The sequence below is a fragment of the Mycobacterium neumannii genome (genome assembly GCF_002245615.1).
Classification (GTDB): Bacteria; Actinomycetota; Actinomycetes; order Mycobacteriales; family Mycobacteriaceae; genus Mycobacterium; species Mycobacterium neumannii_A.
This window is the reverse complement of sequence record NZ_NKCO01000001.1, coordinates 449,588-506,230: the sequence shown is the minus strand read 5'-3', so window position 1 is coordinate 506,230 and position 56,643 is coordinate 449,588. Positions and strand designations below refer to the sequence as shown.

Below are 56,643 nucleotides of genomic sequence, written 5' to 3'. Positions count from 1 at the left end.
GGTCAACGTCGGCGGGGGAGTCGTCGGCGAGGAGGTTGCGCCGTGGCTGGACCTCGTCCGCAAGCTCGGCCTGCTGGTCGGAGTGTTGTGCGACGAGCTTCCGGTGTCGCTGGCGGTGCAGGTCAAGGGTGAGCTTGCCGCCGAAGACGTTGAGGTGCTTCGCCTTTCGGCGTTGCGCGGGCTGTTCTCGGCGATCATCGAAGACCCCGTCACATTCGTCAACGCCCCCGCGCTCGCCGCCGAGCGGGGGGTGCAGGCCGAGATCAGCACCGCGAGCGAGAGTCCCAACCACCGCAGCGTGGTGGACGTGCGGGCCGTCTACGCCGACGGGACGACCGCCAATGTCGCAGGCACGCTGACCGGTACCCAACTGGTCGAGAAGATCGTCCAGATCAACGGGCGCAACTTCGATCTGCGGGCCGAGGGCGTCTACCTGATCATCAACTACGTCGACCAGCCGGGCACGCTCGGCAAGATCGGCACCATCCTCGGATCGGCGGGCATCAACATCCACGCCGCCCAGTTGAGCGAGGACGCCGAAGGTCCCGGCGCGACCATCCTGCTGCGCATCGACCGTGACGTTCCTTCCGACGTCCGGTCCACCATCGCCGATGAAGTCGGCGCGATGATGCTGGAAGTGGTTGATCTGTCGTGACTTCGGCCATGAAGCTGGCGATCATCGCCGGTGACGGGATCGGCCCGGAGGTCGTCGGGGAGGCCGTCAAGGTACTCGACGCGGTGCTTCCCGGCGTGCACAAGACGCCTTACGACCTCGGCGCGCGCCGCTACCACGCCACCGGTGAGGTGCTGCCCGACTCCGTGCTCGACGAACTGCGCGGGCACGACGCGATCCTGCTCGGCGCGATCGGGGACCCGTCGGTACCCAGCGGCGTGCTCGAACGCGGTCTGCTGCTACGGATCCGGTTCGCGCTCGACCACCACATCAACCTTCGCCCCGGCCGGCTGTACCCCGGGGTGAGCAGCCCCCTGGCGGGCAACCCCGACATCGACTTCGTCGTCGTAAGGGAAGGCACGGAGGGTCCCTACACCGGAACCGGCGGTGCGATCCGCGTGGGCACACCGCACGAGATCGCCACCGAGGTCAGCGTCAACACCGCTTTCGGTGTGCGTCGCGTCGTGACGGACGCGTTCGTCCGCGCCCAGCAGCGTCGCAAGCACCTGACCCTGGTGCACAAGAACAATGTCCTGACCTTCGCGGGCGCGTTGTGGTGGCGCACCGTTCAGGAGGTCGCCGCCGACTTCGGTGACATCGAGATCGCCTACCAGCACGTGGACGCGGCGACCATCCACCTCGTCACCGATCCCGGCCGTTTCGATGTGATCGTCACCGACAACTTGTTCGGCGATATCGTCACCGATCTCGCCGCCGCGGTGTGTGGCGGAATCGGCCTCGCGGCCAGCGGCAACATCGATGCCACCCGCACCAACCCGTCGATGTTCGAACCTGTGCACGGCAGCGCCCCCGACATCGCGGGCCAGGGAATCGCGGACCCGACCGCTGCGATCATGTCGGTCGCACTGCTGCTGGCCCATATCGGCGAGACGGATGCGGCCGCGCGCGTCGACAAGGCCGTCGAGCAGCATCTGGCCACGCGCGGCGACGAGAAGCTTTCGACCACCGCGGTCGGCGACCGGATCGCGGGCTATCTGTAGCTCGGCACCGACTTCGCCGGTCGCGGCCGCCTGACCCTCGGGCGCTCAGATCCCCACTCGCTCAGATAGCCCCGGGAACTGCCTCCCGTACTGCCCAGCTCCAAGCGAATAATTCGCTGCCAGCGAGTTATTCGCTCCTAGGTGGGCAACGACAGGAGTGGTTCCGGCAGAGGTTGACGACGCGCTGGTGTGAACAGCCGTGTGCGGAGCTCACGTTGAGCGAATCACAGTCCCGGCGCAGGGTTCGGCGAACCTGAGGGGTCAGGGGGCACGAGTGGGATCGCCGCCAGCGGGAGCAACGCGCTCACCGCGAATGCAGCCGGATAGCCGGCAACCCCGATCAACCCACCGAACAGCGGTGCGGCGGCCGCCGACGCCAGATGTTGGCTGGTGTTCTGGGTGCCCAGGGCGCGGCCGCTCCAGAACGGCCCCGCGATCTCAGCGATGGCGGTGAACGCCAAACCGTTGTCGGACACCGTGATCACCGAGGCGACCACCATCGCCGCCACCGCGACCGGAGAGCTCAGCCAGTCCGACAGCGCGAGGGCCCCCATGGACAGCGCCGCGGCGGCGGCGATCGCACGGATCGGACGAAGCCGTTGACCCAACCGGTCCGACCAGTACCCCGCCGCGATGCGTCCGGCGGCGCCGAGCAATTGGGCCGCCATGACGATGAGGCCCGCCGAGCCTGCCGACCAGCCGTGCTCCGACATCAACCACACCAGCGTGAAAGTCCACACCACCGCCTGCGGCACGACGAGCAACACCGAGACGGCGTGAATTCGCCACAGCACCGACGATCCCCGATAGGGGTTCGTGAGATGTTCGATCGGCGCCTCGGAACGCGGCGGTCGTGGCGGGTCGATCACCGCGACCAGGCACACCAACGCCGACACCGCGCACACCGCCGCGGGAAACAGTAACGCGCCAGTCACACCGTGGCTTTCAGCCAGCCGCGGGATCACCAGCGCGCCCAACCCGACGCCCAACGGGGTGGCCGTCTGCCGGATCCCCATGGCCAGACCGCGTCGTTCGACCGGGAACCAGCCGACCACCAACCGCCCGCTGGCCGAATTGCTGCTCGCGGCCGCCATGCCGCCGAGAAAGAGGAAAGCGCCGACGGCGATTAGGGATTCGGAGAAGGCGGCCGCGAACGCGGCCGCCGATATCAGCACAGACCCGACCGTCAGCACAAGGCGCTCGCCGTAGCGGTCGACGACATAACCCCACGCGATCAGCGTGATCACCAGCCCGAAGCCCGGCATCGCGGAAAGCAGGCCGGCCGCCGCGAGGTCGAGGCCCCGCTCGCTGTGCAGTGTCGGGATGAGAAACGCCACGCCGTTGATGAACACGTTGGCGCTCGTCGTCGCTGCCAGCGCGATACACAGCAACGACCAACGCCGGGCGGTGCTGAGCGACTCGGCGGACATCGGTCCATCGTGGCATAGCGATCTCACTATGCTGAATCTGTATCTCAGATACCGAGACGAAGCTGTCATGGGAGCGGTCGGCCGCCGCTTCTTGGCCGACTACTAGGCTGAACGCCATGCGCCTTGGCCGAATCGCCAGCCCTGATGGTGTCGCCTTCGTCAGCGTCGAGGGTCCACTCGACGATCCCGCCCAGGCGATCGCGAGGGAGATCGCCGAGCACCCGTTCGGTAATCCACAGTTCACGGGCAGACAGTGGCCGCTGGCCGACGTGCGTCTGCTCGCCCCGATCCTTGCGACCAAGGTGGTGTGCGTGGGCAAGAACTACGCCGCCCACATCGCCGAGATGGCCGCAACCGCCGGGGACGGCTCGGAACCCCCCACGTTCGACGACCCGATCATCTTCATGAAACCCAACACGGCGATCGTCGGACCGAACGTGCCGATTCAGTTACCCGCCGACGCCGATCCCGTGCACTTCGAGGGTGAGTTGGCGGCGGTCATCGGCAGACCGTGCAAGGACGTGTCGGCCGCGCGCGCCGCGGAGAACATCCTGGGATACACGATCGCCAACGATGTCTCGGCCCGCGATCAGCAGCGCAAGGACGGCCAATGGACCCGCGCGAAGGGGCATGACACGTTCTGCCCCGTCGGGCCGTGGATCGTCACCGACGTCGATCCTGCGGACCTGGAGATCCGCACCGAGGTCAACGGCGTCGTCAAGCAGAACAGCAGGACGTCGATGATGATCCACGACGTCGGCGCGATCGTGGAATGGATCTCCCGGGTGATGACCTTGCTGCCGGGCGATCTGATCCTGACCGGGACACCGGAGGGTGTCGGCCCGATCCAACACTCCGACACCGTGAGCATCACCGTCGAAGGTATCGGAACGTTGACGAATCCGGTTGTGCGCAAAGGGAAGTGATGACAAGTGATGTCCGGGTGCGGTTCTGTCCGTCACCCACGGGTACGCCGCACGTCGGCCTGATCCGCACCGCGCTGTTCAACTGGGCGTACGCGCGCCATACCGGCGGCACCTTCGTGTTCCGCATCGAGGACACCGACTCGGCACGCGATTCCGAGGAGAGCTTCCGCGCGATACTCGACGCGCTGCGCTGGCTCGGACTCGACTGGGACGAAGGCCCCGAAGTCGGTGGGCCCTACGGGCCGTACCGCCAATCGCAGCGGCTCGATCTCTACCGCGATGTGATCGACCGGCTCCTACAGGCCGGTGACGCCTACGAGTCATTCTCCACGCCTGAAGAAGTCGAAGCGCGTCATCTGGCCGCGGGGCGCAATCCGAAATTGGGCTACGACAACTACGACCGCGACCTGAGCGAGGAACAGAAGGCGGAGTTCCGCGCCCAGGGCCGGCGCGCCGTAGTGCGGTTGAAGATGCCCGACGAGGACATCGGCTGGCGCGATCTCGTGCGCGGTGAAACGACGTTCCCGGCCGGATCGGTACCCGATTTCGCGTTGACCCGCGGCAACGGGGAGCCGTTGTACACGTTGGTGAATCCGGTCGACGACGCGCTGATGAAGATCAGCCACGTGCTGCGCGGTGAGGACCTGCTGTCGTCGACCCCGCGCCAGATCGCGCTCTACCAGGCGCTGATGCGGATCGGCGTGGCCGACCGGATTCCCGAGTTCGCGCATCTGCCAAGCGTTCTGGGAGACGGGAACAAGAAGCTGTCCAAGCGCGATCCCCAGTCGAACCTGTTTCTGCATCGCGAGCGCGGTTTCATCCCGGAAGGCCTGCTGAACTATCTGGCCCTGCTGGGGTGGGGAATCGCCGAGGACCGGGACGTTTTCAGCCTCGACGAGATGGTGGCCGCCTTCGACGTCGCCGACGTCAACTCGAATCCGGCGCGGTTCGACCAGAAGAAGGCCGACGCGCTGAACGCAGAACACATCCGGATGCTGAGCGAAGAGGAGTTCAGCGCCCGTCTGAGCGCGTACTTCGCCGAGCACGGTCACGACACCGGCCTCGACGACGACCGGTTCGCCGAAGCCGCCGCGCTCGTGCAGACCCGCATCGTGGTGCTCGGCGACGCGTGGGACCTGTTGCGGTTCCTCAACGACGCGGAGTTCACGCTCGACGAGAAGTCGGCGGCCAAGGAGTTGAAGCCCGAGGCGGTCGCGGTGCTCGGCGCCGCACTGGGCGCACTGGAGAACGTCGGCGACTGGACCACTCCGGCGATCGAGGCGGCCCTCAAGGAGGCGCTGCTCGACGGCCTCGGACTGAAGCCGCGCAAGGCGTTCGGCCCGATCCGCGTCGCCGCCACGGGCGCTTCGGTCAGCCCGCCGCTATTCGAATCGCTTGACCTGCTGGGGCGCGAACGCAGCTTGGACCGGCTACGGGCCGGCCGCGAACGAGCCGCCGCGGAAGCCGAGGCGTGAAAAGCGCGTTGAAAATCTTTGGTAGTCTGCACGTCGGTCCGATACCGCGCGCGATGGGTTCCGCCCGCCGCGCAAGGGGGCCGAAATAAGCCCGTGACCTGCGGTTACGGACTGCCGATGGGGTATGGTGTAATTGGCAACACAGCTGATTCTGGTTCAGCCATTCTAGGTTCGAGTCCTGGTACCCCAGCCAACCACCGTGATTAGGCCGACAAATCTCGCTGAGATATGCTGGCGATCCGGAAACCAGTTCTAGCCCCCGTCGTCTAGCGGCCTAGGACGCCGCCCTCTCACGGCGGTAGCGTGGGTTCGAATCCCATCGGGGGTACAGATTTCGCGGTCTGCGAAACTGCGTCACATCTCACAGGCGCCGGGTCAGGGCGTCGGCAGCGGCCAACAGATCGGCGGCCCACCGCGCACCCGGCCGCCGGCCCATCCGGTCGATCGGTCCGGACACCGATACCGCGGCGATGACCACGCCGCGTCCGTCACGCACCGGAGCCGAGACACTGGCCACACCCGGTTCGCGTTCGGCGGCGCTCTGCGCCCAGCCGCGCTTGCGCACCTCGGCCAGAGTGCGATCGGTGAACTTGGCGTTCGGGAGGACGGCCTGCTGGGTGGCCGCGTCGGCATACGCCAACAGGACCTTGGCGCCCGAGCCCGCCGTCATCGGGAGCGTGCTGCCGACCGGCACGGTATCCCGCAGCCCGGCAGGCGGTTCCAGCGCCGCGACGCAGATCCGCGAGGTGCCTTCGCGGCGGTAGAGCTGCACGCTCTCGCCGGTGATCTCGCGCAACCGGGGCAGCACGACCGCTCCTGCGGCCACGAGCGGATCGTTGACCTGTCCGGCCAACTCGGTCAGACCGGGACCGAGCCGCCAGCGGCCGTCACCGTTGCGTGCCAGCAAGCGGTGGGTTTCCAGGCCCGCGGCAAGACGATGCGCTGTGGCACGCGGTAAACCCGTGCGCTCGCACAGTTCAGCCAGCCCGCAGGGCGAATCGGCGACCGCGTGCAGCACACCCACGGCTTTGTCCAATACGCCGATGCCGCTATCCTGTCTCACAAGGAGATACTAACGTCCCAGATTGTGAGATAGTCAAGATGTCCACCGATGTTTCCAGTGCCGCCCGCGGCCGCGGTGACACACCGCGCACGTTGGCCGAAAAGGTGTGGGCCGACCACGTCGTCGTCGAAGGTGGCGGCGAGGGCGCTGCGCGCGAACCCGATCTGATCTACATCGACCTCCATCTCGTCCACGAGGTGACAAGCCCGCAAGCATTCGACGGGCTGCGGTTGGCGGGGCGCCCGGTACGCAGACCGGATCTGACCATCGCCACCGAGGACCACAACGTGCCGACGGTCGACATCGACAAGCCGATCGCCGACCCTGTCTCGCGCACACAAGTGGAGACCCTTCGGCGCAACTGCGAAGAGTTCGGTATCCGGCTTCATCCGATGGGTGATGCCGAGCAGGGCATCGTGCACATCATCGGACCGCAGCTCGGATTGACGCAGCCCGGGATGACGGTGGTGTGTGGCGATAGCCATACCTCCACGCACGGCGCGTTCGGCGCGCTGGCGATGGGGATCGGTACCTCGGAAGTCGAGCACGTACTCGCGACGCAGACTCTTCCCTTGCGCCCGTTCAGGACCATGGCGGTCAACGTCGACGGTGAACTTCCCGACGGAGTGAGCGCCAAGGACATCATTCTCGCGGTGATCGCCAAGATCGGCACCGGCGGAGGACAGGGTCACGTCATCGAATACCGCGGCAGCGCCATCGAATCGCTGTCGATGGAGGGCCGGATGACAATCTGCAACATGAGCATCGAGGCCGGTGCGCGCGCCGGCATGGTGGCACCGGACGACACGACGTTCGAATTTCTGCGCGGGCGTCCGCACGCCCCACAGGGCCGACAGTGGGACGAAGCAGTCGCCGCATGGCGCAACCTTCGCACCGACGAGGGTGCCGAATTCGACACCGAGGTCTACATCGACGCCTCGACCCTGAGCCCGTTCGTCACGTGGGGCACCAACCCGGGCCAGGGGGTGCCGCTGTCCGGTTCGGTGCCCGACCCGGAATTGATGTTCGACGAGGGGCAGCGCCAAGCGGCCGAAAAGGCGTTGGCCTACATGGACCTTCGACCCGGCACCGCGATGCGTGACATCACGGTCGACACCGTCTTCGTCGGTTCGTGCACCAACGGTCGTATCGAGGATCTGCGGGTGACCGCCGACGTGCTGCGCGGACGCAAGGTCGCTGACGGGGTGCGCATGTTGATCGTGCCCGGGTCCATGCGCGTGCGGATGCAGGCCGAATCCGAAGGGCTCGGAGACATCTTCACCGCTGCGGGAGCGGAGTGGCGTCAGGCGGGCTGCTCGATGTGTCTGGGCATGAATCCCGACCAGCTGTCACCAGGTCAACGTTGTGCGTCGACCTCCAACCGGAATTTCGAGGGCAGGCAAGGCAAGGGCGGCCGCACACATCTGGTGTCTCCCGCGGTCGCGGCGGCCACCGCGGTGCGTGGCACGTTGTCCTCGCCCGCAGACCTGACCGACTGATAGGAGCAGATCCCGTGCAGGCTTTCCATTCCCACACCGGCATCGGCGTCCCCCTGCGTCGGTCGAATGTCGACACCGATCAGATCATCCCGGCGGTCTACCTGAAGCGAGTTACACGAACGGGTTTCGAGGACGGCTTGTTCGCCGCCTGGCGCAACGACCCGTCGTTCGTATTGAACCTGCCCCCGTTCGACAAAGGTTCGGTATTGGTCGCCGGCCCCGATTTCGGCACCGGTTCGTCACGCGAACATGCCGTGTGGGCGCTGATGGATTACGGCTTCCGGGTCGTCATCTCGTCCCGCTTCGCCGACATCTTTCGGGGCAATGCGGGCAAGGCCGGGCTTCTGGCGGCCGAAATTCCGCAAGATGATGTGGAAATTTTATGGAAGCTCATCGAGCAGCAGCCAGGCCTGGAAATCACTGTGAATCTTCAAGATCGAACCATCGCCGCAGGAACGGTCATGGTGCCGTTCAGAATTGACGACTATACGGCTTGGCGATTGCTCTCCGGACTCGACGATATAGGTCTTACGCTGCGCAAATGCGATGATATCGCGGCTTATGAATCGCGCAGGCCGGACTGGAAACCGCGGACTCTGCCGGCCGGATAACGGCGCTCGGTAAGCCGAAATCACCGTCACTGGACCCGGTTCTCCGGGGCCCCTTTGGAGGTCAAGGGGGGCAAGAAAGTTCGCTGGCTTCGCCTGAAACTGCGCGTGGCTCTTGGAAATCAATGGGGAATGGGTTTACCGTGTCCTCTAGTCGGTCCAAAGAGGACCACTGGTTTCCGGAGGTTATGCATGAACAAAGCAGAGCTCATCGACGTACTCACGGAGAAAATGGGCTCGGATCGTCGGTCGGCCACCGACGCGGTGGAGAATGTCGTCGACACCATCGTGCGTGCGGTGCACAAGGGTGACAGCGTCACCATTACCGGCTTCGGCGTTTTCGAACAGCGGCGCCGCGCCGCCCGCGTTGCGCGTAATCCGCGCACCGGCGAGACCGTGAAAGTCAAGCCCACGTCCGTGCCGGCCTTCCGGCCCGGCGCTCAGTTCAAAGCCGTTGTCTCTGGCGCACAGCGCCTCCCCGCGGAAGGACCAGCAGTGAAGAGAGGCGCAACGGCGGGAAGTGCCCGCAAGGCGGCCAAGAAGTCGGCCGCCAAGAAGAGTGCCGCCAAGAAGTCACCGGCCAAGAAGGCCGCGACGAAGCGGACGGCAGCCAAGAAGACCGCCGCTAAGAAGTCACCGGCCAAGAAGGCCGCGACGAAGCGGACGGCAGCCAAGAAGACCGCCGCCAAGAAGTCACCGGCCAAGAAGTCGGCGGCGAAGAAGGCACCGGCCAAGAAGTCGGCGGCCAAGAAGTCACCGGCCAAGAAGACCGCAGCCAAGAAGTCGGCCGCCAAGAAGGCACCGGCCAAGCGCGGGCGCAAGTAGTTTCGACCGGACACGCCGTGGGTCTGCGCGACCCACGGCGTGTTCGCGTTTCATGCCCACCAAAACATCTACGGCTCAATCTTTCCGAGCGGGAGTCCGCCGGAATTTGCATTCAACGTGTGGGCGTCATTTCACGGCCAGCGGGCTGCCCATGTGGTCCGCCGCAATCAACCGACCGTTGTGAAGCGACATCACCCAGGTGCTGCCCTTGCGATTGCGCGACTTGTCGGGCCGCACGCCGTCGCGCTCGCACCACCATTCGATAAGGTCCGGAATGACCTTGCCCTGTGTGCAGATCACCGGCGTGCCAGCGGTGTCGGCGATCTCGAGGAAGCGCTGCCGGGCGGCCTTGCGGTTCTCCGCGTAAGCCTCCTCGGTCAGCAGCTCGTCACGCTGGATCGACGTCCCGAGTTCTTGTGCCAGTGGTTCCAACGTCGATACACAGCGCACTCGGTCCGCCGCGAACAGCCGGTCGGCACCGAAGGCGAGCAGCATCCCGACCAGTGACTCCGCCTGCGCCCGACCGTTCTTGTCCAAGGGTCGTTGGCGGTCGTCACCCTTGAACCGGGACTTGCTGCCCGCGGTGGCGTGGCGGACGATCAGCACGGTCTTGGTGTCGGCCGGATACTTCGCGAAGTGGCGCAGCACCTTTCGGTCGTGTCGATAATCGAGCTGTTTGATCGCCGCCGGGACGGGTAGCCACTTGAGCTCGTCGACCTCGTCGTTCGGGCGGAACTCCCCGGCGACCATGCGCGCCGCCCAGTAGCGCACCTTCTTCTTACCGCCCTCGACGGGATAGCTGACCGAACTGAGTCGCCGGCCCAGATGTGCGGTGTACCCGGTCTCTTCGCACACCTCACGGACGGCGGTCACGGGCTCGGTCTCGCCGGGGTCCACCTTGCCCTTGGGCAGCGACCAGTCGTCGTACCGAGGGCGGTGAATCAGGGCGACTTCCGGCGCATCGGGATTTCCGTCGGGCCGCCACAACACCGCCCCGCCGGCCAGGATCGTCTCCGCATCGGAGCCGGTCTCGGATGTCCGCTTCGGCACCTCAACTCCTGCAGATCATTCTGGGCACCCGCGGCCCACGACGACAATGCTGAAAGTTCCTGACGTTGAGGAATTCCGTCATGGTTGCCGGTGGCGTTCCATCAACGAGACCTGGTGGTCGCGGACCGTGTGGCCCTCCTGCGGTGACGCCGTCCACTTACCGTCGACGCCCAACTCCCAGCACCGGGTCGAGGGGTCCATCGCCGATTCGAAGATGTCGTGCAGTTGCGCCTTCAGCCGCGGATCTTTGACTTCGGCCATCACTTCGACGCGCCGGTCCAGATTGCGGTGCATCATGTCGGCGCTGCCGATCCAGAACTCGTCGATCGCGCGGAAGTGAATGATCCGCGAGTGTTCGAGGAACCGGCCGAGGATCGATCGGACGGCGATGTTGTCCGAATATCCAGGGGCATGGGGGCGTAGCGCGCAGATACCCCGGACCACCACCTCGACCCGCACACCGGCCTGCGACGCGCGGTACAGCGCGTCGATGACCTGCTCGTCCACCAACGCGTTGGCTTTCAGCCTGATCCGCCCTTCGGCACCGTCGCGGGTGGCGACTATCTCCCGTTCGATGCGCTCGATGATGCCCCTTCGGACTCCCTGGGGGGCAACAAGAAGGTTGCGATAGGAGTCCTTGCGCGAGTAGCCCGTCAGCGAGTTGAACAGGTCGGTGAGATCCGCGCCGATGTCGGGCGCGGCGGTCAGCAGCCCGATGTCCTCATACAGCCGCGCGGTTTTGGGATTGTAGTTGCCGGTGCCGATGTGGCAGTAGCGCCGGATCAGCGAGCCCTCCCGGCGCACCACCAGACATGTCTTGCAGTGAGTCTTGAGCCCGATGAGCCCGTACACGACGTGCACACCCGCACGCTCGAGTGCGCGTGCCCACTTGATGTTGGCCTGCTCGTCGAACCGGGCCTTGATCTCGACGAGCGCGACGACCTGCTTACCCGCCGCCGCAGCGTCGATGAGCGCGTTGACGATTGGCGAGTCGCCGGAGGTGCGGTACAGGGTCTGCTTGATCGCCAACACGTTCGGGTCCGCCGCGGCCTGTTCGATGAACCGCTGCACGGTGGTGGAGAAGGAATCGTACGGGTGGTGCACCAGCACGTCGCCGTCGCGCAGCGTCGAGAAGATGCTCTTGGGTGTCTCCCGCTCGCCGAACGCCGGCGGGGTGGCCGGTACGAACGGCCGGTCTTTGAGGGCAGGGCGATCGAGATCGTAGATCTGCCACAGCGAGGACAGGTCGAGCAACCCAGGCACCTCGATGACGTCGCCCGGTGCGACGTCGAGTTCGCGCAGCAACAACTCGAGCATGCTCTCGGTCATGTCGTCGGAGACTTCCAACCGGACCGGCGAACCGAACCGACGCCGTGCCAGTTCCCGTTCCAGCGCTTGCAGCAGGTCTTCGTCGCGGTCCTCTTCGACCTCGAAATCGGCGTTGCGCGTAATGCGGAACGCGTGGTGCTCGACGATCTCCAGCCCGGGGAACAGGACATGAAGGAACGCCGCGATCAGTTCCTCCATCGGAAGGAAGCGAACGATGCTGGCATCGCTGTCGCGGGCGGCCAGTTCGACGAACCGTTCAACGTTGTCGGGCACTTTGACTCGGGCGAAGTGCTGCCCACCGTCGTCGGGATGTTTGACGGTGATCGCCAAGTTCAGGCTCAGGCCACTCACGAAAGGGAACGGGTGGGCCGGATCGACGGCGAGCGGCGTCAGCACCGGGAACACCTGCTCGTGGAAGTACGTCGACAACCGTGCGCGTTCGGCCTCGTCGAGTTCGGCCCACGTGACGATAACGATGCCTTCGTCGGCCAGCGCGGGGCGCACCGAATCGAGGAATACGTGCGCGTGCCGGTCGGCGAGGTGCTGGGTTCGCTCGTTGATTCGACGCAACTGTTCACGGGGTGAGAGCCCGTCGGCGGAGCGCACCGACAGCCCCATTTCGTCGCGGCGTTTCAGTCCGGCGACGCGGACCATGTAGAACTCATCGAGATTCGAGGCGAAGATCGCAAGGAACTTCGCCCGTTCCAGCAGCGGCAGCGACGTATCGGCGGCCAATGCCAGTACCCGGGAGTTGAAATCGAGCCAACTCAGCTCGCGGTTCAGGTAGCGGTCTTCGGGCAGCGCGTTCTCGACGGCGGGGGCGGTCGCCGCGGGAGGGGCTTCGGGCGCCGAGTTACCGGAGTCCGACGGCAACGTTCGGATGCTCGGCGGTGGGTCGCCGTCGCTGTCGCGAACCTCGATCCCGGCTTTCGTCATGCCTGCGATGATCCCCTATCCAACGGTCTTCGTGCCAGCGCGCAGTTGAACGGTTCACCTCGAATCGGTGATGGCCGCCGTCGTCGACGCGCCGACGCCGAGCCGGCGCGCCACCAGCAGGTCGTCGGGTGTGTCGATGTCGCAGCGCAGTCCCGGCCACGCACCGGTGAGCTCGAGCGCGCCGGAACGCCGGTGGCGTTGAGCGGAGTCGGCGCCGAATTGCGGGTTCAAGGCGACCCCGAACGCGAACAACGCCGACGTACCGGTGCCGTGCCGGTCGCCGACGAAGCTGCGTGGGTGTTTACGAGACGCGGCAACGGCCGCGGTCAGCTCATGGGCTTGCAATGCGGGCAGATCACCTTGCAACACAGCGACGTTCGGTGTCTCATGACGGACTTCGGCTTCGGCGGCTGCGATCGCGTTGTTCAGCGGGTCGGGGTGGCTGTCGGGGGTCGGGTCGGTGAGCACCCGCGCGCCGAGTCGACCCGCCGCCTCGGCGGCGACTTCGTCCGGTGTGACCACCGTGACCGAGCCGATGGCCGAAACCGCCGACGCGGCGGTGATCGTGTCGATCAGCATCGCCAGTACGACCTTCTCGCGGGTGGTTGCGGAAAAGACGGGGGCCAACCGGGTCTTGGCCGCGGCCAGGCGCTTTACCGCGATCACCAATGCGATCTCGGCATCCGGTGACCCACTCATGTGCGTCATCCTGCCAGCAGTCCGGCGGGGGTTAGGCTGAAGGCGTGGTCGAGGCGGCGGTGATGGGTGCCGGTGCGTGGGGGAGCGCACTGGCGAAGGTCCTTGCCGATGCCGGCAACGAGGTGACGCTGTGGGCACGTCACCAAGAAGTCGCCGACGAGATCAACGACACCCATCGCAACTCCGGATATCTCGGTGACACCGAAATGCCCAAGACCATCAGGGCGACCGGCGATGCGGCCGAGGCGCTCAACGGCGCATGCACGGTGCTGTTCGCGGTGCCCGCCCAGACCCTTCGGGCCAATCTCGAACAGTGGTCGGGGTTGATCGACGACGAAGTCACATTGGTGAGCCTGGCCAAGGGCATCGAACTCGACACGCTCATGCGCATGAGCCAGGTGATCATCCAGGTGACCGGTGCCGACCCGGCACGCGTTGCGGTGGTCTCCGGTCCCAACCTCGCCAGCGAGATCGCCGACGAACAACCGGCGGCCACCGTGGTCGCCTGTAGCGACTCCGGAAGGGCCGTCGCATTGCAACGGGCGCTTTCGACGGCGTACTTCCGGCCGTACACCAATGCCGACGTGATCGGCGCCGAAGTCGGTGGTGCGTGCAAGAACGTCATTGCGCTCGCGTCCGGCATGGCGGCCGGGGTCGGACTGGGGGAGAACACCGCCGCGGCGATCATCACTCGTGGGCTGGCCGAGATCATGCGGTTGGGAATCGCGTTGGGCGCCAAGCCCGCGACCCTCGCAGGCTTGGCCGGGGTCGGTGACCTCGTCGCGACGTGCACATCCGGGCAGTCGCGTAACCGCACGTTCGGGCTGCGCCTGGGCCAGGGCGGCACAATGGAATCGGCGATGCTCGCCACCGGTGGCCACGTCGCCGAAGGCGTCGCGTCGTGCCAATCGGTGCTGGCGCTGGCCGAGAGCTACGACGTCGAGATGCCGCTGACCGACGCCGTATTCCGGGTATGCCACAGGGGTCTGTCGGTCGACGAGGCCGTCGTCCTGTTGCTCGGACGCAGCACCAAACCGGAGTGACCGGTGGACGGTCAGTACGGGGACTCCACTCGCAGCGTCAAATCCATTGCCTCGGAAGCTGTTCCGGGGCAGGCCGTGGCACCGTCACCGGTCCCGGCGTCCACCTTCCACCTGTCATCCGATCCGTCGGACGTCCCGGATTCCTATGGGCGGAGCTCGAATCCGACCTGGCGCCACCTCGAGTTGGCGCTCGCGCAACTGGAGGCCGCCCCGTCCGCGCTGGCCTTCGGATCGGGGATGGCCGCGATCACGTCCGTCCTGAGGGTGCTCGCCAAGCCGGGACATAAGCTCGTCGTGCCCGCCGACGGCTACTATCAAGTCCGCCGGTACGCCTCTGAATACCTTGCCGAGCAAGGAGTTACGGTGGTGCAGGCCGCCACCGAAGAGATGTGTGCGGCATCGGCGGACGCGGACGTCGTACTGGCCGAGAGCCCGGCCAATCCGGGGCTGGATGTAGTGGATCTGCACCGGCTCGCGCTGCAGTGCCGTAGCCGGGGCGCCACGCTCGTCGTCTACAACACCACCGCCACCCCCTTCGGTCAGCAACCGCTTTCGCTGGGCGCCGACGTGGTCGTCGCGAGTGCGACCAAGGCATTGTCGGGCCACAGCGATCTGCTCGCCGGTTATGTCGCGAGCGCGCACACCGACCTGATGGCCGAGGTCGCGCGCGAACGACTCCACTCCGGTGCCATCCTCGGCGCCTTCGAGGCGTGGCTGCTGATGCGCAGCCTGGGCACCGCCGGCCTGCGCTTCGAACGGCAGTGCCACAACGCGGCGGCGCTCGCGGTGGCGCTGCATGCCCACCCCGCCGTGCGCGCCGTGCGCTATCCCGGTCTGCCCGACGATCCGTCGCACCGCATCGCGTGCGCGCAGATGAAACGGTTCGGCGGCCTGATCGCCGTGGAGTTGGCCGACGCTGCGGCTGTGCACAGCCTGGTCGAGCGCAGCGCGCTGCTGATCGCATCGACGAGTTTCGGCGGAATTCACACGTCGGTGGACCGCCGCGCCCGCTGGGGCGACGACGTCAGCGACGGGTTCGCGCGCATCTCGCTGGGGATCGAGGACACCGACGACCTGATCGCCGACATCGAGCAGGCACTGGGCTGACACCGCCACGGGCCATCGCCGGACGACCGGCCGCCGACGCGGGCGGTAGCCTCTCTAGGTTGTGACTGCCCGCCATGAGCCCGGAGCCGCCCGGCCGGCGACATCGGACAGGAGCACCGGACGCGTCCGGGTTGCCGTCGTCTACGGCGGACGCAGCTCCGAGCATGCGATCTCCTGCGTATCCGCAGGCAGCATCCTGCGCAACCTCGATCCGCAGCGGTTCGAAGTCGTCGCCGTCGGCATCACCCCGGAAGGGGCCTGGATGTTGACCGACGCGCAGCCGGACAGCCTTGCGATCACCGACGGCCGACTTCCGGAGGTGACCGCCGCGTCGGGTACGGAATTGGCCCTGGCTGCCGATCCGGGCCGCGGCGGCCAACTGCTGTCGCTGGGCCAGGGGGCGGGGGAGATGCTGGCGGCGGTCGACGTGGTCTTCCCGGTGCTGCACGGTCCGTACGGCGAAGACGGCACGATCCAGGGGCTGCTCGAGTTGGCGGGGGTGCCCTATGTCGGGGCGGGTGTCCTGGCCAGTGCGGTGGGCATGGACAAGGAGTTCACCAAGAAGCTGCTGGGTGCCGCGGGCCTGCCGATCGGCGATCACGAGGTGCTGCGGCCCCGCCAGGACACCTTGGCTTTCGAGGCTCGCGAGCGGCTCGGCCTGCCCGTCTTCGTCAAGCCGGCGCGCGGGGGGTCGTCGATCGGCGTCAGCCGGGTCACGGCGTGGGATCAGCTGCCGTCGGCGATCGAACAGGCCCGCCGTCACGATCCGAAGGTGATCGTCGAAGCCGCGGTGCCGGGGCGCGAACTGGAATGCGGCGTGCTCGAATTCCCCGACGGCCGAATCGAGGCCAGCGCGCTCGGCGAGATCCGGGTCGCAGGCGTACGCGGCCGCGAGGACGGCTTCTACGACTTCGCGACGAAATACCTCGAGGACGCCGCCGAACTGGACGTCCCCGCCAAAGTCGACGACGACGTTGCGGAGGCGGTGCGACGGCTCTCGATTCAGGCCTTCAACGCGATCGATTGTCAGGGGTTGGCCCGCGTCGACTTCTTCCTCACCGATGACGGGCCGGTGATCAACGAGCTCAACACCATGCCGGGGTTCACCACCATCTCGATGTACCCGCGGATGTGGGCCGCCAGCGGCGTCGACTACCCGACCCTGCTGGCCACGATGGTCGAAACCGCACTTAAACGCGGCACCGGTCTGCGCTGACGGTGCTACCTGCGGCCCAGCGCAGGATCAACGCACCGGCGCAGGAGCGACGGGCTTGGCCGGAAGTGACTCGGCGATGACCGTGGACAGCAGCTGGATCGGTGTCGGACCGGAGCCCTGCGGCAGCGTCAGGGCGACGTACACGCCGCGGTCGACGGCGTACCACGTGCTGCGCGCCTGTTCGGCGCCCGCGTCATCGACGCCGGCCTCAGCCACCCGGAACCACTGCACGTCGTCTACCACCTGCACCGGCGCACCGACGACGAATTCCGTGGGCCGTTCCACCCCGCAGCGCAGCACGATCGGTTCGCCCTGACCCTCGGCCGGCCACGCCGCCGCACCTGCAGGTGCGGGATCGGCCAGCGGTGCGCGGGTGTGATCGTCGAGCTCGTCCGGCAGTTGGGCGATCAGGTCGGCGCATTCGGCGCTCGTGGCGTGTGGGGCGGGCACCGGCACCAACGGCACCGCCTGTTGCTCGTCGGGATTCTGGCGCAGCGCGGCGATCACCAGAATCACCACAACCGCCGCCACCGCCACCACCAGCGCGGCGATCAGCAGCGCCCGCGGCGGCCCGTCACCGGTCTGCGAAGCCACGGTCCAACTCTAGAGAGGCGCCCCGTTGGCGATCGGACAGGTCAGCGTGCGGGTGATACCGGTCACCTGTTGAACATTGGGAACCACGGTGGCTTTCAGATCGGCCAAGGTGTCGGCGCCCACGCGCACGACCACGTCGTACGGTCCCGTCACGGACTCCGCGGACACCACCCCGGGAAGCGCGGCGAGTTGTTTGGCGACGACCTCGGCGCGGCCCACCTCGGTCTGAATCAGCATGAAAGCCTCGACCACCCGCTGTTCCTCCACATCGCTGCATAGACTCCACGCCGCAGGCGCTTAACGTACCGCAGGTGCGGCCGGTGTTCAGACCGCACGAAACGGATGAGGTGCGGCCGCGACGGGAGGTGACATGGCGTACGACGCCGAAACCCTGGCGCAAGTGGGCGAGTTCGCCGTGATCCGGCGCTTGGTGGCCGGGCGCCGCCAGCCGGACGCCGTCGCGCTGGGGCCCGGTGACGACGCCGCGGTGCTGTTTGCACCCGACGGTAAGGCCGTCGTGAGCACCGACATGCTGGTGGCCGAGCGTCACTTTCGGCTGGACTGGTCGACGCCGTATGACGTGGGGCGCAAGGCGATTGCGCAGAACGCCGCCGACATCGAGGCGATGGGCGCACGCGCGACCGGTTTTGTCGTCGCGTTCGGAGCACCATCGGATACGCCGGCAGACCAGGCTCTGCAACTCGCCGACGGCATGTGGCGCGAGGCCGAGTCGATGGGCGCGGGCATCGTCGGCGGCGACCTGGTCAGCGCGCCGCAATGGGTGATCTCGGTGACGGCACTCGGTGACCTCGACGGCCGTGAGCCGGTGCGCCGCAGCGGGGCACGGCCCGGCGACGTGGTGGCGATCGTTGGTGACATCGGTCGTTCAGCTGCCGGATTCGAATTGTGGCGCAACGGTGTCCAGCGATTCGACGAACTACGTCGGTGCCATGTGGCGCCGCGGCCGCCGTACGGACAGGGCCGCGTCGCCGCCGAAAGCGGCGCCACCGCGATGACCGACGTATCCGACGGGCTGCTGGCCGACCTGGGCCACATCGCCGAGGCGTCCGGCGTCAGCATCGACCTGTCCACCACGGCATTGACCGCGGACCGCGACGTGCTCGCAGGCGCGGCCGAAGCGGTCGGCACCGACGCGTGGGCGTGGATCCTCGGCGGTGGCGAGGACCATGCGCTGGTGGCGACGTTTCCGGGGACGCTGCCGTCCGGGTGGAGGGAGATCGGTCGCGTGCAGGAGGGTCCGGAGCGGGTGTCGGTCGACGGCGCGGCCTGGCAGGGGAATGCCGGGTGGCAGTCGTTCGACTAGTTAGGGTGTCGACTCGTGACCGTGTACGCCATCGCCCAGCTGAGGTTCACGGACCGTGCGGCCTATGACCGCTACCAAGCCCGTTTCCTTGAGGTCTTCAACCGGTACTCGGGGACGCTGCTCGCGGCCGACGAGTCGCCGCAGATTCTGGAGGGCGAGTCGGACCGCGAGAAGGTCGTGTTGATGTCGTTTCCCGATGAGCCTTCGTTTCGGGACTGGGCGAACTCGCCCGAGTATCAAGAGATCTCGAAGGACCGCCGGGCCGGCGCTGATTCGGTGGTGTTGCTGATCGAGGGCTTGGTATGACGGCGCGGCCGCTGCCCGAGCTCGTCGAGCAGGGCTGGGCCACGGCGCTGGAACCGGTCGCGGGTCAGGTCGCACAGATGGGCGAGTTTCTCCGCGCCGAACTGGCCGCCGGAAACGGATATCTGCCCGCAGGTCAGAACGTGTTGCGCGCGTTCACCTTTCCGATGGACAGGGTGCGGGTACTGATCGTCGGACAGGACCCTTACCCGACGCCCGGTCACGCCGTCGGCCTCAGTTTCTCGGTGGCGCCCGACGTGCGGCCGCTGCCGCGCAGCCTGGAGAACATCTTCAAGGAGTATGGAAGCGACCTCGGCCACCCCGCCCCGTCCACCGGTGACCTGACGCCGTGGGCCGAACGCGGGGTGATGCTGCTCAACAGGGTGCTCACCGTTCGACCGGGCACGCCTGCGTCGCACCGCGGCAAGGGTTGGGAAGCGGTGACCGAGTGCGCGATTCGTGCGCTGGTCGCGCGCGGGCAGCCGTTGGTCGCGGTGCTGTGGGGTCGCGACGCCTCGACGCTGAAACCGATGCTGGACGGCGCCGACTGCGTGGCGATCGAGTCTCCGCACCCGTCGCCGCTGTCGGCGTCGCGCGGCTTCTTCGGCTCGCGACCGTTCAGCCGCGCGAACGAACTGCTCGAGAAGATGGGCGCCGAGCCGATCGACTGGCGGCTTCCCTAGGGCTATCCGACGCCCGGAATCGGCGGCGGCGAGGGAATCGGCGGAGGTGACGGAATCGCCGGCGGCGACGGGACGTCGGGCACCGGAACCTCGACGGTGCCCCCGTCAGTGCCCTCGCCCTCGGTGGTGGTCGGCAGTTCCGGCGACGGTGCGGTGGTCTCCGGCGCGCTCGTCTCCACCGTCACTTCCACCGACGTGGTGGGCGATGTCGTCGACGTAGTGGTGGTCTCGTCGCCGGCGGAATCACCGCCGGCGCACGCGGTCAACAACGCCAGCGCACATCCGGACGCCAGCGCGGTCAGGGCGGATTTTGCAGCTGCACGAGAGGTCATGCAGCACGACTACCCGGTCGCCGGTGGCGGCAATCGCGGCGTGTCAGCCGCGCGAGACCTTTCCGGCCTTGATGCACGACGTGCACACGTTCATGCGCTGCTTGTTGCCGCCGGGGCGGGCGGCGCGCACGGTCTGGATGTTGGGATCCCAGCGACGGCTGGTCCGGCGATGGGAGTGCGAGACCGACTTACCGAAGCCGGGTCCCTTCCCGCAGATATCGCACACGGCAGCCATATGCAGAACTCCTCAGATCAGTACGTGGGGTCCGGGTCGCGGCACCGCGACCTGCGCGGCTCGACCCGACAACCTGACCAGGATACCGGCAGCCGCAGCGAACGCCAAAATGCCGTCCCGCGCTGCGTGCGAGCCTGGCCAAGCTTACCGACCGGCGAGAACGTCGTGCCGGGGCTGTCAGGTCCAATCGCTAGGCTGACCGGCACGGCGGGGTGCGTGGAGCGTCACATTTCTGCGGAGGTTAAGCATGTCGGCTCGACTGCTCGATGCCTCGATGCTGCAGAAGTGGTCGCATACCGCGGTCGGTGACCTCATCACCCATACCGACGAGATCAACCGGCTCAACGTGTTCCCGGTCGCCGACGCCGACACCGGCACGAACATGCTGTTCACCATGCGTTCGGCGTGGGCGCAAGCCGAGGCGCTGGCCGGCGCCGACGACGTCGCCGAGGTCGCGGCGGCGCTGGCACGCGGCGCCATCCACGGGGCGCGGGGCAACTCGGGCGTGATCCTGTCCCAGATTCTGCGCGCGCTGGCGGAGGTCACCGCGGAAGCGTCGGCCGATCTGCACGGTGGTCTCGACCGGGTGGACGGGCCGTTGTTCGCCGCGGCGCTGCACCACGCCGTGGTGTTGGTGATCCGGGCGATGGGGGAGGCCGTGCCGGGCACCATCGTCACCGTGCTCCAGGCCGCGGCCGAGGCCGCCGAGCAGGCCTCGACCGACGGCGCCGAGCTGCCCGAGGTCGTGTGCAGGGCCGCAGACGCGGCAGCGCAGTCGCTGGAGAAGACCACCGGCCAACTCGACGTGCTGGCCCGCGCGGGCGTGGTGGACGCCGGAGGGCGCGGTCTGCTGGTCCTGCTGGACGCGATGAGCACCACGCTGACCGGCAGTGCTCCGCGCAGGACGGAGTACATTCCGGCGCCGCCACCGCACACCGACAACGGTGCCAACCGCGCCGTCGCGGCTCCGCAGTTCGAGGTGATGTACCTGCTCAGCGGATGCGATCCGGCAGGGGTGGAGAAACTGCGCAACGACCTCGACGGGCTGGGCGACTCGGTCGCGATCGCCGCCCCGTCGGACGGCAGCGGCCATTACTCGGTGCATGTGCACGCCGACGACGCCGGCGCCGCCGTCGAGGCCGGGCTCGCGGTGGGCGCGACCAGCCGCATCCAGATCACCGCTCTCAGCGGCACCCGCGATGCCCGCCCGGTGAGGGCGTGGTCGCATGGACGGACGGTGCTCGCCGTCGTCGACGGGACGGGCGCCGAGGAGTTGTTCGCGGCCGAGGGCGCCCACGTGCTGCGGCTCGAGGGCGACGCGCCGGTCAGCGCCAAACAGCTGCTGCACGCACTGGTCAACGCCGACGCGGGCCAGGCGATGATCCTGCCGAACGGATACGTCGCGGCCGAGGAACTGGTCGCCGGGTGCACGGCCGCGATGGGCTGGGGCCTCGACGTGGTGCCGGTACCCACGGCGTCCATGGTTCAAGGGCTGGCGGCGCTGGCGGTCCACGACGACGCGCGCCAGGCCGTCGACGACGGATACACCATGGCCAGGGCCGCCGCGGGCGCCCGGCACGGATCGGTGCGGATCGCCACCGAGGAAGCGCACACCTGGGCGGGGATGTGCAAGCCGGGTGACGGTCTCGGCATCTCCGGCGAAGAAGTGCTGATCGTCGGCGACCACCTGGCCGCGGCGGGAGCGGGACTGATCGACCTGCTGCTGGCCGCCGGCGGTGAACTCGTCACGGTCCTCACCGGCGCCGGGGTCGACGAGGATGTCGCCGGCGCGCTCTCCGAGCACGTGCACGACCGGCACCCGGGCGTCGAACTGGTGACCTACCACACCGGCCACCGCGGCGACGCCTTGCTGATCGGGGTGGAGTAGCCGTGGCGACGCTGTCCGACCGTCTCGACTTCGTGCTCGGCAAGAAGGCCGCGGACCCGCTCGCCGAGCACTTCGGCATCCACACGGTCAACGATCTGGTGCGCCACTATCCCCGCAAGTACAGCGACGAGATGACGACGGCCGGCGACGGCGAGGAGCTCGAGGAGGGCGTCCACGTCACGTTCGTCGACGTCATCACCAAAGCCGAGCTGAGGCGGACGAACCGGCAACCCCAGCGCGAGTATCTCGTCGTCACCCTCGGACACCGGAAGCCGAAGGTGACCGCGACGTTCTTCAACGTCAAGTACCTCAAGAAGCAGCTGGTCGAGGGTGCGAAGGTGATGCTGTCGGGGGAGGTCGGCTACTTCAAGGGCGTCATGCAGCTGACCCATCCGGCATTCCTGGTGTTACACGAGACCGGCGGCGTGCGAGGATCCAAGTCTCTCAAGGCGATCGCCGAGGCCTCGGGGGCCACCGGTGAGGACCTGCTGGCCGCCTTCGAACGCGACTTCTTCCCGATCTACCCCGCCAACAAGAAGGTGCAGACCTGGGAGATCTACGCCTGCGTGCGTCAGGTGCTCGACGTGCTGGACCCGATCACCGAACCGCTGCCGAAAGCCTTTCTGCGGCAACACGGTCTGATCACCGAAGACCAGGCGCTCCGCGCGATCCACACCGCAGAGAGATCGGCCGAACGCGACGCCGCGGTCGCGCGACTGACGTATGACGAGGCCATCGGCCTCCAATGGGCATTGGTCAACCGACGCCACGGTGAGCTGAGTGAGTCGGGTCCGGTCGCGCAGCGTCGCGACGACGGGCTCGTCGCCGCCATGTGCGAACAGTTGCCGTTCGAATTGACCGACGGCCAGAAGGAAGTGCTCGACGTCGTCTCGGCCGAGCTGGAGAGCACCCGACCGATGAACCGCATGCTGCAGGGTGAGGTCGGTTCGGGCAAGACGATCGTCTCGGTGCTCGCGATGTTGCAGATGGTCGACGCCGGCTACCAGTGCGCGCTGCTCGCACCCACGGAAGTCCTTGCCGCACAACACGCTCGCTCGATCCGCGCCGTCCTCGGCCCGCTGGCCATGGCGGGCCAACTCGGTGGCATGGACGGTGCCACCCGCATCGCGCTGTTGACCGGATCGATGACGGCGCAACAGAAACGCGCGGTACGCGACGAGGTCGCCAGCGGTGAGGCGGGCATCGTCATCGGCACCCACGCCCTATTGCAGGACGCCGTCGAGTTCCACCGCCTCGGCATGGTGGTCGTCGACGAGCAGCACCGGTTCGGCGTGGAGCAACGGGATCGGTTGCGCGGCAAGGCCCCTGCGGGTATCACGCCGCATCTGCTGGTGATGACGGCCACGCCGATACCGCGCACCGTCGCGCTGACTCATTACGGTGACCTGGAGACCTCGACATTGCGCGAGCTGCCGCGGGGCAGACAACCGATCACGACAAACACCGTCTTTCTCAGCCAGCACCCACGCTGGCTGGACCGTGTGTGGCAGCGCATCACCGAAGAGGTGAGCCAGGGGAGGCAGGCGTACGTGGTGGCCTCGCGGATCGACGAGAACGACAAGTCGGCCAAGGACAAGGAGGGCGGTCCGCCGCCGATCACGGTGGTCGAGTTGTTCGCGCGGCTGAGCCGAGGCCCGCTCGCCGGACTGCGGCTCGGGCTCATGCACGGCAGGCTGCCCGCCGACGAGAAGGACGCCGTGATGGCCGCGTTCCGCGCGGGCGAGATCGACGTGCTGGTGTGCACGACGGTCATCGAAGTCGGCGTCGACGTGCCGAATGCGACGGTGATGGTGGTGATGGACGCCGACCGGTTCGGCATCAGCCAGCTGCACCAGTTGCGCGGGCGCATCGGGCGCGGACAGCATCCGAGCCTGTGCCTGCTCGTCACCAAACTCCCGCAGGGGTCCAAGGCCGGCGCCCGGCTGACCGCCGTCGCATCCACATTGGACGGGTTCAAGCTCGCCGACCTCGACCTCTACGAGCGGCAGGAGGGAGATGTGTTGGGGTTCAACCAATCCGGCCGCGCGATCACGCTCCGGTTCCTATCGCTGCAGGAGCACCTCGACATCATCGTGACGGCCCGCGAGTTCTGCGCACGGCTGTACGAAAATGATCCGGACCACCCGGGTATGGCGGCGCTGGCCGCCCCGTTCGTCAACACCGACCGCGTCGAATTCCTGGACAAGGCATGAAGCGCAGGCATCTGCTGTGGCTGACCGCGATCGTCGCGCTGGCGGTGATCGTCGCCGCGCAGGCGGTCAACTCGGCGGGGGACCGGGCGCAGTTCATCGCACGCGCCGACGTCCCGACCGTCGCGCCGGGCGCCGACGTTCTCGCGGGTGTTCCCGTCATACCGTTGCGGATCCGCGGATACGACTACCGCAGAGCGGCTTTCGGGGACAGCTGGACCGACGACAACTCTGCTCCGGGCGGACACAACGGGTGCGACACCCGCAACGACATCCTCAATCGCGACCTCGACGACAAGACGTTCGTGTCGATCAAGCGCTGCCCCGACGCCGTCGCCACGGGCACACTGCACGACCCGTACACCAACGCCGTCGTCGCCTTCACCCGCGGCGAGAAGACCGGCGCTGCGGTGCAAATCGACCACATCGTCCCGTTGGCGCTTGCCTGGGACCTCGGGGCGCGCAACTGGCCTGAAGACCTGCGCGTCCGGTTTGCCAACGATCCGGCGAATCTCATCGCGGTGGCCGGAAACGCCAACCAGGAAAAGGGTGACCAGGAGCCCGCGACGTGGATGCCGCCCAATGCGGCGTTTCACTGCCAGTACTCGATGCAGTTCATCGCGGTGCTGCGCGGATACCGGCTGCCGATCGACGCGCCGTCGGCCACCGCGCTGCGCGACGCCGCCGCCACCTGCCCGACGGGTTGAGTCCTCTAAAGGCCTACGTGCCGGTGTAGGTTTCCGGGTCCGGGCGGAACCGCTTGCCCTCGTCGAGCCCGTTGAGCGAGCCCATTTCGTCGTCGGTGAGCTCGAAGTCGAACACCTCGAGGTTCGAGGTGATCCGCTCCGCCTTCGACGACCGGGCGATGACCGCGTTGCCCAGCTGAATGCTCCACCGGATCAACACCTGCGCGGGCGTCTTGCCGTGCGCCTGCGCCACCGACGTGACCGCCTCGTTCTCGAGCAGCTGCCCGACGCCCAGCGGTCCGTACGCCTGGGTGGCGATGCCGTAACCGGCATTGACCTCACGCAGCTCCGCCTGGTTCAGCAACGGGTGCAGCTCGATCTGGTTGACCGCGGGGGTGAAGAACGACAGGTCGATGACGTCCGACAGGTGCTCGGCGTGGAAGTTGGCCACCCCGATCGACTTGGTGTCGCCCACCTCCTTGCGCTTCATCAACCCGCCCCAGCTGTCGACGTACTTGCCGTGCTCACCGGCGGGCCAGTGGATCAGGTACAGGTCGACGTAGTCGAGGCCGAGCCTGTCGAGGCTGGCCTTGAGCGCGTCCTGCGACGACTGGAAGCCCAGATCGGGAGTGGCGAGCTTGGTGGTGACGAAGATCTCGTCGCGCGGAACACCGGACGACTTGATGGCCCGTCCGACCGCTTCTTCGTTGCCGTAGGCCGCGGCGGTGTCGATCAGCCGGTACCCGGCGGACAACGCCGCCAGCACCGCCTGCTCGGTCTCGGACTCCGACAGCTCGCCGACCCCGAGACCGAATACCGGCATCGTGTGGTCGTCGTTGAGCGTGACGGTCGGAACCGCAGCCGCATTGCCCGGCGATTCGGTCATTTCACCTACCCCGTGAATTCGAATGTTCGCGGATCGGGGCCCAACCGAGTGCCGTCGCCGAGCGTCGAGACGGACGCCATGTCCTGTTCGCTCAACTCGAAATCGAACACGTCGAAGTTGCTCACGATTCTCTCGGGGGTCACCGACTTCGGGATGACTATATTGCCGAGCTGCATATGCCACCTAATCAACACCTGGGCCGGTGTCTTGCCGTGCGCATCGGCGACCGAGACCACGGTGTCGTTGGACAGCAGTGAACCCTGACCGAGCGGACTCCAGGCCTCGGTGGCGATGCCCATCTGGGCATGCACCTCGCGCAGCTCCTCCTGCTGCAGCAGCGGATGCAGTTCGATCTGGTTGACCGCGGGCACGATGCCGGTGGCGTCGACGAGTTCCCGCAGGTGTTCGGGCTCGAAGTTGCTCACCCCGATCGACCGGATGCGGCCCTGCTCACGCAGGTGGGCGAAGGCCTTGAAGGTGTCGACGAACGTGCCCTTGGCCGGCAAGGGCCAGTGGATGAGGTAGAGATCGAGGTAGTCGAGCCCCAGCCGGTGCATGCTCTTGTCGAAGGCACTCAGCGTGCTGTCGTAACCCTGCTCGGAGTTCCACAGCTTGGTGGTGACATACACCTGATCGCGCGGCAGGCCCGACTTCTCGAGCGCCTGGCCGACCTCGCGTTCGTTCTGGTACGCGGCGGCGGTGTCGATGTGGCGATAGCCCGCCTCGAGCGCGGTCGCGACCGCGCGTTCGGTGTCCTCCGGAGGGGTCTGCCAGACTCCGAGTCCAACCTGCGGTATCGAATTACCGTCGTTCAACGTGATCGAGGGAGATGCCATGACCCAGAGTCTGCCAGCTGATGACCAGTGGCGGCCGAACCGTAAGGAGACGCTGATCAACGCCGCGGCGGGCGTCACCCTTCGCGCGCTGCCGCGCATCCCGGAGGCCGTCAAGCGCCTCATGCTCGGACGTCGCACCGTCAGCGTCGACGGCAACACGCTGGACACGACGCTGCAGTTGATGCTCGCCGGACAAAAGCTCACGGGCATCGACGGTCTGGTCAACGCTGACGGCGTCGCCGCAGCCCGCGGACAACTCGAAACGCTGGCTGCGGGTTTCAAGCAGAACATCCCCGTCGCGTCGGTGACCGATCTCTCGATCCCGGGACCCGCAGGAGACATCCGCGCGCGCCATTACCGGCCCGTCGACGATGAGGGCGCCCTACTGGTCTTCTTCCACGGCGGTGGACAGGTCATCGGCAGCATCGACTCCCACGACGACCTGTGCCGCGAGATCTGCCACCGGGGACAGATGCACGTGCTGTCGGTCGACTACCGCCTGGCCCCCGAACATCCCGCGCCTGCGGGCACCGACGACGCCCACGCCGCGTTCCGATGGGCGTGCGAGCACGCTGCAGAACTGGGCGCCGACCCCGAGCGCGTCGCCGTCGGGGGTGACAGCGCCGGCGGCAACCAGGCCACGCTCGTCGCGCACCGCGCCCGCGGCGAGGGGCCGCAGCCGGCCCTGCAGTTCCTGCTGTACCCGGTCGTCAACTACCGCGACACGACCAGGTCGCAGGCGCTGTTCTCCGAGGGCTACTTCCTCACCCGCGACGACATCGACTGGTTCCGCGACAAATACCTGCGCGGTGGAGTCGATTCCGGTGACCCACGGGTCTCACCGCTTCTGGCCGACGATCTGTCCGGGCTGGCGCCGACGCTGATCGTCACCGCCGGTTTCGACCCGCTGCGCGACGAAGGCAGGCAGTACGCCGAGGCCCTGCGGGCCGCCGGCGTCCGCGTCGACCACCGGGAGTTCGGATCGCTGATCCACGGCTTTGCGAACTTCTTCCCGTTCGGCGGTGACAGCGCCACCGCGATGGCCGAGGTGATCTCGGCGCTGCGGGCGCATCTGGCCCGCGGCTGATCGGGCGGCGAAATCGCGCCGGTACTCTTACCTGCGTGGCCACGAAACGCAAGAAGACCCCGACCTACGACCTGAAGGCGGCTGACCGCAAGCGGAACCGGGCTGTGCAGATCGGCCTGACCGCCATCGTCGTGATCTTCGCCGTCGCGTTGGTGCTCTACATCGTGATGACCAAAGAGGACAAACCCGGTGAGGGCGAGACCAGGGCGGTCCGCGTGGCGTCGAGCAACGTGATCACCCAGGAGGGCACGTCCGAGCCCAAAGCGGTGGTGTCGCTCTACGAGGACTTCCTGTGCCCGGCGTGCGGCAACTTCGAGAAGCAGTTCGGCCCGACCATCAACCGGCTGATCGACAGCGGTGCTGCGGCCGTGGACTACAACATGGTGTCCATCCTCGACCGGGCGGGCCAGGGTTACTCCACCCGCGCGGCCAACGCCGGCTACTGCGTGGCCGACGCCGACACCGAAGCCTTCCGGCGTTTCCACGCCGCGCTGTTCGCACAACAGCCGCCCGAGGGGGTGGGCCCCTTCCCCGACAACGCCCGGCTGATCGAGATCGCTCGGCAGGCTGGGGTGACCGGCGAGGTGCCGGCCTGCATCAACGGTGGACGCTACAACGACATGGTCAAGGGTTTGGCCAAGGCGAGCGGGGTCAACTCGACACCGACCATCCGGATCAACGGTGAGGACTATTCGCCGTCGACGCCCGACGCGCTGATCGCCGAGATCGAGAAGATCGTCGGCGAGGTGCCCGCACTGGACGCCGGTGCGCCGCCGCCCAACGCCGATCCGACCCAGCCGGCGAGGCCGTGACGCTCGCCGCGCCCGGAGCCGTCCAGCCGTCCGAACCCATGGCCCATGAGCCGACGGGTCCGCCGGTGGGTCGCCCGAGCGCGGTGTGGATCCTCATCGCGGGTGTGCTGGGGCTGGCCGCCGCGGTCGCGCTGACCGTCGAGAAGGTCGAGCTCCTGATCGATCCGGAGTACATCCCGTCGTGCAGCTTCAATCCGGTGCTGTCCTGCGGTTCGGTGATGATCACACCGCAGGCGTCTGCGTTCGGCTTCCCGAACTCGTTGATCGGCATCATCTCGTTCACGATCGTGGTGGTGACCGGTGTGCTCGCGCTCGCGAGGGTCGCGTTGCCGCGCTGGTACTGGGCCGGTCTGGCCGCGGGAACGCTGCTGGGCGCTGCGTTCGTGCACTGGCTCATCTACCAGAGCCTCTACCGCATCGGCGCGCTGTGCCCGTACTGCATGGTGGTGTGGGCGGTCACGATCCCGCTGTTGGTGGTCGTTGCGGCCGTCGCTCTGCAGCCCCAACACGGGAACACCGTCACGCGGGTGCTGCACACCTGGCGGTGGTCTCTGGTCACGCTGTGGTTCACCGGCCTGCTCCTGCTGATCCTCGTGCGCTTCTGGAGCTACTGGTCCACGTTGGTCTGATCCGCCCGGAGGATAAAGTACGTGCGTGATCGCCCATGATCTCTAAAGTGCTGGTCGCCAATCGTGGCGAAATCGCGATCCGTGCTTTCCGGGCCGCCTACGAGATGGGGATCGACACCGTCGCGGTGTATCCCCATGAGGATCGCAACAGCATTCACCGGCTGAAGGCCGACGAGTCCTACCAGATCGGCGAGACCGGCCATCCCGTGCGCGCGTACCTGTCGGTCGAGGAGATCATCCGGGTCGCCAAGCATGCCGGAGCCGACGCGATTTATCCGGGATACGGCTTCCTGTCGGAAAATCCGGCGCTGGCGGCGGCCTGCGCGGAGGCCGGCATCACGTTCGTCGGGCCCAGCGCCGAGGTGCTCGAGCTGACGGGCAACAAGTCGCGGGCGATCGAGGCGGCCCGCTCGGCGGGCCTGCCGGTGCTCAACTCGTCGGCCCCGTCGGCGTCGGCCGAGGAGTTGATGGCCGCCGCGGAGCGCCTGGAGTTCCCGTTGTTCGTCAAAGCCGTGTCCGGCGGCGGCGGCCGGGGCATGCGGCGGGTCACCGAAATCGACGCGCTGGCCGACGCGATCGATGCCGCGTCGCGCGAGGCCGAGTCGGCGTTCGGCGACCCGACGCTGTATCTCGAACAGGCCGTGCTCAATCCCCGCCACATCGAGGTGCAGATCCTGGCCGACACCCACGGCAACGTGATGCACCTGTTCGAACGGGACTGCAGCGTGCAGCGCAGGCACCAGAAGGTCGTCGAGCTCGCACCCGCGCCGAATCTGTCCGACGAACTGCGGCAACGGATTTGCGACGACGCGGTCGCGTTCGCCCGGCAGATCGGCTACACGTTCGCCGGCACCGTCGAGTTCCTGCTCGACGAGCGCGGCCATTACGTGTTCATCGAGTGCAATCCGCGCATCCAGGTCGAGCACACGGTCACCGAGGAGATCACCGATGTCGACCTGGTGTCCAGCCAGTTGCGCATCGCCGACGGCGAGACCCTCGACAGCCTCGGCTTGAGCCAGGAGGCGCTGTCGGCCCCGCGCGGTTTCGCGCTGCAGTGCCGGATCACCACCGAGGACCCCGCCAACGGATTCCGTCCCGACACCGGCCGCGTCACCGGATACCGCACCCCTGGCGGCGCGGGCATCCGGTTGGACGGCGGCACCCATCTCGGTGCGGAGATCAGCGCGCATTTCGACTCGATGCTGGTGAAGCTGACGTGCCGGGGGCGCGACTTCGGCGCCGCGGTGGCGCGGGCGCGCCGCGCGCTGGCCGAGTTCCGCATCCGCGGAGTGTCGACGAATATCCCGTTCCTGCAAGCGGTCGTCAACGATCCGGATTTCCGGGCCGGCCGCATCAGCACGTCGTTCATCGACGAGCGTCCGTATCTGCTGACCGCCAGAACACCTGCCGACCGCGGCACCAAGATCCTCAACTACTTGGCCGACGTGACGGTCAACCAGCCACACGGCCCGCGAACCGCATCGGTGTACCCGCAGGACAAGCTGCCCGACATCGACCTGGAAGCGCCGCCGCCCGACGGCAGCAAGCAACGGCTGACCGAACTCGGCCCCGAGGGGTTCGCGCGCTGGCTGCGCGACTCCAAACCCTTGGCCGTCACCGATACGACGTTCCGTGATGCCCATCAGTCGCTGCTGGCCACCCGGGTGCGCACCACGGGGCTGTCGATGGTGGCGCCCTACGTCGCGCGCATGACGCCGCAGTTGCTCTCGCTCGAATGCTGGGGTGGGGCGACTTACGATGTGGCGCTTCGGTTCTTGAAGGAAGACCCGTGGGAGCGGCTGGCCGCGCTGCGCGAAGCGGTCCCCAACATCTGCCTGCAGATGCTGCTGCGCGGCCGTAACACCGTCGGTTACACCCCGTACCCGGAGACCGTCACCCACGCGTTCGTCGCCGAGGCCACGGCCACGGGCATCGACATCTACCGCATCTTCGACGCGCTCAACAACGTCGATTCCATGCGTCCGGCCATCGACGCGGTCCGCGAAACCGGCACGGCGGTGGCCGAAGTCGCGATGAGCTACACCGGCGACCTGTCCGACCCCGGGGAGAACCTCTACACGCTGGACTACTACCTGAAGCTCGCCGAGCAGATCGTCGACGCGGGTGCCCATGTGCTGGCGATCAAGGACATGGCCGGGCTCCTGCGGCCTCCCGCCGCGCACACGTTGATCAGCGCGCTGCGCACCCGGTTCGATCTGCCCGTGCACGTGCACACCCACGACACCCCGGGCGGCCAGTTGGCGACGTACCTGGCGGCGTGGCAAGCTGGAGCCAGCGCCGTCGACGGTGCGGCGGCACCCCTGGCAGGCACCACCAGTCAACCGGCGTTGAGCTCGATCGTGGCCGCGGCCGCACACACCGAGTACGACACCGGGCTGTCGTTGGAGGCGGTGTGCGACCTCGAACCGTACTGGGAAGCGCTGCGAAGGGTGTACGCGCCGTTCGAAAGTGGTTTACCGGCGCCGACGGGGCGCGTGTATCACCATGAGATCCCCGGCGGTCAGCTGTCGAACCTGCGTCAGCAGGCCATCGCGCTCGGGTTCGGCGACCGCTTCGAGGAGATCGAGGCCAACTACGCCGCAGCCGATCGGGTGCTCGGCCGGCTGGTGAAGGTGACGCCGTCGTCGAAGGTGGTGGGTGACCTCGCGCTCGCGCTGCTGGGTGCAGGCATCAGCGCAGACGAATTCGCCTCGGACCCATCGCGATTCGACATTCCCGATTCGGTGATCGGATTCTTTCGCGGCGAACTCGGCGACCCGCCAGGCGGATGGCCCGAACCGCTGCGCACCAAGGCGCTTGCCGGCCGGGCGCCGGCCAAGGCGCAGGAGGAACTGAGCGAGGAGGACGAAGCGGTGCTCGCCCAGGCGGGCCCGAAGCGCCAGGCCGCGCTGAACCGGCTGCTGTTTCCCGGGCCGACAAAGGAACTCGAGGCCCACCGCGAGCAGTACGGGGACACGTCGAGCCTGTCGGCGAACCAGTTCTTCTACGGGTTGCGCAGCGACGAGGAGCATCGCGTCCGGTTGGAGCGGGGCGTCGAACTGCTGATCGGGCTCGAGGCGATCTCCGATCCCGACGAACGCGGCATGCGCACCGTGATGTGCATCCTCAACGGCCAACTGCGGCCAGTCCTGGTGCGTGACCGCAACGTCGCCAGCGACATCCCCACCGCGGAGAAGGCCGACAAGTCCAATCCCGACCACATCGCCGCGCCCTTCGCCGGGGTGGTCAGCGTCGGCGTCGCCGTCGACGACGAGGTGCAGGCCGGTCAGACGATCGCCACGATCGAGGCCATGAAGATGGAGGCGGCCATCACCGCACCCAAGGCGGGCAAGGTGAACCGGGTCGCGGTCTCGGAGACGGCACAGGTCGAAGGCGGCGATCTGCTGGTGGTGGTCAGCTGACCCGCATCATCGCTGGCGCGCTGGGCGGTAGACGAATCACCGTGCCCCAGATCAGGTCTGGGGGAGGGACCCGTCCCACCACCGACCGGGTACGGGAAGCGTTGTTCAACGTGCTGGCCGCGCGCGTCGACTTCGGCGGGATCGCGGTGCTCGATCTGTACGCCGGCTCGGGCGCGCTCGGGCTCGAGGCGCTCTCGCGCGGCGCCGCGGAGGCGACGTTCGTCGAGGCCGACCGGCGAGCCGCAGGAGTCATCGCCGACAACATCGCCGCACTCGGCGTCACCGGGGCGAGCGTGCGGCGCGGCGCCGTCGCCGAGGTACTGGCCGCGGGCAGCCCGCGACGTTTCGACCTCGTCCTCGCCGACCCGCCGTACGACATCACCGCCGGGGAAGTGGAATCGATGCAGGCGCTGCTCACCGAACGGGGTTGGGCCGGACCGGGAACCGTCGTCGTGGTGGAACGCGCGGCGAGCGGACCGCCGATCACGTGGCCGCCGGGCTGGCAGGTATGGCCGTCGCGCACCTACGGCGACACCCGCCTGGAGCTTGCCGAGGCACCAGAGCGGCCCTGCTAGCGTCATCGCTCATGAGCGGCGCGGTATGCCCCGGATCCTTCGACCCGGTCCATCTCGGGCACGTCGACGTCTTCGAGCGCGCGGCCGCGCAGTTCGACGAGGTGATCGTCGCCGTTCTGGTCAACCCGAACAAGAAGGGCATGTTCACGCTCGACGAGCGCATCGCGATGATCGAGGAGTCCACCGAGCACCTGCCGAACCTGCGCGTCGAATCGGGTCAGGGCCTGGTGGTCGACTTCGCCCGGCAGCGCGGCGTGACGGCGATCGTCAAGGGCCTGCGCGGCGGTGCCGACTTCGAATACGAACTGCAGATGGCGCAGATGAACAAGCACATCGCCGGCGTCGACACGTTCTTCCTAGCCTCGATACCGCGGTACTCGTTCGTGTCGTCGTCGTTGGCCAAGGAGGTCGCGTCGATGGGTGGCGACGTCTCCGAACTGCTCCCCGCCGCGGTCAACACGCGCGTGCGGGCCAAGCTGAGCCAGGGTTAGCCCGCTCCTGCAGGGGTAAACAGGTGCAGGCGCACAGCCCATTCGCGCCCACACCACTACCGAAATGCAGGAGGTTTCTGCCATGGCTGAAACGTTTGTCCAGAACACCGACGACGTCGTGAAGTTTCTGACCGACCAACACAACCTGATCAAGGACCTGTTCGAAGAAGTGCTGGGCGCGTCGGAAACCGAGGCGCGCGAGAAGGCGTTCGCCGATCTGCGTCAGCTGCTGGCCGTACACGAGACCGCCGAGGAGATGGTGGTCCACCCGCGCGCCCGCAAGGAGGTCGCCGACGGTGAGGCCATCGTCGACGCGCGCCTCAAGGAAGAGCACGAGGCCAAGGAGTTCCTGTCGCGGCTCGAGAAGATGGACATCGGGTCGCAGGAGTTCATCGACGAACTGAAGAAGTTCCGCGAGGACGTCGTCGAGCACGCCGAACTCGAGGAGCGCGAGGAGTTCAGCCACCTGCAGAAGAACCTCGACGGTGATGATCTCAAGCGGATGGCGGGCGCCGTGCAGGCCGCCGAGGCGATCGCCCCGACCCATCCGCATGCGGGTGTCGAGTCGGCCAAGGCCAATTTCGCGCTCGGACCGTTCGCTTCGATGCTCGATCGCGCCCGCGACCTTATCGGCGCGGCGGTGAAGTAAGCACCCCCGGCCGTCGTGGTCGCCGAATCTGAACTTGTGTTCGAGAAAACGCCGATTTCGCGCGAAGAAGTTCAGACTCGAGGAAGACTCACGCCCGCCCCCGGGCGCCATCGAAGGATGCCGCCCGGGGGCGGGCTTTCGTCTCGGTCCCGGGCGGTTGACATAATGCGAGCAGCAATTCAGCCGGGAGTTGCGGCCTGGGGAGTGGAGAGACTCAGCAATCCATGAATTTCCGACGTCCGGGGCGACACACCGGGCGGGAAGCTGAGTCACAGGGGTAACACCAGGCACACTAGTAACTGTCAACTACGCCTGGAGGGTGTTGCCGTGTACCGAGTTTTTGAGGCGCTCGACGAACTGAGCGCGATTGTGGAAGAAGCCCGCGGCGTGCCGATGACGGCAGGCTGCGTCGTGCCGCGCGGCGATGTCCTCGAGCTGCTCGACGACATCAAGGACGCGATTCCCGGTGAGCTCGACGATGCCCAGGACGTCCTCGATGCCCGCGACGGGATGCTGCGCGAGGCCAAGGACCACTCCGACTCGATGGTGTCCACGGCCACCGCCGAGGCGGACTCCGTCCTGAACCACGCCCGCGCGGAAGCGGACCGGCTGCTGGCCGACGCGAAGGCCCAGGCCGATCGCATGGTGGCCGAGGCTCGACAGCACAGCGAGCGGATGGTCGGCGAGGCCCGCGAGGAGGCCACCCGCGTCGCCGCCACCGCCAAGCGCGAGTACGAGGCGAGCACCGGACGGGCCAAGACCGAAGCCGACCGGCTCATCGAGAGCGGCAACCTGGCCTACGAGAAGGCCGTGCAAGAGGGCATCAAGGAGCAGCAGCGGCTGGTGTCGCAGACCGAGATCGTCGCGACCGCGACCGCCGAGGCGACGCGGTTGATCGACTCGGCGCACGCCGAGGCCGACCGGTTGCGCGGCGAGTGCGACATCTACGTCGACAGCAAGCTCGCGGAGTTCGAGGACTTCCTCAACGGCACGCTGCGCTCCGTCGGTCGAGGTCGTCACCAACTTCGCACCGCCGCGGGCACGCACGACTACGCGGCCCGCTGAGCGCCGGGCGCCGCCAAGAATCCTCGCCGTAAACTCGGTACTTATGGCGACGCATGCCAAAGCGGCGGCGCATCGCGCGTCACGATCGCCGCTCGTGATCAACATCTCCCGGCTCGGTAGGCGACCCGGGTCGATGATGACTGTCTCCGAAACGGTGCCCAGCCCGTCGCGCATCGGGCTCGACCTGATCGCCATCGACAAAGGGGCACCGCTGGGACTCGACCTGCGTGTCGAGTCGGTGTCGGAGGGAGTCCTGGTCTCCGGGACGGTGTCCGCTCCCACGACGGGCGACTGCGCGCGATGCCTGACGCCGGTCACCGGCGACGTCGAGATCTACCTCACCGAACTGTTCGCCTATCCCGACAGCGCCACCGACGAGACGACCGAAGCCGACGAGGTCGGTCGCGTGGTGGACGACACCGTCGACCTGGAGCAGCCGATCATCGACGCCGTCGGGCTGGTGCTGCCGTTCGCGCCGCTGTGCGGTCCGGACTGCGCGGGCCTGTGCCCGGACTGCGGTGTGGCCTTGGCCACCGCCGAACCCGGTCACCACCACGAGCGGATCGACCCGCGCTGGGCGAAGCTGGCCGGCATGGTCGACACTGTCGGCGGAGCCGACGATCCCACTGAGGACACGCGTGAGTGAGCGCGCCGCGCTGCTGGCGGCGCTGGGTGTGGATCTGCCCGACGAACTGCTCACCATGGCGCTCACCCATCGCAGCTACTCCTACGAGAACGGCGGTCTGCCGACCAACGAGCGATTGGAGTTCCTCGGCGACGCCGTGCTCGGGCTGACCATCACCGAGGAGCTCTACCACCGGCACCCCGACCGGTCCGAGGGCGATCTGGCCAAGCTGCGCGCCAGCATCGTCAACACCCAGGCACTCGCCGACGTCGGTCGTCAGCTGTCCGATGGCGGGCTCGGCGCCTATTTGCTACTCGGCAAGGGCGAGCTGAGCTCCGGCGGCGCCGACAAGGCCAGCATCTTGGCCGACGGCGTCGAATCCTTGTTGGGTGCAATCTATTTGGAGCACGGCAACGCGGTCGTGCGTGAGGTGATCCTGCGGCTGTTCGGCGACCTGCTCGACACCGCGCCCACGTTGGGCGCCGGGCTGGACTGGAAGAGCAGTCTGCAGGAGCTGACCGCCTCGCGCGGCCTTGGTGCGCCCACCTATCTCGTCACCTCGACGGGTCCGGACCACGACAAGGAATTCACCGCGACGGTCATGGTGACCGACACCGAATACGGCAGGGGTGTCGGGCGCACCAAGAAGGAGGCCGAACTCAAGGCGGCCGCGGCGGCGTGGAACGCGCTGACGGCCGAGGTAGATGCCTGAGCTTCCCGAGGTCGAGGTTGTCCGTCGCGGACTGGACGCACACGTCGTCGGCAAGACCATCACCGCTGTGCGCGTACATCATCCGCGCGCGGTGCGGCGCCACGAGGCGGGACCCGCGGATCTGACCGCGCGCCTGCTCGACAGCACGATCACCGGGACCGGGCGGCGAGGTAAGTACCTGTGGCTGACGCTGGACGACGGCTCCGCGCTGGTCGTGCACCTCGGCATGAGCGGGCAGATGCTGCTGGGCGCGCCCCCGAGCGAGAATCACCTGCGCATCGCGGCGCTGCTGGATGACGGCACCGCGTTGAGCTTCGTCGACCAGCGCACGTTCGGCGGATGGCTGCTCACCGACATGGTCACCGTCGACGGGACCGACGTCCCGTTTCCGGTCGCGCACCTCGCGCGTGACCCGCTCGACCCGCAATTCAACCGCGACGGCGTGGTGAAAGTGTTGCGCGGCAAGCACTCCGAGATCAAACGTCAGCTGCTCGACCAGACCGTCGTCTCGGGCATCGGCAACATCTATGCCGACGAGGCGCTGTGGCGCGCCAAGGTCAACGGCGCCCGGTTGGCGTCGTCTCTGAGCAGGCCGAAGCTGGCCGAGCTGCTCGACGCGGCCGCCGAGGTGATGCGCGAGGCGCTCGCCCAAGGCGGGACGTCATTCGACTCGCTGTATGTCAACGTCAACGGCGAGTCGGGTTACTTCGACCGCTCGCTGGACGCATATGGGCGCGAAGGCGAGCCCTGCCGACGCTGTGGGGCCATCATGCGGCGCGAGAAGTTCATGAACCGCTCGTCGTTCTACTGTCCGAAATGTCAGCCGCGCCCGCGGGTACGGCGAACCGCGCCCAGACCGACGTAATGGTCGATTGAGCGCGCGGTTTTCCGCCAATACGTCGGTCTGGGCGAAGATGGGGCCATGACCGAACTTTGGGTTGAGCGGACGGGAGTGCGGCGCTATGTCGGACACAGCTCCCGCGGCGCGGAGGTGCTCGTCGGCAACGAGGACGTCGACGGCGTCTTCACGCCCGGTGAGCTGATGAAGATCGCGCTCGCCGCCTGCAGCGGGATGGCCAGCGACGTGCCCCTGCAGCGGCGCCTCGGCGAGCAGTACCGCACCACGATCCGCGTCTCCGGGGCGGCCGACCGCGAGCAGGAGCGCTATCCGCTGCTCGAAGAGCGAATGGAACTCGACCTGTCCGGGCTGTCCGAGCAGGAGCGGGCGCGGGTGCTCACGGTCGTCGAGCGCGCCATCGACCAGGTCTGCACCGTCGGCCGCACCCTCAAGGCTGGGGCCAAAGTGACGTTTGAGGTAGATGATGCAGGAGTTAGCTGAGGTACGCCTGACGGCTTGGGTGCACGGGCACGTTCAGGGTGTCGGCTTCCGGTGGTGGACGCGCGCCCGAGCACTGGAACTAGGGCTGACCGGATTCGCGGCCAACAAGCCCGACGGCCGGGTTCAGGTGGTCGCCCAGGGGCCACGCGAGTCCTGTCAGCGGCTGCTTGACCTGCTGCAAAGAGGAGAAACGCCGGGGCGGGTCGACAACGTCGTCGCCGACTTCACAGAACCTCGCGACTCGCTACAAGGGTTCACCGAGCGATAGCCGCTGCGGCGGTAGTGTGGCACGTCGTGCACCTCAAGAGTCTGACCCTGAAGGGCTTCAAGTCGTTTGCTTCGCCGACGACTCTGCGCTTCGAGCCAGGCATCACGTGCGTGGTCGGGCCCAACGGTTCGGGTAAGTCCAATGTCGTCGACGCGCTCACCTGGGTGATGGGTGAGCAGGGCGCCAAGACGTTGCGCGGCGGCAAGATGGAGGACGTCATCTTCGCCGGCACGTCGTCGCGCCCGCCGCTGGGCCGCGCCGAGGTGACGGTGACCATCGACAACTCCGACAACTCGCTGCCGATCGAGTACTCCGAGGTGTCGATCACCCGGCGGATGTTCCGCGACGGCGGCAGCGAGTACGAGATCAACGGCAGCAGTTGCCGGTTGATGGACGTGCAGGAACTGCTGTCGGACTCCGGTATCGGGCGCGAGATGCACGTCATCGTCGGACAGGGCAAGCTCTCCGAGATCCTCGAGTCGCGCCCCGAGGACCGGCGCGCGTTCATCGAGGAGGCCGCCGGCGTCCTCAAGCACCGCAAGCGCAAGGAAAAAGCGGTCCGCAAACTCGACGCGATGTCGGCCAACCTGAACCGGCTGACCGACCTGACCACCGAACTGCGCCGTCAGCTCAAACCGCTCGGGCGTCAAGCCGAGATGGCCCGGCGCGCACAAACCATCCAGGCCGATCTGCGCGACGCGCGGCTGCGGCTGGCCGCCGACGACCTCGTCACCCGCCGCGCCGAGTTCGACAACACCAACCAGGCCGAGACCACGCTGCGGCGCGAACACGACGAGATCGCCACACGGCTCGAGGCCAAGACCGCCGAGCTGACCGCGCACGAGGCGGCGGTCGGCAGCCTCAGCGAACGCGCGGACGCGGCGCAGCAGAGGTGGTTCGCGCTGTCCGCGCTCGCCGAACGCGTCAGCGCGACGGTGCGCATCGCCAGCGAGCGCGCACAGCATCTCGACACCGAGCCCGAGGCGTCGACGGGTCCGGATCCCGACGCCCTGGAAGCCCAGGCCGACGAGGTCGCCGAACAGGAGCGCAGGCTGCTCAGCGAGCTGACCGAGTCGCGCGGCAAGCTCGAGGCGGCCCGCGCCGAACTCACCGAACGCGAGCGCATCGCCGCCGAGGCCGAGCGCGCACACATGGCCGCCGCCCGCGCCGAGGCCGACCGTCGCGAGGGTCTGGCGCGGCTGGCCGGTCAGGTCGACACCATGCGCACTCGCGTGGAGTCGATCGACGAGACCGTCGCCCGCCTCACCGGCACCATCGACGAGGCCGCCACCCGCGCGCAACAGACCCAGGCCGAGTTCGAGACCGTGCAGAGTCGCGTCGGCGAACTCGACGCCGGTGAGGTCGGTCTCGACGATCACCACGACCGCACGGTCGCCGCGCTGCGGCTCGCCGACGAACGCGTCGCCGAACTACAGGCCGCCGAACGTGGCGCCGAACGTCAGGTGGCCTCGCTACGCGCGCGCATCGAGGCTCTCTCGGTGGGTCTCGATCGCAAGGACGGGGCGGCCTGGCTACAGAAGAACCGTGGTGGGGCAGGGCTTCTCGGCTCGGTCGCCAACCTGTTGAAGGTGCGCAACGGCTACGAGGTGGCCGTCGCGACCGTGCTGGGTGCCGCGGCCGACGCGGTGGCCGCCGAGAGCCCGGGAGCCGCTCGTGCAGCGGTCGCGGCGCTCAAGGAGTCCGACGGCGGCCGGGCGGCGATCGTGCTGAGCGACTGGCCGAACCGTGAAGTGCCGCAGGCACAGTCGTTGCCCGACGGCGCGGTGCGCGCGGTTGATCTGGTCGAGGCGCCACAGCGACTGCAGGGCGCGGTCCGGGCCATGCTCGCCGACGTCGTGGTGGTCTCGGACCTGGCCGCTGCCCTGGACGCGGTCGCGGCGCATCCGACGCTGCGGGCGGTCACCACCGACGGCGATCTCGTGGGCCCGGGCTGGGTCAGCGGCGGATCCGATCGCAAACCCAGCACGCTCGAGATCGCATCGGAGGTCGACAAGGCCCGCGCCGAGCTCGCAGAGGCCGAAAAACAGGTCGACGAGCTGTCGGCGGCGCTGTCCGGTGCGCTCGCCGAACAGGCCAGCCGTCAGGATGCCGCCGAGCAGGCGTTGGCCGCGCTCAACGAATCCGACGCGGCGATCTCGGCGATCTACGAGCAGTTGGGTCGGCTCGGTCAGGACGCGCGGTCGGCCGACGACGAATGGCAGCGGCTGATCCAGCAGCGAAATGAACTGGAAACCAATCGGTCCCGCACCGTCGACGAACTCACCGAGCTCGAGCAGAGGCTGCACAACGCACAGCAGGAGCCGACGTTCGAAGCCGAGCCCGTCAACCGGCAGGAGACGACGGCAGCGGCAGAGGCGGCCCGCACCGCCGAGGTGGAGGCCCGGTTGACGGTGCGCACCGCCGAAGAGCGCGCCAATGCCGTTCGCGGAAAGGCTGACTCGCTGCGCCGGGCCGCCGCGGCCGAACGCGAGGCAAGGCTACGCGCGATGCGTGCTCGCGAAGCCCGTCGACATGCGGCGGCCGTGGCGGCCGCGGTCGCGGAATCGGGTCGCGTTGTCGCGCAACGGCTCAGCGCCGTCGTGGCGGTGGCCTCACGCGCCCGCGACGAGGTCGCCGCCGAACGACAGCACCGCGCCGCCGCGCTGGCCGCGACGCGCGACGAGGTCAACGAGCTCACCGCCAAAGTCAACGGCCTCACCGAGGCGCTGCACAAGGACGAGGTCGCCAAGGCGCAGGCCGCGCTGCGGATCGAGCAGCTCGAGGAGCAGGTGCTCGAACAGTTCGGCATGGCAACCGCCGACCTGATCGCCGAATACGGGCCGGACGTGCCGTTGCCGCCAACGGAATTGGAGATGGCCGAGTTCGAGCAGGCGCGCGAGCGTGGCGAGCAGGTCACCGCGCCTGCACCGATGCCGTTCGACCGCGCGACGCAGGAACGGCGCGCCAAGAAGGCCGAGCGAGAGCTCAACGAACTGGGCCGGGTCAACCCGCTGGCGCTCGAGGAGTTCGCTGCGCTCGAGGAGCGGTACAACTTCCTGTCCACCCAACTGGAGGACGTCAAAGGTGCCCGCAAGGACCTCCTCGACGTGATCGAGGACGTGGACGCACGCATCCTTCAGGTGTTCACCGAGGCGTACGCCGACGTGGAACGCGAGTTCACCCAGGTGTTTTCGACGCTCTTCCCCGGCGGCGAAGGCAGGCTGCTGCTGACGAACCCCAACGACATGCTGACCACCGGCATCGAGGTCGAGGCGCGGCCGCCCGGCAAGAAGATCAAGCGCTTGTCGCTGCTGTCCGGCGGTGAGAAATCGCTGACCGCGGTCGCGATGCTCGTGGCGATCTTCCGCGCGAGGCCGTCGCCGTTCTATGTGATGGACGAGGTCGAGGCGGCGCTCGACGACGTGAACTTGCGCCGGCTGATCGGTTTGTTCGAGCAGCTGCGCGAGCGCTCCCAGCTGATCGTGATCACCCACCAGAAGCCCACGATGGAGGTCGCCGACGCCCTGTACGGCGTCACCATGCGCGACGACGGCATCACCGCGGTCATCAGCCAGCGCATGCGCGGGCAGGAACTGGTCGGCGCGGCCAACTGAGCCGCGGTTTGTGCACCGTCTGGCGCGCTGAGCGCAACAAGCGGTGCACAGATCGAGGCATGAGGGGGCGCGGGGGGCGTCGGCGCGGCTCACCTTGAGACAATGGCGCCGTGACTGATGTTGGCTCGATGTGGTTGTGGATCGCGATAGCGGTTATTGCCGTTTTATTGGTCGCCGCGCTCGTCGTCGGGCTGGTGCGGTATCGACGCCGGCGCATCCGGCTGTCGTCGACGGAGACGGCCACGCCGATCGACCGTTCCGGGGGCTATACCGCCTCTGCAGGGATCACGTTCTCGCAATCCGCGCCGACCGCGCCCCCCGAGCGCATCGACACCACCGGCCTGCCCGCCGTCGGTGACGACGCCACCATTCCGCGCGACGCACCGAAGCGCCCGATCGCCGACGTGCAGCTACCCGAGCCGCCGGTTCAGGAGCGCCCCGCACCCGCCGAACCCGCGCCCGCGCCTGACGAACCGACGCCCGCACCCGCGCCTGCCGAGCTGGCGCCCGCGCCTGAACCGGCGCCCGCGCCTGCCGAGCCGGCACCCGTCGTCGAGCAGGACGCACCGGTCCTCGACGAGATCGCACCGACAGAAGGGCGGCTCGAGCGGCTGCGGGGCAGGCTCGCCAAGTCTCAGAACACTCTCGGACGCAGCATGTTGGGGCTGCTCGGCGGAGGCGACCTGGACGACGAGTCGTGGGAGGAAGTGGAAGACACGCTGCTGATCGCCGACCTCGGGCCCGTCGTGACGGAGTCGGTGGTCGCCGCGCTGCGCGCCCGGATGGCCAGCAGCCGGGTGCGGAACGAGGCCGACGCCCGCGCCGTGCTGCGCGAGGTCCTCATCGAAGCGCTGCAGCCCGACCTCGACCGCTCGATCAGGGCTCTGCCGCACGCGGACAAACCCTCGGTGCTGCTGGTCGTCGGGGTGAACGGAACCGGTAAGACGACCACCGTCGGCAAGCTGGCCCGCGTCCTGGTCGCCGACGGTCGCCGCGTCGTCCTCGGGGCGGCCGACACCTTCCGCGCCGCCGCGGCCGATCAGTTGCAGTCGTGGGCGTCGCGGGTGGGGGCGCAGGTGGTACGCGGCCCGGAGGGCGCCGACCCCGCCTCGGTGGCCTTCGACGCCGTCGACGAGGGCATCAAGGAGGGCGCCGACGTCATCGTTATCGACACCGCCGGGCGCCTGCACACCAAGACCGGGTTGATGGATGAACTCGGCAAGGTCAAGCGGGTGGTCAGCAAGCGCGCCGAGGTCGACGAAGTCCTGCTGGTGCTCGATGCCACGATCGGCCAGAACGGTCTGCCGCAAGCCAGGGTGTTCGCCGAGGTCGTCGACATCACCGGGGTGGTGCTGACGAAGCTCGACGGCACGGCCAAGGGCGGAATCGTCTTTCGCGTGCAGCAGGAATTGGGCGTTCCGGTCAAGCTCGTCGGACTCGGGGAGGGCGCCGACGATCTCGCTCCGTTCGAGCCCGGCGCATTCGTCGACGCGCTTCTCGGATAGTCCGATGCGCCCGGCAGCGGCCGTGCGTCGCGGCGGAATCCGCGTGGAAACACGAGCGTAACGCTTCTGGCGTGTCCGTTCACTTCGTGGAAACGGAACAGAATCACCGGTGAAACGCGGACAAAAGAGTCTCTTCGGGAGGCCGATCCGATCGGCGCACTTCCCAAGGAGGTTCACACAAAGTGGTTTCAGCCTTACCCCTTGCCCTACCCGATGATGCGTTCGCGCCATTCGGCCCCGACGGGTTGAGCTCCGGCGACACCGCATGGGTGCTCACCGCCGCGGCGCTGGTTCTGTTCATGACGCCCGGTCTCGCGTTCTTCTACGGTGGGCTGTCACGCCAGAAGTCGGTTCTGAACATGATGATGATGTCGTTCGGGACCATGGGCGTCGTGAGCGTCATCTACGTGCTGTGGGGCTACTCGATGTCGTTCGCGTCGGCGCACACCGGAAACAGCGACATCGCGGGCATCTTCGACAACCCGTTCTCGCTGTTCGGGCTGAGCCCGCTGCTGGAGACCAAGGAAGTGGACGGAATATCGCTGTACGTTCTCGGCGGATTCGGTTCGGTGCCGGCGATCGTCTGGGCGGGCTTCCAGCTGACCTTCGCGGTCATCACCGTCGCCCTGATCAGCGGTGCGGTGGCCGAGCGCATGAAGTTCGGCACGTGGCTGGTGTTCGGCGGGATCTGGGTGACGTTGGTGTATTTCCCGCTGGCCCACATGGTTTGGGGTGGCGGCTTGCTGTCCGGAGCCGAGAACGGTATTGCGGCCAAGCTTTTCGGCGTCAGTGAGGAGGGCACCGCGAACGTATCCCCGATCGACTTCGCCGGCGGCACGGTGGTGCACATCAACGCCGGCATGGCCGCACTGGTGCTTGCGCTGCTGCTCGGTAAGCGGACCGGCTTCGGCAAGGTCGCCTATCGGCCGCACAACATTCCGTTCGTGATGCTGGGCGCCGCCATCCTGTGGTTCGGCTGGTTCGGCTTCAACGTCGGATCCGAGGGCGCGGCCGACATGCTCGCCGGCCAGGTCTGGGTCAACACCACTGCTGCGACCGCCGCCGCGATGCTGGGCTGGCTGCTGGTGGAGCGGCTCCGCGACGGCCACGCAACCAGCGTCGGTGCCGCCTCGGGCGTCGTGGCCGGCCTCGTGGCCATCACACCGGCCTGCGGTTCGCTGTCGCCGATCGGGTCGTTGATCCTGGGCGTCATCGCGGGCGCGCTGTCGGCGCTGGCGGTCGGACTGAAGTACAAGTTCGGCTACGACGATTCGCTCGACGTGGTCGGCGTGCACCTGGTAGCGGGCCTGTGGGGAACGGTGGGCATCGGCTTCCTGGCGCTGGAGACCGGGCTGTTCTACGGCGGTGGGTTCCAGCAGCTCGTCGTGCAGGTCGTCATCGCCTTGGTGGCGGTTATCTTCACCGGCATCATGACCGCGATCATTGCCTTTATCGTTAAGCCGTTGGGTTGGCGCGTAACCGCGGAGGACGAGGACACCGGCATTGATGCGACCGAACATGCTGAAACCGCTTACGAGCTCGTCTGATCGGCAACAATTTCCTCGGAAGGGATCCACTAAATGAAGCTGATTACAGCGATCGTCAAGCCATTCACACTCGAGGATGTCAAAACCGGGCTGGAGCAGACGGGTATCCTCGGGATGACCGTCAGCGAGGTTCAGGGCTACGGGCGCCAGAAGGGGCACACCGAGGTTTACCGCGGTGCTGAGTACTCCGTGGATTTCGTGCCGAAGGTTCGTGTCGAGGTTGTCGTCGAGGACTCCGCCGTCGACAAGGTGGTCGATGTCATCGTCCAGGCCGCACGGACCGGGAAGATCGGCGACGGCAAGGTGTGGGTGAGCCCCGTCGACACCGTGGTCCGGGTACGCACCGGGGAACGGGGAGCCGACGCCCTTTGAGCCGCTTGTAGAACTGAGAGTTCGTCTCCGTCCGATCACACACCGTGAGTTACAGGGGGAGAGGACGAGATGAGTGAGATGAACCCCGAATCAGCTGCCGAGGAGCGCATGGAGCAGGGAACCGCCGCCGGTGCCCCTCAATGGGTGGCGCCGGCGGCGGGCTCGTCTCGTCCCGCGACGGACCTGTGCGCCGCGATCAAGCAGCTGTTGACAGACGGTGCGCGCCAACTGGATTCGGCCGCCCTGCGACATGCATTGCAAGACCTGCACGAGTTCTGGCTGACCACCAAGGCCACCGAGATCGGCATCACGCCCACCAGCGGCTTCGCCATCGTCGCGACCGGTGGCCTGGGCCGGGGTGAGTTCGTGCCGCACTCCGACCTGGATCTGATGCTGTTGCACGACAACATGCCGGACGACGTGGTCGGCCAGGTGGCCGAACTGCTGTGGTATCCGTTGTGGGACGCCAACATTCGCCTCGACCACAGTGTGCGGACCGTGCCCGAGGCGTTGAAGGTGGCCGGTGAGGACATCTCGGCGGGGCTGGCGATGCTGGAAGCGAGTCATATCGCCGGTGACGCCGACCTGTCCGCGCTGCTGATCGGGGGAGCCCGTCGGCAGTGGCGTACCGGAATCGCTTCGCGCTTCGACGAACTCGTCGAGCACACCCGTGCGCGCTGGCAGCGCAGCGGAGAGATCGCGCACCGCGCCGAGCCCGACCTCAAATGCGGTCGTGGTGGGCTGCGTGACGTCCAGCTGCTCAACGCGCTGGCGATCGCGCAACTGGCCGACGGGTATCCCAACCACACGTTGGCGTCGCCGCTCGGGTCGTTGGGGCAGGCTCATCTGGCGTTGCTCAACGTACGGACCGAACTGCACAGGGTGGCCGGCCGCGGCCGCGACCTGTTGTTGGCCCAACATGCCGACGAGATCGGCGCGGCTCTGCACATCGGTGACCGCTTCGATCTGGCCCGGATGCTGTCCGATGCCGCGCGCACCATCAGCTTCTACGTCGACGCCGGTATCCGCACTGCAGGTAACGCGCTTCCCCGCCGTGGATTCGCGGCATTGCGCCGTCCCCCTCGTCGCCCTCTCGACGAGGGGGTCATCGAGTTCGCAGGCGAGGTCATCCTCGCGCGCGACGCCCGTCCCGAACGCGATCCCGGCCTGATCCTGCGGGTGGCCGCAGCGTCGGCGACGACGGGGCTGCCGATGGCGGCCTCGACGCTGTCCCGGCTGGCCGCAGCGGCCCCCGAACTCCGCACACCCTGGCCGCATCAGGCGCTCAAGGACCTGCTCGTCATGCTGGCCGCGGGGCCGTCGGCGGTCGACACGATCGAGGCGCTGGACCGCACCGGCCTGTGGGGGCGCCTGTTTCCCGAGTGGGGTGCGGTGCGTGACCTTCCTCCGCGCGATGTGGTGCACATCTGGACAGTCGACCGACATCTCGTCGAAACCGTCGCGCGGGCAAGCGCTTTCACCACGCGAGTGGCCCGTCCGGACCTTCTGATGCTCGGTGCGCTGTGCCATGACATCGGCAAGGGACGCGGCGGCGATCACAGCGTCATCGGTGCGGAGCTGGCCACCCAGATCGGCACCAGGCTGGGGATGTGGCCGTCGGATGTCGAGATACTGTCGAAGGTCGTCCGCCACCACCTGCTGCTGCCGCACACCGCGACACGGCGCGACCTCCAGGATCCCAACACGATTGCGTCGGTGGTCGACGCTCTCGACGGCGATCCCGTCCTGCTGGAGTTGCTTCACGTCCTCGCCGAGGCCGACTCGCTGGCGACCGGACCCGGCGTCTGGGGCGACTGGAAGGCCTCGCTCCTCGGCGATCTCGTGCACCGCTGCCGGATGGTGATGGCCGGAGAACCCCTACCGCAACCGGATCCCATTGATCCGCGATATCTTTCGCTCGCTGGACAGGTGGGCGTTCATCTGGAGCTGACACCGGGGGGCGGCCCGCAGATCTTCAACGTGACGGTCATCGCTCCCGACCGGCGCGGCCTGCTGTCGAAGGCGGCGGGCGTGCTCGCGCTGAACTCGTTGCGCGTCCATTCGGCCTCGGTGAACGGTCACGAGGGCTCGGCGATCAACACGTTCGTCGTCTCCCCGCATTTCGGCTCGCCCCCGGCGGCCGAGGTGCTGCGCCAGCAGTTCATCCTCGCGCTCGACGGTGAACTCGACGTGCAGGAGGCACTGGATCGCCGCGAACGTGAGGCCGCGCGGCACGGCACGTCGCGCGCCGGCGAGGTCCCTGCCGCCGTCCCCATCAATCACGTCACCGCCCCGCCACGCATCCTGTGGTCCGAGGGTGCCCGGTCGGGCGAGCTGGTCGTGCAGATCCGCAGCACCGACCGCGCGGGTCTGCTGGCCCGGCTGACCGCCGTGTTCGAGCGCGACGGCATCGACATCGCGTGGGCGAAGGTGACGACGATGGGCTCCTCGGTGGTCGACCTTTTCGGCATCACCGCAGACAAGGGCGTCTGCGACGACATCGAACGCGACCTGTACGCGGTGCTGCCTGCCCCGCCTGCCCGCAAACCGGTGTCCGAAGCGAGCTGATCACTGCCGTTTACGCCGCGCACGCCCTGCTCCGGCGCGCCGCTGGCGGCTCCCATTAGGCTGGACGTCGTGTTTGAATCCCTGTCCGACCGGTTGACCGAGGCCCTGCAGGGCCTGCGCGGCAAAGGGCGGCTGACCGACGCCGATATCGACGCGACCACCCGCGAGATCCGGCTGGCGTTGCTGGAAGCCGACGTGTCGCTGCCCGTCGTGCGCGCCTTCGTCAACCGCATCAAGGAGCGCGCCCGGGGCGCCGAGGTGTCCGGCGCGCTCAACCCGGCCCAGCAGGTCGTCAAGATCGTCAACGAGGAACTGATCGGCATCCTCGGCGGTGAGACCCGCCCGCTGGCGTTCGCCAAGACGCCGCCGACGGTGATCATGCTGGCCGGCCTACAGGGTTCCGGTAAGACCACCCTGGCCGGCAAGCTCGCGAGATGGCTTCGCGTTCAGGGCCATACACCGCTGCTGGTGGCATGCGACCTCCAGCGCCCCGGTGCGGTGAACCAGCTGCAGATCGTCGGCCAGCGCGCCGACGTCGCGGTGTTCGCACCCCATCCCGGTGTGTCGGCGGACGGTGCGGCCGATGCGGCGCCGGGTGATCCGGTCGCGGTCGCGGCCGCGGGCCTGGCCGAGGCCAAGGCCAAGCACTTCGACGTGGTCATCGTCGACACCGCCGGCCGCCTCGGCATCGACGACCAGCTGATGAGCCAGGCCGCCGCGATCAGGCAGGCCGTCGATCCGGACGAAGTGATCTTCGTGCTGGACGCGATGATCGGCCAGGACGCGGTGACCACCGCCGAGGCGTTCCGCGAGGGCGTCGGCTTCACCGGCGTGGTGTTGACCAAGCTCGACGGTGACGCACGCGGCGGTGCTGCGCTCTCGGTCCGCGAGATCACCGGCGTGCCGATCCTGTTCGCCTCCAGCGGTGAGAAGCTCGAGGACTTCGACGTCTTCCACCCCGACCGGATGGCCAGCCGCATCCTCGGTATGGGCGATGTGCTGTCGCTGATCGAGCAGGCCGAGCAGGTCTTCGACGCCCAGAAGGCCGAAGAGGCCGCGGCCAAGATCGGCAGTGGCGAACTGACGCTGGAGGACTTCCTCGAGCAGATGCTGGCGATCCGCAAGATGGGCCCGATCGGCAACCTGCTTGGCATGCTGCCCGGCGCGGGTCAGATGAAGGACGCGCTGGCCTCCGTCGACGACAAACAGCTCGACCGGCTGCAAGCGATCATCCGCGGTATGACGCCCGAGGAGCGTGCCGATCCGAAGATCATCAACGGGTCGCGCCGGCTGCGCATCGCCAACGGGTCGGGTGTGACGGTCGGCGAGGTCAACCAGCTCGTCGAGCGGTTCTTCGAGGCCCGCAAGATGATGTCGCAGATGGCAGGCCAGATGGGAATGCCGTTCGGCCGCAAGAACTCTCGTAAGAACACGAAGAACAAGAAGAAGAGCGGAAAGAACAAGAAGTCAGGCAGGGGCCCGACTCCGCCCAAGGTGCGCAACCCCCTCGGCGCCGCGATGCCGGGCATGCCCGCCGGCTTCCCGGACCTATCCGATATGCCCAAGGGTCTCGACGAGCTCCCGCCCGGACTGGCCGACATCGATCTGTCCAAGCTGAAGTTCCCGGGCCAGAAGTAGCGTGGAGCGCCCCGTTCTTCATGTCCGCGGCATCGGACTGCCCGATGAGCAACCCGTGGAGTGGTGGATCGACGGGGGTGTGCTCAGCGGCGAACCGGTCAGCGGCGCGGAGACGGTGTTCGACGGCGGGTGGATACTGCCGGGGCTCGTCGACGCCCACTGTCACGTGGGTCTCGGCGATCACGGCCCCCTGGACAATCTCGACGACTGCATCGCACAGGCCGAGGTCGAACGCGATGTCGGTGCGCTGCTGCTGCGTGACGCGGGTTCGCCGATCGACACCCGCAGTCTCGCCGACCACGACGATCTGCCGGAGATCATCCGCGCGGGCCGCCACCTCGCCAGGCCCAAGCGCTATCAGCGCGGGTTCGCCATCGAATTGGACGACGAATCCGCGCTGCCCGAAGCGGTGGCCGAACAGGCGCGGTTCGGCGACGGGTGGGTCAAGCTCGTCGGCGACTGGATCGACCGCGAGGTCGGCGACCTGGCGCCGTTGTGGTCCGACGATGTGCTCAAGGCCGCGATCGACGCCGCGCACGCCAACGGCGCGCGCGTCACCGCGCACGTGTTCAGCGAGGACGCGCTGCCGGGGTTGATCAAGGCGGGGATCGACTGCATCGAGCACGGGACGGGCCTGACCGACGACACCATCGACCTGATGGTCGAGTACGGCACCGCGCTGGTACCGACGCTGATCAACGTTGCCAACTTCCCGGGTATCGCCGACGGCGCCGCGAAATACCCGACGTACGCCAAGCACATGCGGGATCTGCACGAGAAGTGCTATCCGCGCATCGCTGCCGCCAGGGAGGCAGGGGTCCCGATCTATGCGGGCACCGACGCGGGCAGCATGGTCGCCCACGGCCGCATCGCTGACGAGATCGACGCGCTCACCGATATCGGGATGACGCCGACCGAAGCCCTGGGTGCGGCGTGCTGGGCCGCCCGCGAGTGGCTCGGCCGGCCGGGCATGGAGCACGGCGCGCCCGCCGACCTGGTGTGTTACGCCGACGATCCGCGCAAGGGCGCGGCCGTCGTCAACCGCCCGGATCTGGTGATCCTGCGCGGCCGCACCTTCCCCTGAGCCCGCGGCCGAACCTTCCCCTGAGCTCGCGAGCGGCACCGTCCCCGCGAGCGACCGTGTCTGTACACGACACACCGGGGTAATCGGTACATTCGCGGACGCTCGTCGCTCACGAAAGTCCGTGTAGCGCTCAAGAATTGCGGCGTGTCGTGCGCAAACACGGTCGCTCGCGGGGGTTCAGGGCTGGCTGAAGCCCCAGTCGAACAGTTTGATCGCCTGACCGTAGAGGTCGCCGGTGCCGTACAACTGCGCGACCACCAACCGGCGGTTGCCGCGTTGGGCGGCGGCGGCAAAGGTGTTACGAGCCAGGTTGGTGTAGCCGGTCTTGCCGACGAGCGTGCCCGGATATCGCTTGAGCAGCTGGTTCTGATTGGTGATCGTCTTAGGACCGTTGTCGGTCGGGAACAGCGACGACGGCTGGCGCACGATCGCGGCGAACACCGGATACCGCAGCGCATGGCGATAGATCTGCGCGAGGTCGCTGGCGGTGGTGAACGACTCCATGCCCGGACCGTCCAGCCCTGACGGCGACGACGCACGCGTGCTGCGCGCGCCCAGCGACTGCGCCTTGGCGTTCATCTTCGCCACCGCGACGCGGTAACCGCCGAGGCCGTCGGCGAGAACGTTGGCGGCCTCGTTACCCGAGACCAACATCAGCCCGTCGAGCAGTTGGCGCACGGTGTAGGCGCGCCCGGCTTTTACTCCGGCGCAGGAGCATTCGACGTCGGCGGCCGCCGGCCTGGCCGCGATCGCCGCGTTGAGCGGAAGGTGGTCGAGTACCACCATCGCGAGCAGCGCCTTGATGGTGCTTGCGGGCGCATGCGGCTCATAGGGATTGCGCGAGGCCAGGATTCGGCCGGAATCGACGTCAGCGAGCACCCAGGCCTGCGCCGGCCCGTCGGGCAGCGCGACGGCGCCCGACGGTTCGCCTCGCGGTTGAGATGATGCGGGCGCGGCGACGCCGATGGCCAGTGTCATTGCGCAAGTCAGCGCAATGGCCAACGCAGCCAACATGCTTCGCATGGTCGCCGAGCGTATCGGCGGGGTTCCCCGTCCCGGTCTCGGATGTGTTGCGATTCAGCAACTCATCCGGTGATCACAGCGCGCCGATCGTGGCGCCCGGACTGAGCGCGAAACCCCAGTCGAACAAGCTGGAGGCCTGATCCCAGTAGGTCGGCTGACCCGGCTTGTCCATGCCGTACATCAACGCGACGACCAACCGGCGACCGTCGCGTTGCGCAGCGCCGACGAAGGTCTTCTGGGCGCGGTCGGTGAACCCCGTCTTCCCCCCGAGCATGCCCGGATAGCGCTCGAGCAGTACGTCCTGGTTGACCAGGACTTTGTCACCGTCCTTGGTGGGGAAGACCGCCGTGGGCGCAGCGGTGATCGACGCGAACACCGGGTTCGCCATCGCGGCGCGGAAGATGACCGCCAGATCGTGCGGCGACGACCACATGTCGATGCCGGGGCCGTCGAGGCCCGACGGCGACGCCGCGTTGGTGCCGTGGGCACCGAGCAGGGCGGCCTTGGCGTTCATCTTCGTCACGGCGACGTCGTAACCACCGAGCATGGTGGCCAATGTGTTGGCCGCGTCGTTGCCTGAGACCAGCAGAATCGCGTCCAGCAGTTGCCGTGTCGTGTAGACCATGCCCGGCGTCACGCCCGCACAGTTGCACTCCACGCGGGTGTCGGCCTCGTTGGCGACCACGGTGGCATCAAGCGGCAGTTCGTCGAGCACCGTCAACGCCAGCAGTACCTTGATCGTGCTGGCCGGCGCGTACTGGCCGTACTCGTCGCGCCCGGCGAGCACCGCACCGGTGTCCATATCGGCGAGCACCCATGACCGGGCCGGGCCCTCGGGTATCGGTACCGAACCCGACGGTTGGCTCACGCCGACGGGCGCGGCGGTCGCGACGGAGGTCCCGAAGGCCACGAGGCACAACACAGTGGTCAAGCAGATCAAGAGCTTCCGCATGGGCAGGCAGCCTAGTCGTGTTCAATCGACGCATGTTGAGCCTCGAGGAGATTTCCGACCGCTTCGAAATACAGCAGCTGTTGATCGACTACTCGACGGCCATCGACCAGAAGCGATTCGACGACCTCGACCGGGTTTTCACCCAGGATGCCTACATCGACTACCGCGTCACCGGCGGCATCGACGGCCGCTTTCCTCAGGTCAAGACGTGGCTCAAGGACGTGCTGCCGAACTTCCCGGCGTACTACCACATGCTGGGCAACGTCGATATCCGCGTCACCGGCGACACCGGCTCATCGCGTGCGATCTGCTTCAACCCGATGGTGATGGGCAGCGAGGGTCAGATCTACTTCGTCGGGATCTGGTACGTCGACGAGTTCGTGCGCACCGCCGACGGCTGGCGCATGAGCAAGCGGGTCGAGGAGAAGTGCTTCGACAAACTCGTCTGAGCGCTCGCGGCGCGGATTTTTGCCGGTCGCGGCTGTTCTGGCACAATGGGCGGCTGTCTGCCGCGGGACCCGTTTCGAGCGATTTCGCCGGGCGCTTCTGCGGCGGTCACACATGCAAGGCAAAACCGGGCCGAGGCAACCCGCCTCGATCGCTGAATTGCCAGCGTGGCAATCACAGGAGAAGACGTACCACCATGGCTGTAAAGATCAAGCTCGCGCGGCTCGGCAAGATCCGCAACCCCCAGTACCGCATCACCGTCGCCGACGCGCGCACCCGCCGTCAGGGCCGCTCCATCGAGGTGATCGGTCGCTACCACCCGAAGGAAGACCCCAGCCTCATCGAGATCAACTCGGAGCGGGCCCAGTACTGGCTCAGCGTCGGCGCGCAGCCGACCGAACCGGTGCTCGCGTTGCTGAAGATCACCGGTGACTGGCAGAAGTACAAGGGTCTGCCCGGTGCGGAAGGCACGCTGAAGGTCAAGGAGCCCAAGCCCAGCAAGCTGGATCTGTTCAACGCGGCGCTCGCGGAGGCCGAGGGCGGTCCGAGTACCGAGGCCACGCAGCCCAAGAAGAAGAAGGCGCCCGCCGCCAAAAAGGCAGCCGACGACAAGGCCTCAGACGAGTCGGATAAGGAGGCGGTCGAGGCCGAGGCCCAGGCCGATCCGGCGCCAGCCAAGGACGAGTCCGAGCCTTCGGCTGAGGGTGAGGACGCCACCGTCGCCGGCGCCACCGAAAGCTGAGTCAGGCCGTGAGTTCTGTCGTCGTCGACGCGGTCGAACACCTCGTGCGCGGAATCGTCGACAACCCCGACGACGTCCGCGTCGACATGGTGACCAGCCGGCGTGGTCGCACCGTCGAGGTTCACGTTCACCCCGATGACCTGGGCAAGGTGATCGGCCGCGGTGGGCGCACCGCGACCGCGCTGCGCACACTGGTCGCCGGTATCGGCGGTCGCGGTATCCGCGTCGACGTGGTGGACACCGACCAGTAGTCGGTCATCATGGACCTCGTTGTCGGGCGCGTGGCCAAAGCGCACGGCATCGCCGGTGAAGTGGTGGTGGACGTCCGCACCGACGATCCCGATGCGCGGTTTGCAGCCGGGACGTCGTTGCGCGGGCGACCCGCGAAGGGCGGTCCCGAGCGCGAGTACCGGATCGAGTCGGTCCGTGAACACGGCGGCCGTCTGCTGGTCCGGTTCGACGGCATCGACAACCGCAACGCCGCCGACGCGCTGCGCGGAATCCTGTTCCTCGTCGACTCGCAGGAACTGCCACCGATCGATGACCCCGACGAGTACTACGACCATCAACTCGAGGGCCTGCGGGTGCGGACAACAAACGGCGACGACATCGGCACCGTCACCGAGGTGCTGCATACGGCCGCCGGTGAGCTGCTCGCGGTCCGCGCTGACGAACGCGAAGTTCTGGTGCCGTTCGTCAGCGCGATCGTGACGTCGGTGTCGTTGGCTGACGAGGTCATCGAAATCGACCCGCCGGACGGCCTGCTGGAGATCTGAGCGATGCGAATAGACGTTGTGACGATCTTCCCGGCCTACCTCGAACCTCTGCGGCAGTCATTGCCGGGCAGAGCTATTGAATCCGGCATCGTGCAACTGGAGGTACACGATCTGCGCCGCTGGACGCATGACGTGCACCGCTCGGTCGACGACGCGCCCTACGGCGGCGGACCGGGGATGGTGATGAAGGCGCCGGTGTGGGGCGCGGCACTCGACGAGATCTGTTCGGAACAAACGCTTCTGGTGGTGCCGACGCCTGCGGGACGACTGTTCCGGCAGGCCGACGCCAGCGCATGGGCAACCGAGAAACACCTGGTGTTCGCATGTGGACGCTACGAGGGAATCGACCAGCGCGTCGTCGAGGACGCGGCGCGCCGCATGCGCGTCGAGGAGGTGTCGATCGGTGACTACGTGTTGCCCGGGGGCGAGTCGGCGGCACTGGTGATGATCGAGGCCGTCGTGCGGTTGCTGCCCGACGTGCTCGGCAATCCGCAGTCACATCAACAGGATTCACATTCCGAAGGCATCCTCGAGGGTCCGAGCTACACCCGGCCGCCCAGCTGGCGGGGCCTCGACGTACCCGATGTCCTGCTCTCCGGCGACCACGCCAAGGTCGCCGCATGGCGTCGCGAACAAGGATTGGAGCGCACCCGCGAGCGTCGACCCGACCTGCTCGACTGAGCGCCTCAGGTGACGACTTCGACAACTCCGTTCAGATCCATGATGCCGAGTTCGACGACGAGGGCAGGCTGACGCCGGCCGGCCTCCTCCCGGAATGCCCGCAACGCCCCCGACAGCATCTCGGTCTCGTACACCTTGTCGGTCAGCCCCCTGTCGCCGTAGGCCACTGCCGCTGCGCCGCAGTCGCGGTGTGCCATACCGATCAACCGCGTCAGCCAATGCAGGTCCACCGAGATCGCGAGGTTCTCCCAGAACGTCTCGTGCCAGCCGGCGAACGCCGGGGCCACCGCGCCGACCGGCCCGCCGGCGAAGGCGAACTGGCTGTAGTTGTTCTGCCACCCGCGGCCGGACATGTACTTCCACGTTTCGGTGGTGAACCGAGGGTCGATGCATTTCATCAGCATCGCCTCATAGCCCTGATCGAGCTGACCCGCCGCTTGCGGCGCGGTGGCCATGGCGGCGGCGCCCAGCCCGAATGCACCGAGTGCGGCCCGGCGCGAGATGGTCGGCAGTTGCCCAGCTGGAGTCATCAACGCAGCGTGCCGGATTCTCGCGGCGCGAAGTGCCCTTTTCGCGGTTCTCGGCCGACTTTCGTCGAACTTGCTACGCGGAGCCTAGATTCGGCCGCCGGGGAACATGGTCTTGACCGCCTGCGTCATCGTGTCGCGTGCGGTGGCGTCGTCGGCGGGCTGCATCGATGCGATCGCCATGACGAATCGACGATCGGTGCCGATCGCCCCGGTGGACCAGTGCACCCAGTTTCCGCCGTTCCAGCAACAGAACCAGCCCTGCTTGACCGCCACCCGCTCCTCGTAGAGCCCTTCGGGGATGCCGAACCGCTGCGGGTAGATACCGCCGGGCATGGTGCCGTCGGGCGCCGTCGGAGTCGACCTGGCCAGGTTCGACACGATGACGTCGGTCTTGTCGGGGGGTAGGCCGCCGCCGCCCGAGAGCAACTCTGAGTAGTACCGCACCAAATCTCCCGTGGTGCTCAAGGTGTTGAACCAGCGGCCGTTGTACGGCGTGCTGGTCGCGCGCAGGCCGTACCGCGCGGTGACGCGCGAAACGATCTCGCTGCCGCCGCCGCGATTCCAGAAGATCTCGGCCGCGCTGTCATCGGATGACCGCAGCATCGCATCCAACGCCTTACGGTCCTCGGGCGG

At 67.5% G+C, this 56,643-nt stretch carries 56 protein-coding genes and 2 tRNA genes (2 of these 58 only partly in view); 43 read left to right on the top strand and 15 right to left on the bottom strand.

The window, feature by feature from the left end:
- Both serA and CEX88_RS02605 read left to right on the top strand, forming a co-directional pair.
- On the top strand, positions 1-655 hold the end of the coding sequence (gene serA / locus CEX88_RS02610; protein ID WP_094292263.1) for a phosphoglycerate dehydrogenase. The gene continues 932 nt to the left of window position 1, outside the view; 655 of the gene's 1,587 nt are visible here — the last part of the coding sequence; its start codon lies off the left edge, out of view; its stop codon occupies positions 653-655.
- Positions 656-663: 8 nt separating this feature from the next.
- Positions 664-1,674: a 3-isopropylmalate dehydrogenase gene (locus tag CEX88_RS02605; protein WP_094292262.1), complete on the top strand. Its 1,011-nt coding sequence runs from the start codon at positions 664-666 to the stop codon at positions 1,672-1,674.
- Between the two features lie 224 nt (positions 1,675-1,898).
- Here the strand turns inward: CEX88_RS02605 and CEX88_RS02600 are convergent, their stop codons facing one another.
- Positions 1,899-3,104, bottom strand: coding sequence for an MFS transporter (locus CEX88_RS02600; protein ID WP_066844937.1), 1,206 nt, complete (start codon positions 3,102-3,104; stop codon positions 1,899-1,901).
- Between the two features lie 116 nt (positions 3,105-3,220).
- On the opposite strand from CEX88_RS02600, the gene CEX88_RS02595 reads away from it, so the two are divergent.
- From CEX88_RS02595 to CEX88_RS02580, 4 genes are all read left to right on the top strand, one after another.
- Positions 3,221-4,030, top strand: a complete 810-nt coding sequence (locus CEX88_RS02595; RefSeq protein ID WP_066844935.1) for a fumarylacetoacetate hydrolase family protein — start codon at positions 3,221-3,223, stop codon at positions 4,028-4,030.
- Entirely contained in the window at positions 4,030-5,505 is a 1,476-nt protein-coding gene (gltX, locus tag CEX88_RS02590; protein WP_202931350.1) for a glutamate--tRNA ligase, read from the top strand. Before CEX88_RS02595 ends, gltX begins: the two co-directional genes overlap by 1 nt.
- Positions 5,506-5,623: 118 nt before the next feature.
- A tRNA-Gln gene (locus CEX88_RS02585) sits at positions 5,624-5,698 on the top strand.
- A gap of 62 nt (positions 5,699-5,760) precedes the next feature.
- A tRNA-Glu gene (locus tag CEX88_RS02580) sits at positions 5,761-5,833 on the top strand.
- Positions 5,834-5,866: 33 nt separating this feature from the next.
- Here CEX88_RS02580 and CEX88_RS02575 read toward each other — a convergent pair.
- The gene (locus CEX88_RS02575; RefSeq protein ID WP_066844930.1) at positions 5,867-6,568 is read right to left on the bottom strand and encodes an IclR family transcriptional regulator; all 702 of its coding nucleotides are present in this window, start codon (positions 6,566-6,568) and stop codon (positions 5,867-5,869) included.
- Positions 6,569-6,606: 38 nt separating this feature from the next.
- Here CEX88_RS02575 and leuC point away from each other — a divergent pair, with 38 nt between their 5' ends.
- The 3 genes from leuC to CEX88_RS02560 all read left to right on the top strand — a co-directional run bounded on the left by leuC (position 6,607) and on the right by CEX88_RS02560 (position 9,500).
- Positions 6,607-8,067 (top strand): 3-isopropylmalate dehydratase large subunit, encoded by a 1,461-nt coding sequence (leuC, locus tag CEX88_RS02570; protein ID WP_094292260.1) that lies wholly within the window; start codon positions 6,607-6,609, stop codon positions 8,065-8,067.
- Positions 8,068-8,081: 14 nt separating this feature from the next.
- Positions 8,082-8,678 (top strand): 3-isopropylmalate dehydratase small subunit, encoded by a 597-nt coding sequence (gene leuD, locus CEX88_RS02565; RefSeq protein ID WP_066844926.1) that lies wholly within the window; start codon positions 8,082-8,084, stop codon positions 8,676-8,678.
- Between the two features lie 189 nt (positions 8,679-8,867).
- The gene (locus CEX88_RS02560) at positions 8,868-9,500 is read left to right on the top strand and encodes an HU family DNA-binding protein (RefSeq protein ID WP_094292259.1); all 633 of its coding nucleotides are present in this window, start codon (positions 8,868-8,870) and stop codon (positions 9,498-9,500) included.
- A 126-nt stretch (positions 9,501-9,626) separates the two neighbouring features.
- Here the strand turns inward: CEX88_RS02560 and mutT1 are convergent, their stop codons facing one another.
- From mutT1 to cofC, 3 genes are all read right to left on the bottom strand, one after another.
- A complete protein-coding gene (gene mutT1 / locus CEX88_RS02555) occupies positions 9,627-10,550 on the bottom strand; it encodes an 8-oxo-(d)GTP phosphatase MutT1 (protein WP_068198108.1) in 924 nt (307 codons plus the stop codon).
- A 78-nt stretch (positions 10,551-10,628) separates the two neighbouring features.
- The gene (locus CEX88_RS02550) at positions 10,629-12,815 is read right to left on the bottom strand and encodes an RNA degradosome polyphosphate kinase (protein ID WP_094292258.1); all 2,187 of its coding nucleotides are present in this window, start codon (positions 12,813-12,815) and stop codon (positions 10,629-10,631) included.
- Positions 12,816-12,869: 54 nt separating this feature from the next.
- Positions 12,870-13,514, bottom strand: a complete 645-nt coding sequence (gene cofC / locus CEX88_RS02545) for a 2-phospho-L-lactate guanylyltransferase (protein ID WP_094292257.1) — start codon at positions 13,512-13,514, stop codon at positions 12,870-12,872.
- Positions 13,515-13,576: 62 nt separating this feature from the next.
- On the opposite strand from cofC, the gene CEX88_RS02540 reads away from it, so the two are divergent.
- The 3 genes from CEX88_RS02540 (at position 13,577) to CEX88_RS02530 (ending at position 16,880) form a co-directional block, all read left to right on the top strand.
- Positions 13,577-14,557 carry an NAD(P)H-dependent glycerol-3-phosphate dehydrogenase gene (locus CEX88_RS02540; protein WP_094292317.1) on the top strand — a complete coding sequence of 327 codons (981 nt, stop codon included), beginning with the start codon at positions 13,577-13,579 and terminating at the stop codon, positions 14,555-14,557.
- A gap of 3 nt (positions 14,558-14,560) precedes the next feature.
- A complete protein-coding gene (locus CEX88_RS02535) occupies positions 14,561-15,664 on the top strand; it encodes a cystathionine gamma-lyase (protein ID WP_094292256.1) in 1,104 nt (367 codons plus the stop codon).
- Between the two features lie 61 nt (positions 15,665-15,725).
- Positions 15,726-16,880, top strand: a complete 1,155-nt coding sequence (locus tag CEX88_RS02530) for a D-alanine--D-alanine ligase family protein (RefSeq protein WP_094292255.1) — start codon at positions 15,726-15,728, stop codon at positions 16,878-16,880.
- Positions 16,881-16,907: 27 nt separating this feature from the next.
- Here CEX88_RS02530 and CEX88_RS02525 read toward each other — a convergent pair whose 3' ends face one another.
- Complete coding sequence (locus CEX88_RS02525) at positions 16,908-17,474, bottom strand: DUF3515 domain-containing protein (protein ID WP_094292254.1); 567 nt, start codon at positions 17,472-17,474, stop codon at positions 16,908-16,910.
- 9 nt (positions 17,475-17,483) lie between these two features.
- Positions 17,484-17,726 carry an Lrp/AsnC family transcriptional regulator gene (locus CEX88_RS02520; RefSeq protein WP_094292316.1) on the bottom strand — a complete coding sequence of 81 codons (243 nt, stop codon included), beginning with the start codon at positions 17,724-17,726 and terminating at the stop codon, positions 17,484-17,486.
- A 118-nt stretch (positions 17,727-17,844) separates the two neighbouring features.
- Here CEX88_RS02520 and CEX88_RS02515 point away from each other — a divergent pair, with 118 nt between their 5' ends.
- Genes CEX88_RS02515 through CEX88_RS02505 form a run of 3 tightly spaced genes read left to right on the top strand, consistent with a single transcriptional unit; the run spans position 17,845 to position 19,784 of the window.
- Positions 17,845-18,798, top strand: a complete 954-nt coding sequence (locus tag CEX88_RS02515; RefSeq protein WP_094292253.1) for a thiamine-phosphate kinase — start codon at positions 17,845-17,847, stop codon at positions 18,796-18,798.
- Between the two features lie 15 nt (positions 18,799-18,813).
- Positions 18,814-19,104: a DUF1330 domain-containing protein gene (locus CEX88_RS02510; protein WP_094292252.1), complete on the top strand. Its 291-nt coding sequence runs from the start codon at positions 18,814-18,816 to the stop codon at positions 19,102-19,104.
- The gene (locus CEX88_RS02505) at positions 19,101-19,784 is read left to right on the top strand and encodes a uracil-DNA glycosylase (protein WP_094292251.1); all 684 of its coding nucleotides are present in this window, start codon (positions 19,101-19,103) and stop codon (positions 19,782-19,784) included. Before CEX88_RS02510 ends, CEX88_RS02505 begins: the two co-directional genes overlap by 4 nt.
- Before the next feature lie 2 nt (positions 19,785-19,786).
- On the opposite strand, the gene CEX88_RS02500 is transcribed toward CEX88_RS02505, so the two are convergent.
- Positions 19,787-20,116, bottom strand: coding sequence for a hypothetical protein (locus tag CEX88_RS02500; protein WP_094292250.1), 330 nt, complete (start codon positions 20,114-20,116; stop codon positions 19,787-19,789).
- A 43-nt stretch (positions 20,117-20,159) separates the two neighbouring features.
- Positions 20,160-20,351, bottom strand: a complete 192-nt coding sequence (rpmB, locus tag CEX88_RS02495) for a 50S ribosomal protein L28 (protein ID WP_064398602.1) — start codon at positions 20,349-20,351, stop codon at positions 20,160-20,162.
- Between the two features lie 247 nt (positions 20,352-20,598).
- Between rpmB and CEX88_RS02490 the strand changes: the two genes are divergently transcribed.
- From CEX88_RS02490 to CEX88_RS02480, 3 genes are read left to right on the top strand one after another with little or no spacing between them, the layout of a single operon-like run.
- On the top strand, positions 20,599-22,239 hold the full coding sequence (locus CEX88_RS02490; RefSeq protein ID WP_094292249.1) for a DAK2 domain-containing protein: 1,641 nt from the start codon (positions 20,599-20,601) through the stop codon (positions 22,237-22,239).
- Between the two features lie 2 nt (positions 22,240-22,241).
- On the top strand, positions 22,242-24,452 hold the full coding sequence (recG, locus tag CEX88_RS02485) for an ATP-dependent DNA helicase RecG (RefSeq protein ID WP_094292248.1): 2,211 nt from the start codon (positions 22,242-22,244) through the stop codon (positions 24,450-24,452).
- Positions 24,449-25,156, top strand: a complete 708-nt coding sequence (locus tag CEX88_RS02480; RefSeq protein WP_094292247.1) for an HNH endonuclease family protein — start codon at positions 24,449-24,451, stop codon at positions 25,154-25,156. The genes recG and CEX88_RS02480 overlap by 4 nt, the downstream gene beginning before the upstream one ends.
- A gap of 13 nt (positions 25,157-25,169) precedes the next feature.
- Here CEX88_RS02480 and CEX88_RS02475 read toward each other — a convergent pair whose 3' ends face one another.
- Together CEX88_RS02475 and CEX88_RS02470 are read right to left on the bottom strand one after the other, a co-directional pair.
- Positions 25,170-26,021, bottom strand: coding sequence for an aldo/keto reductase (locus tag CEX88_RS02475; RefSeq protein ID WP_094292246.1), 852 nt, complete (start codon positions 26,019-26,021; stop codon positions 25,170-25,172).
- A 5-nt stretch (positions 26,022-26,026) separates the two neighbouring features.
- Positions 26,027-26,857 (bottom strand): aldo/keto reductase, encoded by an 831-nt coding sequence (locus tag CEX88_RS02470; protein ID WP_066844882.1) that lies wholly within the window; start codon positions 26,855-26,857, stop codon positions 26,027-26,029.
- Between CEX88_RS02470 and CEX88_RS02465 the strand changes: the two genes are divergently transcribed.
- From CEX88_RS02465 to CEX88_RS02370, 20 genes are all read left to right on the top strand, one after another.
- On the top strand, positions 26,856-27,944 hold the full coding sequence (locus CEX88_RS02465) for an alpha/beta hydrolase (RefSeq protein WP_094292245.1): 1,089 nt from the start codon (positions 26,856-26,858) through the stop codon (positions 27,942-27,944). The genes CEX88_RS02470 and CEX88_RS02465 overlap by 2 nt on opposite strands.
- 35 nt (positions 27,945-27,979) lie before the next feature.
- Positions 27,980-28,756: a DsbA family protein gene (locus tag CEX88_RS02460; protein ID WP_094292244.1), complete on the top strand. Its 777-nt coding sequence runs from the start codon at positions 27,980-27,982 to the stop codon at positions 28,754-28,756.
- Complete coding sequence (locus CEX88_RS02455) at positions 28,753-29,385, top strand: vitamin K epoxide reductase family protein (RefSeq protein ID WP_238381924.1); 633 nt, start codon at positions 28,753-28,755, stop codon at positions 29,383-29,385. The genes CEX88_RS02460 and CEX88_RS02455 overlap by 4 nt, the downstream gene beginning before the upstream one ends.
- Positions 29,386-29,420: 35 nt before the next feature.
- Positions 29,421-32,807 (top strand): pyruvate carboxylase, encoded by a 3,387-nt coding sequence (locus CEX88_RS02450; RefSeq protein ID WP_094292243.1) that lies wholly within the window; start codon positions 29,421-29,423, stop codon positions 32,805-32,807.
- On the top strand, positions 32,804-33,382 hold the full coding sequence (gene rsmD, locus CEX88_RS02445; RefSeq protein WP_094292242.1) for a 16S rRNA (guanine(966)-N(2))-methyltransferase RsmD: 579 nt from the start codon (positions 32,804-32,806) through the stop codon (positions 33,380-33,382). Before CEX88_RS02450 ends, rsmD begins: the two co-directional genes overlap by 4 nt.
- 11 nt (positions 33,383-33,393) lie before the next feature.
- On the top strand, positions 33,394-33,873 hold the full coding sequence (coaD, locus tag CEX88_RS02440; protein ID WP_094292241.1) for a pantetheine-phosphate adenylyltransferase: 480 nt from the start codon (positions 33,394-33,396) through the stop codon (positions 33,871-33,873).
- Positions 33,874-33,955: 82 nt separating this feature from the next.
- Complete coding sequence (locus CEX88_RS02435) at positions 33,956-34,522, top strand: hemerythrin domain-containing protein (protein ID WP_066844863.1); 567 nt, start codon at positions 33,956-33,958, stop codon at positions 34,520-34,522.
- Positions 34,523-34,849: 327 nt separating this feature from the next.
- Complete coding sequence (gene sepIVA, locus CEX88_RS02430; protein ID WP_066844861.1) at positions 34,850-35,587, top strand: cell division protein SepIVA; 738 nt, start codon at positions 34,850-34,852, stop codon at positions 35,585-35,587.
- A gap of 43 nt (positions 35,588-35,630) precedes the next feature.
- The gene (locus CEX88_RS02425) at positions 35,631-36,233 is read left to right on the top strand and encodes a YceD family protein (RefSeq protein ID WP_094292240.1); all 603 of its coding nucleotides are present in this window, start codon (positions 35,631-35,633) and stop codon (positions 36,231-36,233) included.
- Positions 36,226-36,924, top strand: a complete 699-nt coding sequence (gene rnc / locus CEX88_RS02420; protein ID WP_066844857.1) for a ribonuclease III — start codon at positions 36,226-36,228, stop codon at positions 36,922-36,924. Before CEX88_RS02425 ends, rnc begins: the two co-directional genes overlap by 8 nt.
- On the top strand, positions 36,917-37,789 hold the full coding sequence (mutM, locus tag CEX88_RS02415) for a bifunctional DNA-formamidopyrimidine glycosylase/DNA-(apurinic or apyrimidinic site) lyase (RefSeq protein ID WP_094292239.1): 873 nt from the start codon (positions 36,917-36,919) through the stop codon (positions 37,787-37,789). The genes rnc and mutM overlap by 8 nt, the downstream gene beginning before the upstream one ends.
- 57 nt (positions 37,790-37,846) lie before the next feature.
- Positions 37,847-38,263 carry an OsmC family protein gene (locus CEX88_RS02410; RefSeq protein ID WP_066844854.1) on the top strand — a complete coding sequence of 139 codons (417 nt, stop codon included), beginning with the start codon at positions 37,847-37,849 and terminating at the stop codon, positions 38,261-38,263.
- Complete coding sequence (locus CEX88_RS02405; RefSeq protein WP_066845156.1) at positions 38,247-38,531, top strand: acylphosphatase; 285 nt, start codon at positions 38,247-38,249, stop codon at positions 38,529-38,531. The genes CEX88_RS02410 and CEX88_RS02405 overlap by 17 nt, the downstream gene beginning before the upstream one ends.
- Before the next feature lie 26 nt (positions 38,532-38,557).
- Positions 38,558-42,145 (top strand): chromosome segregation protein SMC, encoded by a 3,588-nt coding sequence (smc, locus tag CEX88_RS02400; protein WP_202931349.1) that lies wholly within the window; start codon positions 38,558-38,560, stop codon positions 42,143-42,145.
- 128 nt (positions 42,146-42,273) lie between these two features.
- Positions 42,274-43,650 (top strand): signal recognition particle-docking protein FtsY, encoded by a 1,377-nt coding sequence (gene ftsY, locus CEX88_RS02395; protein ID WP_197696787.1) that lies wholly within the window; start codon positions 42,274-42,276, stop codon positions 43,648-43,650.
- A 182-nt stretch (positions 43,651-43,832) separates the two neighbouring features.
- A complete protein-coding gene (locus CEX88_RS02390) occupies positions 43,833-45,197 on the top strand; it encodes an ammonium transporter (protein WP_066844846.1) in 1,365 nt (454 codons plus the stop codon).
- A 33-nt stretch (positions 45,198-45,230) separates the two neighbouring features.
- Positions 45,231-45,569, top strand: a complete 339-nt coding sequence (locus CEX88_RS02385; RefSeq protein ID WP_018600748.1) for a P-II family nitrogen regulator — start codon at positions 45,231-45,233, stop codon at positions 45,567-45,569.
- A gap of 69 nt (positions 45,570-45,638) precedes the next feature.
- On the top strand, positions 45,639-48,137 hold the full coding sequence (locus CEX88_RS02380) for a [protein-PII] uridylyltransferase (protein WP_238381923.1): 2,499 nt from the start codon (positions 45,639-45,641) through the stop codon (positions 48,135-48,137).
- 69 nt (positions 48,138-48,206) lie between these two features.
- The gene (ffh, locus tag CEX88_RS02375) at positions 48,207-49,775 is read left to right on the top strand and encodes a signal recognition particle protein (RefSeq protein ID WP_094292237.1); all 1,569 of its coding nucleotides are present in this window, start codon (positions 48,207-48,209) and stop codon (positions 49,773-49,775) included.
- Between the two features lies 1 nt (position 49,776).
- Positions 49,777-50,859 carry a metal-dependent hydrolase family protein gene (locus CEX88_RS02370; protein ID WP_094292236.1) on the top strand — a complete coding sequence of 361 codons (1,083 nt, stop codon included), beginning with the start codon at positions 49,777-49,779 and terminating at the stop codon, positions 50,857-50,859.
- Between the two features lie 177 nt (positions 50,860-51,036).
- Here CEX88_RS02370 and CEX88_RS02365 read toward each other — a convergent pair whose 3' ends face one another.
- On the bottom strand, positions 51,037-51,882 hold the full coding sequence (locus CEX88_RS02365; protein ID WP_068198016.1) for a D-alanyl-D-alanine carboxypeptidase family protein: 846 nt from the start codon (positions 51,880-51,882) through the stop codon (positions 51,037-51,039).
- 73 nt (positions 51,883-51,955) lie between these two features.
- On the bottom strand, positions 51,956-52,834 hold the full coding sequence (locus CEX88_RS02360; protein ID WP_094292235.1) for a D-alanyl-D-alanine carboxypeptidase family protein: 879 nt from the start codon (positions 52,832-52,834) through the stop codon (positions 51,956-51,958).
- A 32-nt stretch (positions 52,835-52,866) separates the two neighbouring features.
- On the opposite strand from CEX88_RS02360, the gene CEX88_RS02355 reads away from it, so the two are divergent.
- From CEX88_RS02355 to trmD, 5 genes are all read left to right on the top strand, one after another.
- Positions 52,867-53,283, top strand: a complete 417-nt coding sequence (locus tag CEX88_RS02355; protein WP_094292234.1) for a nuclear transport factor 2 family protein — start codon at positions 52,867-52,869, stop codon at positions 53,281-53,283.
- 194 nt (positions 53,284-53,477) lie between these two features.
- Positions 53,478-54,023 (top strand): 30S ribosomal protein S16, encoded by a 546-nt coding sequence (gene rpsP / locus CEX88_RS02350; RefSeq protein ID WP_094292233.1) that lies wholly within the window; start codon positions 53,478-53,480, stop codon positions 54,021-54,023.
- Between the two features lie 8 nt (positions 54,024-54,031).
- Positions 54,032-54,274, top strand: a complete 243-nt coding sequence (locus tag CEX88_RS02345; RefSeq protein WP_003881089.1) for an RNA-binding protein — start codon at positions 54,032-54,034, stop codon at positions 54,272-54,274.
- 9 nt (positions 54,275-54,283) lie between these two features.
- A complete protein-coding gene (gene rimM, locus CEX88_RS02340; protein ID WP_094292232.1) occupies positions 54,284-54,799 on the top strand; it encodes a ribosome maturation factor RimM in 516 nt (171 codons plus the stop codon).
- Positions 54,800-54,802: 3 nt separating this feature from the next.
- The gene (gene trmD / locus CEX88_RS02335; RefSeq protein ID WP_094292231.1) at positions 54,803-55,480 is read left to right on the top strand and encodes a tRNA (guanosine(37)-N1)-methyltransferase TrmD; all 678 of its coding nucleotides are present in this window, start codon (positions 54,803-54,805) and stop codon (positions 55,478-55,480) included.
- Positions 55,481-55,485: 5 nt separating this feature from the next.
- Here the strand turns inward: trmD and CEX88_RS02330 are convergent, their stop codons facing one another.
- Together CEX88_RS02330 and CEX88_RS02325 are read right to left on the bottom strand one after the other, a co-directional pair.
- Entirely contained in the window at positions 55,486-56,010 is a 525-nt protein-coding gene (locus tag CEX88_RS02330; protein WP_094292230.1) for a hypothetical protein, read from the bottom strand.
- A gap of 84 nt (positions 56,011-56,094) precedes the next feature.
- A protein-coding gene (locus tag CEX88_RS02325) for a serine hydrolase (protein WP_094292229.1) crosses the window boundary here: on the bottom strand, positions 56,095-56,643 show its 3' portion. It continues 375 nt past the right edge of the window; only the last 549 of its 924 coding nucleotides appear in the window; its start codon lies off the right edge, out of view; the stop codon is at positions 56,095-56,097.

What these genes read in the sequence shown, in the direction of transcription:
- CEX88_RS02470 (WP_066844882.1), bottom strand. Translation starts at nt 26,857, where the DNA reads ATGGCATCTCCCTCGATCACGTTGAACGACGGTAATTCGATACCGCAG.
- coaD (WP_094292241.1), top strand. Translation starts at nt 33,394, where the DNA reads ATGAGCGGCGCGGTATGCCCCGGATCCTTCGACCCGGTCCATCTCGGG.
- trmD (WP_094292231.1), top strand. Translation starts at nt 54,803, where the DNA reads ATGCGAATAGACGTTGTGACGATCTTCCCGGCCTACCTCGAACCTCTG.
- CEX88_RS02355 (WP_094292234.1), top strand. Translation starts at nt 52,867, where the DNA reads ATGTTGAGCCTCGAGGAGATTTCCGACCGCTTCGAAATACAGCAGCTG.
- cofC (WP_094292257.1), bottom strand. Translation starts at nt 13,514, where the DNA reads ATGAGTGGGTCACCGGATGCCGAGATCGCATTGGTGATCGCGGTAAAG.
- CEX88_RS02435 (WP_066844863.1), top strand. Translation starts at nt 33,956, where the DNA reads ATGGCTGAAACGTTTGTCCAGAACACCGACGACGTCGTGAAGTTTCTG.
- CEX88_RS02475 (WP_094292246.1), bottom strand. Translation starts at nt 26,021, where the DNA reads ATGACCGAATCGCCGGGCAATGCGGCTGCGGTTCCGACCGTCACGCTC.
- CEX88_RS02600 (WP_066844937.1), bottom strand. Translation starts at nt 3,104, where the DNA reads ATGTCCGCCGAGTCGCTCAGCACCGCCCGGCGTTGGTCGTTGCTGTGT.
- CEX88_RS02465 (WP_094292245.1), top strand. Translation starts at nt 26,856, where the DNA reads ATGACCCAGAGTCTGCCAGCTGATGACCAGTGGCGGCCGAACCGTAAG.
- rpsP (WP_094292233.1), top strand. Translation starts at nt 53,478, where the DNA reads ATGGCTGTAAAGATCAAGCTCGCGCGGCTCGGCAAGATCCGCAACCCC.
- CEX88_RS02505 (WP_094292251.1), top strand. Translation starts at nt 19,101, where the DNA reads ATGACGGCGCGGCCGCTGCCCGAGCTCGTCGAGCAGGGCTGGGCCACG.
- CEX88_RS02515 (WP_094292253.1), top strand. Translation starts at nt 17,845, where the DNA reads ATGGCGTACGACGCCGAAACCCTGGCGCAAGTGGGCGAGTTCGCCGTG.
- CEX88_RS02480 (WP_094292247.1), top strand. Translation starts at nt 24,449, where the DNA reads ATGAAGCGCAGGCATCTGCTGTGGCTGACCGCGATCGTCGCGCTGGCG.
- CEX88_RS02365 (WP_068198016.1), bottom strand. Translation starts at nt 51,882, where the DNA reads ATGCGAAGCATGTTGGCTGCGTTGGCCATTGCGCTGACTTGCGCAATG.
- CEX88_RS02490 (WP_094292249.1), top strand. Translation starts at nt 20,599, where the DNA reads ATGTCGGCTCGACTGCTCGATGCCTCGATGCTGCAGAAGTGGTCGCAT.
- CEX88_RS02360 (WP_094292235.1), bottom strand. Translation starts at nt 52,834, where the DNA reads ATGCGGAAGCTCTTGATCTGCTTGACCACTGTGTTGTGCCTCGTGGCC.
- CEX88_RS02605 (WP_094292262.1), top strand. Translation starts at nt 664, where the DNA reads ATGAAGCTGGCGATCATCGCCGGTGACGGGATCGGCCCGGAGGTCGTC.
- CEX88_RS02540 (WP_094292317.1), top strand. Translation starts at nt 13,577, where the DNA reads ATGGGTGCCGGTGCGTGGGGGAGCGCACTGGCGAAGGTCCTTGCCGAT.
- CEX88_RS02595 (WP_066844935.1), top strand. Translation starts at nt 3,221, where the DNA reads ATGCGCCTTGGCCGAATCGCCAGCCCTGATGGTGTCGCCTTCGTCAGC.
- CEX88_RS02380 (WP_238381923.1), top strand. Translation starts at nt 45,639, where the DNA reads ATGAGTGAGATGAACCCCGAATCAGCTGCCGAGGAGCGCATGGAGCAG.
- rpmB (WP_064398602.1), bottom strand. Translation starts at nt 20,351, where the DNA reads ATGGCTGCCGTGTGCGATATCTGCGGGAAGGGACCCGGCTTCGGTAAG.
- gltX (WP_202931350.1), top strand. Translation starts at nt 4,030, where the DNA reads ATGACAAGTGATGTCCGGGTGCGGTTCTGTCCGTCACCCACGGGTACG.
- CEX88_RS02410 (WP_066844854.1), top strand. Translation starts at nt 37,847, where the DNA reads ATGACCGAACTTTGGGTTGAGCGGACGGGAGTGCGGCGCTATGTCGGA.
- rimM (WP_094292232.1), top strand. Translation starts at nt 54,284, where the DNA reads ATGGACCTCGTTGTCGGGCGCGTGGCCAAAGCGCACGGCATCGCCGGT.
- ftsY (WP_197696787.1), top strand. Translation starts at nt 42,274, where the DNA reads ATGTGGTTGTGGATCGCGATAGCGGTTATTGCCGTTTTATTGGTCGCC.
- CEX88_RS02450 (WP_094292243.1), top strand. Translation starts at nt 29,421, where the DNA reads ATGATCTCTAAAGTGCTGGTCGCCAATCGTGGCGAAATCGCGATCCGT.
- CEX88_RS02330 (WP_094292230.1), bottom strand. Translation starts at nt 56,010, where the DNA reads ATGACTCCAGCTGGGCAACTGCCGACCATCTCGCGCCGGGCCGCACTC.
- CEX88_RS02500 (WP_094292250.1), bottom strand. Translation starts at nt 20,116, where the DNA reads ATGACCTCTCGTGCAGCTGCAAAATCCGCCCTGACCGCGCTGGCGTCC.
- CEX88_RS02405 (WP_066845156.1), top strand. Translation starts at nt 38,247, where the DNA reads ATGCAGGAGTTAGCTGAGGTACGCCTGACGGCTTGGGTGCACGGGCAC.
- mutM (WP_094292239.1), top strand. Translation starts at nt 36,917, where the DNA reads ATGCCTGAGCTTCCCGAGGTCGAGGTTGTCCGTCGCGGACTGGACGCA.
- CEX88_RS02425 (WP_094292240.1), top strand. Translation starts at nt 35,631, where the DNA reads ATGGCGACGCATGCCAAAGCGGCGGCGCATCGCGCGTCACGATCGCCG.
- CEX88_RS02560 (WP_094292259.1), top strand. Translation starts at nt 8,868, where the DNA reads ATGAACAAAGCAGAGCTCATCGACGTACTCACGGAGAAAATGGGCTCG.
- CEX88_RS02550 (WP_094292258.1), bottom strand. Translation starts at nt 12,815, where the DNA reads ATGACGAAAGCCGGGATCGAGGTTCGCGACAGCGACGGCGACCCACCG.
- CEX88_RS02385 (WP_018600748.1), top strand. Translation starts at nt 45,231, where the DNA reads ATGAAGCTGATTACAGCGATCGTCAAGCCATTCACACTCGAGGATGTC.
- leuC (WP_094292260.1), top strand. Translation starts at nt 6,607, where the DNA reads ATGTCCACCGATGTTTCCAGTGCCGCCCGCGGCCGCGGTGACACACCG.